This window comes from Faunimonas sp. B44, assembly GCF_052655945.1.
On the sequence record NZ_JBQYEX010000017.1, the window covers coordinates 1 to 41,396 of the forward strand.

Annotated in this window: 37 protein-coding genes and 1 tRNA gene; 16 read left to right on the forward strand and 22 right to left on the reverse strand. The window is 70.2% G+C overall.

The genetic code is table 11. The annotated features are described in order from the left end of the window. From ACUN0C_RS17995 to cpdR, 3 genes are all read right to left on the reverse strand, one after another. The coding region (locus ACUN0C_RS17995; RefSeq protein WP_445467788.1) for a tyrosine-type recombinase/integrase at window positions 1-819 on the reverse strand (819 nt) is incomplete at its 3' end. A gap of 96 nt (window positions 820-915) precedes the next feature. After that, a tRNA-Val gene (locus ACUN0C_RS18000) sits at window positions 916-990 on the reverse strand. 91 nt (window positions 991-1,081) lie between these two features. After that, complete coding sequence (cpdR, locus tag ACUN0C_RS18005; protein ID WP_445467789.1) at window positions 1,082-1,441, reverse strand: cell cycle two-component system response regulator CpdR; 360 nt, start codon at window positions 1,439-1,441, stop codon at window positions 1,082-1,084. Window positions 1,442-1,620: 179 nt separating this feature from the next. Between cpdR and ACUN0C_RS18010 the strand changes: the two genes are divergently transcribed. Both ACUN0C_RS18010 and hisN read left to right on the forward strand, forming a co-directional pair. Beyond that, window positions 1,621-2,526: an N-formylglutamate amidohydrolase gene (locus ACUN0C_RS18010; protein WP_445467790.1), complete on the forward strand. Its 906-nt coding sequence runs from the start codon at window positions 1,621-1,623 to the stop codon at window positions 2,524-2,526. 244 nt (window positions 2,527-2,770) lie between these two features. Next, a complete protein-coding gene (gene hisN, locus ACUN0C_RS18015; protein ID WP_445467791.1) occupies window positions 2,771-3,553 on the forward strand; it encodes a histidinol-phosphatase in 783 nt (260 codons plus the stop codon). A gap of 30 nt (window positions 3,554-3,583) precedes the next feature. On the opposite strand, the gene ACUN0C_RS18020 is transcribed toward hisN, so the two are convergent. The 3 genes from ACUN0C_RS18020 to ACUN0C_RS18030 form a co-directional block, all read right to left on the reverse strand. Next, window positions 3,584-4,513 (reverse strand): alpha/beta fold hydrolase, encoded by a 930-nt coding sequence (locus ACUN0C_RS18020; RefSeq protein ID WP_445467792.1) that lies wholly within the window; start codon window positions 4,511-4,513, stop codon window positions 3,584-3,586. Window positions 4,514-4,657: 144 nt separating this feature from the next. Then, a complete protein-coding gene (locus ACUN0C_RS18025) occupies window positions 4,658-5,047 on the reverse strand; it encodes a hypothetical protein (RefSeq protein ID WP_445467793.1) in 390 nt (129 codons plus the stop codon). A 236-nt stretch (window positions 5,048-5,283) separates the two neighbouring features. After that, complete coding sequence (locus ACUN0C_RS18030) at window positions 5,284-5,799, reverse strand: hypothetical protein (RefSeq protein ID WP_445467794.1); 516 nt, start codon at window positions 5,797-5,799, stop codon at window positions 5,284-5,286. A gap of 505 nt (window positions 5,800-6,304) precedes the next feature. On the opposite strand from ACUN0C_RS18030, the gene ACUN0C_RS18035 reads away from it, so the two are divergent. Together ACUN0C_RS18035 and ACUN0C_RS18040 are read left to right on the forward strand one after the other, a co-directional pair. Then, the gene (locus ACUN0C_RS18035; RefSeq protein WP_445467795.1) at window positions 6,305-7,546 is read left to right on the forward strand and encodes a metallophosphoesterase family protein; all 1,242 of its coding nucleotides are present in this window, start codon (window positions 6,305-6,307) and stop codon (window positions 7,544-7,546) included. 3 nt (window positions 7,547-7,549) lie between these two features. Next, entirely contained in the window at window positions 7,550-11,026 is a 3,477-nt protein-coding gene (locus ACUN0C_RS18040; RefSeq protein ID WP_445467796.1) for an AAA family ATPase, read from the forward strand. 27 nt (window positions 11,027-11,053) lie between these two features. On the opposite strand, the gene ACUN0C_RS18045 is transcribed toward ACUN0C_RS18040, so the two are convergent. The 5 genes from ACUN0C_RS18045 to ACUN0C_RS18065 form a co-directional block, all read right to left on the reverse strand. Beyond that, window positions 11,054-12,052 carry a transglycosylase SLT domain-containing protein gene (locus tag ACUN0C_RS18045; RefSeq protein ID WP_445467797.1) on the reverse strand — a complete coding sequence of 333 codons (999 nt, stop codon included), beginning with the start codon at window positions 12,050-12,052 and terminating at the stop codon, window positions 11,054-11,056. Window positions 12,053-12,057: 5 nt separating this feature from the next. Beyond that, a complete protein-coding gene (locus tag ACUN0C_RS18050; RefSeq protein ID WP_445467798.1) occupies window positions 12,058-13,017 on the reverse strand; it encodes a CHAD domain-containing protein in 960 nt (319 codons plus the stop codon). 10 nt (window positions 13,018-13,027) lie between these two features. Next, on the reverse strand, window positions 13,028-13,498 hold the full coding sequence (locus ACUN0C_RS18055; protein ID WP_445467822.1) for a CYTH domain-containing protein: 471 nt from the start codon (window positions 13,496-13,498) through the stop codon (window positions 13,028-13,030). 36 nt (window positions 13,499-13,534) lie between these two features. Beyond that, window positions 13,535-13,846, reverse strand: a complete 312-nt coding sequence (locus ACUN0C_RS18060) for a polyhydroxyalkanoic acid system family protein (RefSeq protein ID WP_445467799.1) — start codon at window positions 13,844-13,846, stop codon at window positions 13,535-13,537. Window positions 13,847-13,917: 71 nt separating this feature from the next. Then, the gene (locus tag ACUN0C_RS18065) at window positions 13,918-14,721 is read right to left on the reverse strand and encodes a glutathione S-transferase family protein (protein ID WP_445467800.1); all 804 of its coding nucleotides are present in this window, start codon (window positions 14,719-14,721) and stop codon (window positions 13,918-13,920) included. A 378-nt stretch (window positions 14,722-15,099) separates the two neighbouring features. Here ACUN0C_RS18065 and ACUN0C_RS18070 point away from each other — a divergent pair, with 378 nt between their 5' ends. The 7 genes from ACUN0C_RS18070 (at window position 15,100) to ACUN0C_RS18100 (ending at window position 22,296) form a co-directional block, all read left to right on the forward strand. After that, complete coding sequence (locus ACUN0C_RS18070) at window positions 15,100-15,969, forward strand: ABC transporter ATP-binding protein (protein ID WP_445467801.1); 870 nt, start codon at window positions 15,100-15,102, stop codon at window positions 15,967-15,969. Then, on the forward strand, window positions 15,969-16,850 hold the full coding sequence (locus ACUN0C_RS18075; RefSeq protein ID WP_445467802.1) for an ABC transporter permease: 882 nt from the start codon (window positions 15,969-15,971) through the stop codon (window positions 16,848-16,850). The genes ACUN0C_RS18070 and ACUN0C_RS18075 overlap by 1 nt, the downstream gene beginning before the upstream one ends. A 106-nt stretch (window positions 16,851-16,956) precedes the next feature. Continuing rightward, the gene (locus ACUN0C_RS18080) at window positions 16,957-18,042 is read left to right on the forward strand and encodes an ABC transporter substrate-binding protein (protein ID WP_445467803.1); all 1,086 of its coding nucleotides are present in this window, start codon (window positions 16,957-16,959) and stop codon (window positions 18,040-18,042) included. Window positions 18,043-18,330: 288 nt separating this feature from the next. Then, the gene (locus ACUN0C_RS18085) at window positions 18,331-19,725 is read left to right on the forward strand and encodes a circularly permuted type 2 ATP-grasp protein (protein ID WP_445467823.1); all 1,395 of its coding nucleotides are present in this window, start codon (window positions 18,331-18,333) and stop codon (window positions 19,723-19,725) included. 1 nt (window position 19,726) lies between these two features. Continuing rightward, on the forward strand, window positions 19,727-20,668 hold the full coding sequence (locus ACUN0C_RS18090) for an alpha-E domain-containing protein (RefSeq protein ID WP_445467804.1): 942 nt from the start codon (window positions 19,727-19,729) through the stop codon (window positions 20,666-20,668). A gap of 4 nt (window positions 20,669-20,672) precedes the next feature. Then, window positions 20,673-21,476: a transglutaminase family protein gene (locus ACUN0C_RS18095; RefSeq protein ID WP_445467805.1), complete on the forward strand. Its 804-nt coding sequence runs from the start codon at window positions 20,673-20,675 to the stop codon at window positions 21,474-21,476. A 22-nt stretch (window positions 21,477-21,498) separates the two neighbouring features. Next, window positions 21,499-22,296, forward strand: a complete 798-nt coding sequence (locus tag ACUN0C_RS18100) for a peptidase (protein WP_445467806.1) — start codon at window positions 21,499-21,501, stop codon at window positions 22,294-22,296. A 50-nt stretch (window positions 22,297-22,346) separates the two neighbouring features. On the opposite strand, the gene ACUN0C_RS18105 is transcribed toward ACUN0C_RS18100, so the two are convergent. Continuing rightward, on the reverse strand, window positions 22,347-22,685 hold the full coding sequence (locus tag ACUN0C_RS18105; RefSeq protein WP_445467807.1) for a hypothetical protein: 339 nt from the start codon (window positions 22,683-22,685) through the stop codon (window positions 22,347-22,349). 228 nt (window positions 22,686-22,913) lie between these two features. Between ACUN0C_RS18105 and ACUN0C_RS18110 the strand changes: the two genes are divergently transcribed. Beyond that, on the forward strand, window positions 22,914-24,728 hold the full coding sequence (locus tag ACUN0C_RS18110; RefSeq protein ID WP_445467808.1) for a DUF262 domain-containing protein: 1,815 nt from the start codon (window positions 22,914-22,916) through the stop codon (window positions 24,726-24,728). 118 nt (window positions 24,729-24,846) lie between these two features. Here the strand turns inward: ACUN0C_RS18110 and ACUN0C_RS18115 are convergent, their stop codons facing one another. From ACUN0C_RS18115 to ACUN0C_RS18145, 7 genes are all read right to left on the reverse strand, one after another. Continuing rightward, complete coding sequence (locus tag ACUN0C_RS18115) at window positions 24,847-26,343, reverse strand: CoA-acylating methylmalonate-semialdehyde dehydrogenase (protein WP_445467824.1); 1,497 nt, start codon at window positions 26,341-26,343, stop codon at window positions 24,847-24,849. A gap of 87 nt (window positions 26,344-26,430) precedes the next feature. After that, window positions 26,431-27,381, reverse strand: coding sequence for a sugar ABC transporter substrate-binding protein (locus ACUN0C_RS18120; protein ID WP_445467809.1), 951 nt, complete (start codon window positions 27,379-27,381; stop codon window positions 26,431-26,433). A 125-nt stretch (window positions 27,382-27,506) separates the two neighbouring features. Then, complete coding sequence (gene pssA, locus ACUN0C_RS18125; RefSeq protein ID WP_445467810.1) at window positions 27,507-28,364, reverse strand: CDP-diacylglycerol--serine O-phosphatidyltransferase; 858 nt, start codon at window positions 28,362-28,364, stop codon at window positions 27,507-27,509. A gap of 3 nt (window positions 28,365-28,367) precedes the next feature. Further along, a complete protein-coding gene (locus ACUN0C_RS18130) occupies window positions 28,368-29,078 on the reverse strand; it encodes a phosphatidylserine decarboxylase (RefSeq protein ID WP_445467811.1) in 711 nt (236 codons plus the stop codon). 59 nt (window positions 29,079-29,137) lie between these two features. Then, on the reverse strand, window positions 29,138-31,042 hold the full coding sequence (locus ACUN0C_RS18135; RefSeq protein ID WP_445467812.1) for an ABCB family ABC transporter ATP-binding protein/permease: 1,905 nt from the start codon (window positions 31,040-31,042) through the stop codon (window positions 29,138-29,140). After that, the gene (locus ACUN0C_RS18140; protein WP_445467813.1) at window positions 31,039-31,377 is read right to left on the reverse strand and encodes an ArsR/SmtB family transcription factor; all 339 of its coding nucleotides are present in this window, start codon (window positions 31,375-31,377) and stop codon (window positions 31,039-31,041) included. The genes ACUN0C_RS18135 and ACUN0C_RS18140 overlap by 4 nt, the downstream gene beginning before the upstream one ends. A 163-nt stretch (window positions 31,378-31,540) precedes the next feature. Next, entirely contained in the window at window positions 31,541-33,325 is a 1,785-nt protein-coding gene (locus ACUN0C_RS18145; RefSeq protein WP_445467814.1) for a LysM peptidoglycan-binding domain-containing protein, read from the reverse strand. A gap of 144 nt (window positions 33,326-33,469) precedes the next feature. Between ACUN0C_RS18145 and ACUN0C_RS18150 the strand changes: the two genes are divergently transcribed. Next, window positions 33,470-34,081 carry an LOG family protein gene (locus ACUN0C_RS18150; protein WP_445467815.1) on the forward strand — a complete coding sequence of 204 codons (612 nt, stop codon included), beginning with the start codon at window positions 33,470-33,472 and terminating at the stop codon, window positions 34,079-34,081. Here the strand turns inward: ACUN0C_RS18150 and cimA are convergent, their stop codons facing one another. Genes cimA through cysS form a run of 3 tightly spaced genes read right to left on the reverse strand, consistent with a single transcriptional unit; the run spans window position 34,082 to window position 37,568 of the window. Next, window positions 34,082-35,695: a citramalate synthase gene (cimA, locus tag ACUN0C_RS18155; protein ID WP_445467816.1), complete on the reverse strand. Its 1,614-nt coding sequence runs from the start codon at window positions 35,693-35,695 to the stop codon at window positions 34,082-34,084. Next, window positions 35,692-36,183, reverse strand: a complete 492-nt coding sequence (locus ACUN0C_RS18160; RefSeq protein ID WP_445467817.1) for a GFA family protein — start codon at window positions 36,181-36,183, stop codon at window positions 35,692-35,694. Before ACUN0C_RS18160 ends, cimA begins: the two co-directional genes overlap by 4 nt. After that, window positions 36,180-37,568, reverse strand: coding sequence for a cysteine--tRNA ligase (gene cysS, locus ACUN0C_RS18165; RefSeq protein ID WP_445467818.1), 1,389 nt, complete (start codon window positions 37,566-37,568; stop codon window positions 36,180-36,182). The genes ACUN0C_RS18160 and cysS overlap by 4 nt, the downstream gene beginning before the upstream one ends. Window positions 37,569-37,799: 231 nt before the next feature. Here cysS and ACUN0C_RS18170 point away from each other — a divergent pair, with 231 nt between their 5' ends. The 3 genes from ACUN0C_RS18170 to ACUN0C_RS18180 all read left to right on the forward strand — a co-directional run bounded on the left by ACUN0C_RS18170 (window position 37,800) and on the right by ACUN0C_RS18180 (window position 41,268). After that, complete coding sequence (locus ACUN0C_RS18170; RefSeq protein WP_445467819.1) at window positions 37,800-38,483, forward strand: ceramidase domain-containing protein; 684 nt, start codon at window positions 37,800-37,802, stop codon at window positions 38,481-38,483. Window positions 38,484-38,570: 87 nt separating this feature from the next. Then, window positions 38,571-38,708: a hypothetical protein gene (locus ACUN0C_RS18175; protein WP_445467820.1), complete on the forward strand. Its 138-nt coding sequence runs from the start codon at window positions 38,571-38,573 to the stop codon at window positions 38,706-38,708. Window positions 38,709-38,973: 265 nt separating this feature from the next. After that, window positions 38,974-41,268, forward strand: coding sequence for an NADP-dependent malic enzyme (locus ACUN0C_RS18180; RefSeq protein WP_445467821.1), 2,295 nt, complete (start codon window positions 38,974-38,976; stop codon window positions 41,266-41,268). Window positions 41,269-41,396 lie beyond the last annotated feature (128 nt).

The window sequence follows — 41,396 nt, forward strand, 5'->3', positions numbered from 1 at the left end:
ATTGAGGGCACGAGCCCAAGCCTGCCCCAGGGCCGCGACGGTGATCGGGAAAATTGGCTTGGAAACGCCCCCGGCCGGCCTGGACGCGAGCGTGTCCAGCGCCAGCTGCGTGAGAGGCACCCGGCGGGGATGACCGTTCTTCGTTCGCAGCAGCTGGATGGTGCTGCGCGCCAGGTCGACCTGTCCCCAGGTCAGGGACAGGATCTCGGATCGGCGCATCGCCGTGGCGAGAGCCATCCGCGCGACCGGGAGCACCAGCGGATTGCGGCACTCTGACAGGGCACTCTCGATCCTGCCCCACTCACCGGCGCGGAGGCGGCGCTCGCGAGACGGGTTGCGCTTCGGCTTGCGCAGCGCCTGGATGGGGTTCTCGATTCGGATCCCCCATTCCGATCGTGCCAGTTCGAACGCGTGCTGCAGGATCCCCAGCTCGCGATGGACCGTGTCGTTGGACACGCTCCCGAGGCGCTTGTCCCGGTAGGCTGCGAAGTGGCAGGCCTCCACCTTGTCGGCCGGCATAGACACCAGCTGCGGTTCACGCCGGCAGAATGCGTTCAGGATGATTGATTCGATCGGTCCTGCGGCCCGCTTCGTGGGGCAGATGCTCTCGATGTAGCGGGCGAGAACATCACCGACCGTCGCCTTCGCCGGCGCTGATGGCGAGCCACCCTCGACATGCCCGAGATCGGCGAGGCGTTCCTGCGCGTTTGCCCATTTCCGGGCGTCCGAAGCGCTGCTGAACGAACGGGTGCGGCTCGGCTGGCCCTGTCGCCGGACCTGGACCTGCCACTTGCCATTCCGCTTGCGGATGGTCGCCATGAATGCCCTCGTGTGCCCACAGTGTGCCCATGGCGACGAAGGAACATGAGGACCGGCTGGGCTTGCGCCCTAAACCATTGAAGAACCGGGGGAAAATGGTGGGCGCGACAGGGATTGAACCTGTGACCCCTACGATGTCAACGTAGTGCTCTCCCGCTGAGCTACGCGCCCGGAAACTGGGGGTCTGCCGTGAAGGCCCGGCCGATATAGCCGCTGGCCGGGGGTCATGCAAGGCCGATCGGAACGGCCCCGGCGGAAACGCTCAGGCCGCCATCAGGCGGTTCACCTCGCCCACCAGGTCCTTGAGATGGAACGGCTTCGACAGCACCTTCGCATCGCGCGGCGCGCGCATGTCGGGGTTGAGGGCAACGGCCGCGAAGCCGGTGATGAACATGATCTTGAGGTCCGGATCGAGCTCGGCCGCCTTGCGCGCGAGTTCGATGCCGTCCATCTCCGGCATCACGATGTCGGTCAGGAGCAGGTGGAAGGGCTCCTCGCGCAGACGCTCGTAGGCCGAGCGCCCGTTGTCGAAGGAGAGCACCTGGTAACCCGCGTTCTCCAGCGCCCGCGTCAGGAACCGCCGCATGTCGTCATCGTCTTCGGCGAGCAGGATGCGCCCCATCGAATTCCCCGGCCTGAGCAAAGAAGCGAGCGGAAAGTGCGCGACCTTGTGGTCGGTTCGGTAAATATCGGGTAAGTGGCGGCCCCGCAACGCGCGCTCCGCCGCGAATGTGGACAGCGCCGGCGCGGCGCGGCAGGATGCGCGGGCGCCGGCGGACGGCGGAGCGAGGTGAGCGAGGCATGGCGGACCCTGTCCTTCCGGACGATCCGGGCGGCGAACCGCCCGCCTTCGAGATCCTCGCGCCGGCAGAGCAGACCCGCCCCTTCGTGTTCAACTCGCCGCATAGCGGCGCCTATTACCCGCCCGAGTTCCTCGCCGCGGCGGCGCTCGACCGGGTCGCGATCCGCCGCTCCGAGGATCTCCTCGTCGACGCCCTGTTCGGCTCGGTAGTCGGGCTCGGCGCGCCGCTGATGCGCGCGGTCTATCCCCGCGCCTATCTCGACGTGAACCGCGAGCCCTACGAGCTCGACCCGAAGATGTTCGTCGGGCGGCTGCCGTCCTTCGCCAATGTGCGCTCGCTGCGCGTCGCCGGCGGGCTCGGCACCATCCCGCGCGTCGTCGGCGACGCCGCCAACATCTACAAGGCGCCGCTCGACGTGGAGGAGGCGCTGCGCCGGATCGACAGGATCTACCGCCCCTATCACGGCGCGCTCCGGCAGCTGCTCGCCGACACCCATCTCCGGTTCGGGCGCGCCGTCCTCATCGACTGCCATTCCATGCCGTCGAACCTGCAGGGGACGCCGCTCCGGTCGCGGCCCGACTTCATCCTGGGCGACCGCTTCGGCGCGAGCTGCGCGCCCGAGCTGGTCGGCCGCGCCCAGGCCGTGCTGCGCGACCTCGGCTACACCGTCTGCCGCAACAAGCCCTATGCCGGCGGCTTCATCACCGAGCATTACGGCCGTCCCGCGCGCGGTCTTCACGCGCTCCAGATCGAGGTGAACCGCGCGCTCTACATGGACGAGGCGAGGCTCGAGCCGAGCGCCGGCTTCGCCCGCCTCGCGGAGCACATGCGGCTCCTCGCCGAAGCCCTGCTCGCCGTCCCGGTCGAGGCCTGGGCGCTGCCCCTCTCCGACGCGGCCGAATGAAGCCGCGCTCGCCGGGCGCCAACAAAAAGGCCGCCCGAAAGCGGCCCAAGTCTAGGGAGGAAACGCCCTATGAGGGCAGCGATACGCGGTATCGCACTGCACAAAATAATATGGCCGGCGCGGCTCGACAAGGTCGGTCGGCTGGTCCGGCCGGGCCCTTGACCGTCTCCGATGCACTTCTCCGGCGGGTGTTGCGCGCCCGCCACGCTTTCCGCCACCCCTTCCGCCAGGATGCCAGCCGCCGATGCCGCCCGACCTCCTTCCCTTCCTCCACGAGCTCGCCGATGCCGCCGCGGAGGCGATCCTGCCGCATTTCCGCGTTCCGCTCGAGGTCGACAACAAGCACCAGGCCGGCTTCGATCCGGTGACGGTGGCGGACCGGGGCGCGGAGGCCGCCATGCGCCGCCTGATCAACCGGCGCTTTCCCGATCACGGCATACTCGGCGAGGAATACGGCCCCGAGCGCACCGAGGCCGAGTTCGTGTGGGTGCTCGACCCGATCGACGGCACGCGCGCCTTCATCTCCGGCCTGCCGCTCTGGGGCGTGCTGATCGGCCTGAAGCGCGACGGCGAGCCGGCGCTCGGGATGATCGCGCAGCCCTATATCGGCGAGCGCTTCTGGGGCGATTGCCGCGAGGCGTGGTTCGAGCGCGGGACGGGGCGACGGCGCATGGCGGTGCGACCCTGCGGGGCGCTTGCGGCCGCGACCCTCTCCTGCACCAGCCCGACCATGTTCGCTGACGCGGAGCGGGAGCGGCTGCGCGCGCTGGAGGCGCGCGTGCGGCTCGTGCGCTACGGCTATGACTGCTACGCCTATGCCATGGTCGCGCACGGCTTCGTCGATTGCGTGGTCGAAGCCGGCCTCGGGCCCTACGACATCGAGCCGATCGTGCCGATCATCCGCGGCGCCGGCGGCATCGTCACCGACTGGGAGGGCGTTCCGAAGCGCGGGGGCGGCCGGGCGATCGCGGCGGGCGACGCCCGCCTCCACGAGGCCACCCTGCAGGTCCTCTCCGGGCTCGCCTGACGGGCCGGGAATCCGCCCCCGGCTCCGGGGCTACCGCACGAACTGGTCGAACGCCGCCCAGAACTGGTCGCGATAGAGGTCGCGCTCCATCAGGATCTCGTGCAGCGACCCGGGTATCCAGACATGGGCGGCCGTCCCGATGCGCGAGGCGAGCGTCTCGATCGCACTGTTCGACACGACCCGATCCGCGCCGGCGATCACCATCAGGACCGGGATCGGGACGCGCTCGGCGAAGCGCGGGCGGGCGAACCTCTGAGAAGCGCGGATCGCGGCCGCGGCCCAGCCGATCGTCGCCGACCCGACGCCGATGCGCAGATCGCCCTCGATCACCGCATTGGTCCGCAGGTAGCGCTCGCGGTCGCTCGTCACCGGATTGCCGCGGAACGGGCGGGTGGCGAGGATCGTCGCGCCCCCGCCGGGAATGTAGGAATGCGCGAAGCCCAGCCGCGCGAGGTTCCGCACCAGACCGGGGGGGACGCCCCGCGGGCCGCGCAGCGCCACGAGCGGCGCGGTCAGCACCATGCGGTCGACCTGCGTGCGCAGGCGCTCCGCCGCCAGCAGCGCCACCGCGCCGCCGGTCGAATGGGCGAGCACGTAATAAGGCGGCGGGCAATCGGCGAGCACCACGTTCCGCATGACCGTCATGAGGTCCGAGACGTAGGTCTCGAAGCCCCGCACGTGGCCCTTGCGCGGATCCGCCAGCAGCCGGTCGGACCCGCCCTGCCCGCGCCAGTCGAAGGTGGCGACGGCGAAGCCCCGGCGCCGGAGGTCGCGCACCGTCTCGAAATACTTCTCGATGAACTCGGCCCGGCCCTGCAGGAGGATGACGGTGCCGCGGCCGGGATGGACGGCGAGCGGCCAGCGGGCGTAGCGCAGATGCGGCCCGTCCGGGGCCGGCACCATGCCGGCGACCGCGCCGTCCGGGACGGGATTGGAGGGAATGTCGACGAGATCGATCACGCAACGTCCGCGGTGTCACGCCGGGGACGCCCGGGTTCGATCGTCCCGATTAGCGGGCCGTGCCGGCAGAGGCAAGCCGCGGGGACCGGCTTGGGGCCGGCCGCAATGCGTCCGCCGGCCCCGGGCCGATGCCCCGCGCGACCCTCACGCCCGCATCCAGCGGACCGAGAGGACCTGTCCCGTCCGCGAACTGACCGTGACGATCACTCGCCGGCCGCGCCGGTCCACGGCTGTCGCGCCGTAGGTCGTTCCGACGGCGTCGAAGAAGTGGACGCGGTGGAAGCCCTGGCGGGCGAGGATGGTCGCGACCTGCCGCGGCGAGAGCCGGTGGGCGCGCGGGTCCGGACGGTGGCCGCGACGGTCCCAGCCCGGACGGCCGTAGCCGGGATTGCCGTACTGATAGCCGCCCGATCCGATCGTCACGCTGATGCCCGCGCCCGTCGAATGCGCGGAGGCGACGCTCGCCGCGCCGGCGGCGCCGAGGCTGCATGCCCCGGCAAGAAGAACCATGGAAAGCTTGCTCCGAATGGACATGTTCGTCTCCCGATCGCATCCCGGCATTGGCTGTCGTTCCGGAATGTCCGCGCAATCTGGACGATCGGGGCTGAACTGTGCCCGAACCGGGCGTTCATTTGGTATTTATCTTTGACAATGAAGAAGAGCGGCGGGTCGAACGAGAGTTGAGCGTAAAAGAAACAGGCCGGCGGCAGGTGCCGCCGGCCTGTACGGGTGCCGGAGGGGGCGTTATCGACACCCGATTCTTGAATTTTTCAGTAGACGACCAGCGGATTCCCCCCATCCGGCGTGTCCGGCTGAACCGGCATTGCTTCCGCCGCGGGGCGCGGGGCGGGAATCGCCGCCGGCGGCGCGACCATCTGGACGTCCGGCCCGACCGGGCGCGGCGCCGCCGCCAGGGGCAGGTCCGCCCGGACCGGCGCATAGGCGACGATCTCGCCGGAGAAGGCGGAAAGCCGGAGCGCGAGCAGGATGCCGTTCGGATCGAAGGCCTCGACCTCGTAGAACCCGCCGGACGTCCTGACCGGCCCGACGTCGCTGTAGCCCGCGCGCATCAAGGCGCGGCGCACCTCTTCGGCCGGCACCACCGCCGGCATCTCCGGCACCGGCGCGGGGTAGGCGACGATTGGCGGCCCGTAGACGGCGGCCGGCGCATCGTAGACCGCGAGCGGCGGCACCGGCCCGACATGGATGCCGAATCCCTGGGCCGCGCCGGGCGCAGTCCATGCGGCATAGCCGAGTGCAGCGAGTGCCAACGCTCTGGGCGTCATCCGAAACTCCCGGGTCTGGCGGGACTCCGCCGCCAACCTGGGCGCAGAATGGGACCCCGCCCCTGAATGGGATCAGAAGCCCCCGTTCATCTGGCGTTCATCTTTCCTCGCGCGACGTGGCGAGGAGAGGCAGAGCGTCGTTTCAACCGGCACGGGCCCAACCTCCCCCTGGCGGGGAGGTCGAAAGCGGCGAAGCCGCTTTCGGGAGGGGGGCGCGGCGCTTCCGCTTCCTCGGCGTCGGAGGAGTCTCGAACCGATGCCGTGAGCAGCGGCAGGCGCCCGTCTCGTTCAGTATCGGGCGCTCGTCCCGCCCGGCTCGGCCCGGGCCTCTCCGACGCCACTGCCGTCATGCCCGGGCTTCGACCCGGGCATCCAGCGCGCGTGCGCCGCATGCCGGGCGCCGCCTCCGGAGCGAAGCCCCGGGGACGGCGCCGGAGAGCACGGCTCGGGCGGCGGCTCCGGTTGACCCGTCGTCCCGCCCGGTCCAGTGATCGCGCGAGGTGCCATGAACTTCCGATTCCTGCACGCAGCCGACCTCCATCTCGGCAGCCCCTTCCTCGGGCTGTCGTTGAAGGACGACGACATCGCCCGGCGCTTCGCCGCGGCGAGCCGCGCCGCCTTCAGCGATCTCGTCGGCCGCGCGATCGAGGAGAAGGTCGCCTTCGTGGTGATCGCCGGCGACGTCTATGACGGCGAATGGAAGGACGCCGCCATCGGCCTCTTCTTCAGCCGCGAGATCGCCCGGCTGGCGCGGCAGGGGATCCCGGCCTTCCTGATCAAGGGCAATCACGACGCCGAGAGCGTAGTGACGCGGACGATTACCCTGCCGGAGAACGTGCGGACCTTCCCGACCGCGCGGCCCGGCTCGTTCCGGATCGAGCCGCTCCGCGTGGCGCTCCACGGCCGGAGCTTCCCCGACCGCGCGGTCACGGAGAACATCGCGCTCGCCTACCCGCCCGCCGAGCCCGGCTGGTTCAACATCGGCGTCCTCCACACCTCGTGCGACGGACGCCCGGGCCATGCGCCCTATGCGCCCTGCACCGTCGCCGACCTCGCCGCCCGCGGCTACGATTACTGGGCGCTCGGCCACGTGCACGCCTACGAGGTGCTCTGCGAGGACCCGTGGGTGGTCTATCCGGGCAACCTCCAGGGCCGCAGCGTGCGCGAATGCGGGCCGAAGGGCGCGGTCTTGGTGGAGGTCTCGGACGGCCGCGTCGCTTCCGTCGAGCACGTTGCCTTCGACCATGCCCGCTGGCACGAGATCGTGCTCGACATGACCGGCGTCGCGGACGAGCCGGCGTTGCTCGAGCGCGCCGAGGCGGCGATTGCGCCGGTGGCGCAGTCCGCACCGGACCGGCTCGTCGCGCTGCGGCTCCGCCTCACCGGTGCGACCGCGCTCCATCGCCGCCTCAGGTCCGACGCCGCGCGCCTCGCCGACGAGGTCCAGTCGGTGGCGCACAGGTGCCACGACGACATCTGGCTGGAGCGCCTGAAGATTGAGACGACCGAACTCGCGCATCCGCCCGCGACCGGCGCCGAAGCGTCGATCGATCTTTCCGCGGCGATGGAAGGGCTGGAGGCGGATCCCGCTTTTCGCGAGGCGGCGGCCGCGCTCGTCCAGGCGGTGAGCGTGCGGCTGCCCGCCCCCCAGGGCGAGGAGGCGCCGCTCGCCGACGACCTCGACGCGCTCCTCGAAGAGGCGCGCGCGCTCGTGCTCGGGCGTGCCGAGCCGGCCGGCGGCTGCTGAGCGATGCGCCTCCTGCGCCTCGACCTCGAACGCTACGGCCCCTTTTCCAGCCGCTCGCTCGCCTTTCGGCCCGACGCGCGTCTCCACGTCGTCTACGGCCCGAACGAGGCCGGCAAGAGCTGCGCGCTCGCAGCCGTGACCGACCTCCTGTTCGGCATCGAGGAGCGCACCCGCTACGCCTTCCTGTTCGAGGGGAAGGACCTGCGCCTCGGCGCCGAGATCGAGGGCCGGGCCGGCAGCCGTCTCGCCTTCCGCCGCCGCAAGGGCCGCAAGAACACGCTTCTCGACGCGAACGATGCCGCGCTTGCCGACGACGCGCTCGGCCCGTACCTCGCCGGCCTGTCGCGCGACGTGTTCTGCCGCGCCTTCGGCCTCGATGCGGCGGCGCTGCGCGCCGGCGCGGAGGACATGCTGACGAGCGGGGGCGACGTCGGCGCCACGCTGCTTGCCGCCGCCTCCGGCATGCGCGGCGTCGCGGCACTGCGCGCCGATCTGGAGAAGGAGGCCGACGCCATCTACGCCCCGCGCGCCTCCAAGGACCGGCGCTTCTACCAGGCGTTCGAGCGCTACGAGGCCGCGCGGCGCGCGATCCGCGAGACGGAGCTGAAGGCCGGCGACTGGAAGGCGCTCAACGCCCGCATCGACGAGCTCGCCGCCCGCCGCGAGGAGACGGAGCGGCGCCGCGCCGGGCTTTCACGGGAGATGGCCCGGCTGGCGCGGCTGAAGCGCTGCCGGCCCATCCTGGAGCGGATCGACCGCACGCTCGAGGCCCTCGCGCCCCTCGCCGATCTGCCCGAGACCGCCCCCGGCCTGCCTGCGCGCCTCCGCGACGCGCTCGATCGCATGACCGCCGCACGCACTGCGCTGGAAGCCGCCGAGGCTGCCGAACAGCGCGCCGAGGCGCTCCGCCGCTCGATCGAGGTGCCGCGCGCCCTTCTCGGCAGGGCGGGCGAGATCGAGCGGCTCTTTGCCGAGACGGGCTCCTATGCCGCATCGCTGCGCGATCTGCCGCGCGTCCGGGCCGAGGCCGACGAATACGCTGCCGAGCTCGCCGACTTCGCGCGCCGTCTCGGCCTGCGCGACACCGCCGAGATGCTCGCCCGGGCGCCGGCGGACGCCGCGCTCGCCCGCATCGGCGCGCTCGCCGAGGAGGGCCGCACCGCGGCCGAACGGGCCGCGGCCGCCGCCGCCCGGCTCGAGGCGGAGCGTGCGGCCCATGCCGGCCTCGAGGCGGAACGGAGCGCGCGGGGCACCCTGATCGACCCGCGGCCGCTCGAGGAGCGCCTTGCGGCCCTCTCGCCCACCCTTGGCGAGGCAGCCCGCCATTCGGAGCTCGCCCGGGCGGTCGCGCAGGAGAGGACGAGCCTCGCCGAGGCCTTCGCCCGGCTGCAGCCGTCCGTTGCGGACCCCGCGCGGATTGCTGCCTCCGCTTTGCCGTCCCGCGAGACCGTTGCCCGCTTCCGCACCAGGCTCGATGCGCTCGCCGTGGAACGCGGGCGCGCCGAGGATCGCGCCTCGGCCGCCGAGGCGGAGGCCGCCGAAACGCAATCGCGCCTGAGTACCCTGAGCGCCACCGGTCCGATCGCCTCGCCCGAGGCGATCGCAGCGGCGCGCGCCGCGCGCGACCGCATCTGGGCCGTGATCCGCGCATGGGTCGTCGGCGGCGAAGCGCCCGCCGCCGGCGAGACGGTGACGGCCCTCGCCGAGTACGACCGCCTCGTCGGCGCGGCGGACGGTCTGGCCGACCGCGCCGCCGCGGACGCCGAGCAGGTCGCGCTGCACGCGGGCGAGACCCGTCGCCTGCACGACGCGGAGGCCCGCCTCGGCGCGGCCCGCCAGCGGGCCGCCGAACTGCGGGCCGAGACCGACGCCGCGGAAGCGGAATGGCGGAACGTCTGGGCACCGTCCGGGCTCGTGCCGCTGCCGCCCCAGGAGATGGCTGCCTGGCTCGACCGGCTCGAGACGCTGCTGGCGCGGCGCGACCGTCTCCGCGAGCAGGCGGCGCAGGTCGAGCGCATCGCCGCCGCGCTTGCCGGCATCGTCCCTGCGCTCCGTAAGCTGGCGGCCGATGCCGGGCTGCCGGAGTACGGCGATGTCGCTCCCGAGACCCTGGCGCAGCGGATCGAGGCGCACCTGCGCAGTCTCCGCACGACCTGGGAGGAGGCGCGCGACCTCGACACCCGGCTCCGCGAAGCCGGTCAGCGCGTCCGCCACGCCGAGGCCGCCCATGACGAGGCCGTTCGCCTCCACGAGCGCTGGTTGGAAGCCTGGCGCGCCGCATTGCCGGAGATCGGGCTCGCCGCGGGCGCCGGGAGGGTGGAGGCCGCCGCGGCGATGGAGATCTGGCACGCGCTGCCGGAACAGGCGCGCCAGCTCGAGAACCGCCGCCGCCGGGTGGACGGCATGGAACGCGACGTCCACGCCTTCGACGAGAGCGCCGCGGAGCTGGTCGCGGCGGTCGGCGGCGAAGGCCTCGCCGACCTGCCACCGGCGGCGGCCGCGAAGGCCCTCGGCGACCGGCTCAAGGCGGGCCGGGAAGCCGAAACCCGCTTTGCCGAGGCCGAGCGGCAGATGCGGGATGCGGGCGTCGCGCGCCAGGCGGCCGCGCTGCAGCTCGGGAGCCGCGAGCAGGCGCTGTCCGACTGCGCCGCCGGGCTGCCCGCGGGCGCGGACCTCGAAATCCTGTGCGGGCGGCTCGGCGAGCGGGAACGGCTCCGCCAGGCGCTCGCGGGCGAGCGCGCCCTCCTGGGCGAACAGGCGGAGGGCACGTCGGAAGCCGAGCTCCGCGACGCGCTCGCCGGCTGGGATCCGGACGACGCCGAAGCGCGCGGCCGCACGCTCGCCGAGGACCATCAGGCCGTCGACCGTGCGCTCCAGGAGCTCTTCGCCGAGCATCGTGCCGCGCTCGACGAGCGCAACCGCCTCGAGCACGGCGTCGGCGCGGAGATCGCGCACCAGCAGCGCCGCAATGCCGAGGCCGAGCTCGCCGCCGCCGCGCGCGAATGGGCGGTGCTGAAGATCGCGTCCCTTCTCGTCGGCGCCGCCGTCGAGCGCCACCGGGCCGGCCAGCAGGATCCGCTGATGCAGCGGGCGGCTGCGCTCTTCGCCACCCTCACCGGCGGCGCCTATGCCGGCATCGGCCAGGACTACGACGATGCCGACGAGCCGCGTCTGGTCGGCATCCGCAAGTCGGAGGAGCGCGTGAGCGTGCCCGGGCTCAGCGAAGGCACGCGCGACCAGCTCTATCTCGCGCTCCGGCTCGCCTATCTGGAGGATTACGCCGCGCGCGCCGAGCCGGCGCCGTTCGTCGGGGACGACCTCTTCGCGACCTTCGACGAGGACCGGACCGGGTACGCCATGCAGGCGCTCGTCGCGATCGGCGATCGCGTGCAGCCGATCGTCTTCACCCACCATCTGCATGTGGTCGAGATCGCGCGCGCCGCCGCGGGCGATGCGGCCGACATCGTCTCGCTCGTCTGAAGCAGCCGCTCCGGGGCCGCGCCCCGCTCAGGACTTGAGGACGACGCAGCGGCCGCCGGCCGCGCGAAGGGTGCCGCAGAGCTTCTGCGCCGCCTCGCGCGTCGCCGCCGGCACCCGCAGCCGGAAGAACGGCCGCGGCCCGCTCGCGCGGAGCACGATGCGCTGGATCATCATCGGCTTGCCCGCGAGCACCTTCGGATAGCGCCGTTGCAGGGCGGTGAAGTCGCTGACCGCGCCGTCGCGGGAATAGCCGGTCGCCACCTCCACGCCCCAGGGGCCGGAAACCGTTGCGGGCTCGCCCGGCGGGACGATCGGCGCGGCCGCGGGCGCCGCGGCGAGCACCGCCGTCTCCGGGCAGCGCGGGATGGCGTCGTCATGCTCCTGCAGCCGGGCGGCGCGGGTCCCCGGCTCGGTGCGGACCCAGGCCTCCACCGCCAGTCCCGTCACGAGCCGCACGTAGCGCTGCGTCTCGCCGGGGAGCCGCCCTTTTCCGCTCAGCCAGCCGGAGACGCGGCCCGCCCCGGCATTGTAGGCGGCCGCGGCGAGCCCGAGATTGCCGAACTGGCCGGTGAGGTCCCTCAGGAGCGCAGCCGAGGCGGGCAGCGCCGCGATCGGGTCGAACGGATCCGCGAGCCCCCGCTCCGCCGCCGTGGCCGGCATGAACTGCGCGATCCCCTGCGCCCCCTTCGGGCTCACCGCCAGCGGGTTGAAGCGGCTCTCCTGGTGGATGAGGCGCATGAAGAAGCCGACCGGCAGCCCCTGGCGCGCGGCCGCGGCCGCGACGAGCCCGCACAGCCCGCGCCTGCCGCCGAGCTCCGCCGGCGGGAACGCCGCGAGCAGGCGGGCGAGCCTCAGCGACGGCGAACCGTCGGGGACCAGCGCGACCGGCGTCCCGATCATCGCGCTGAGGCGCGCCGGCGTCGCCGCCTCCGGCGCAGCCGCCGCCGGGCCGGCCTGAAGCAACGAGACGAGGGCGACGGAGAGAAGGAGCGCGGCCGGCCGGCCGATCCGCTGCCCCGCGCCCATCGCGGTCACTCGGCAGCGGCGCGCAAGGGTTCCTCCTCGCCGCCTTCCGTCTCGCCGCCTTCCGCCGCGGCCGCCGCCTCGCGCCGCGCACCCTTCCAGCCGCGCGCGAGCGTTCGCGCCAGCCGCTTCGAGCCGCGCCCGAGCAGCGCGCCGGCGATTTCGAGCGCCTCCTGGCGCAGCGCCTGCTGCCGGCGCGTGATCGCGGTGTCGAGGCGTTCGATCTCTCCGCCGTCGGCGCCCTCGCCGATGCCGCCCAGGCGTTCGCGCAGCACGGCGAGATCGTGGTCGCTGCCGAGCACGTCGGCCAGCCGCTTCGCCTGCTTGCGCCGCTCGCCCGCCTGCTTCAGCGCGGTGCGGACGAGGCCGGCATGCATCCAGTGATATTTCGCGTGCTTCCGCCACTCGTGCCAGACTTCCGGGTCCGGGTCGCGTTTCGCTGCCCGGAAGGCCCTGCGCGCCTGCCGGTAGGTGGCGCGGAAGCCGCGCGCGAGCGCCTTGGCCGAACGCGGGAACGCCAGTCCGCCGAGGGCCGCATCGCCGGCGGCGAGCGCCTCGAGCACCGCCTCGTCGGCATCCTTTGCGCGGGCGGTGCGGGTTTCCTCGTCGCGGCGCGACACGAGCTCCGCACGGACGGTTGGGAACGGCCCGCGATCGTCCGCGCCGCTTCCCTCCTCCGCCGCCAAATCGTCGAGCACCTCGACGAGCACCCCGGCGTCGCGCGAGCCCGACAGCAGCCTTGCGGCGTCGCGCCAGCGCCTCTCCTCGGCCCTGCCCGCCTTGCCGAGGGCCGGCCGGCCGAGGCGGAGCAGGCCGCGCAGCTTCTTCAGCCGCTGCCGGGCCTCGTGCACCGCCTCCTCGCGCGCCGTGCCGTCGGTGAGGACGCGCCGCGCCCGCGCGATCTCGTCGCGGGCGACGCGGGCGAATTCCTCGTCGAGAGGCAAGGCCGGATCGAACCGATACGCCATCACCGTCCTCTCAGCCGTCCTGCCACGTCCGGAAAGGGTGCCGCGCCAGATAGGCGCTGAAGAAGCGCGGGTCGCCCGTCACTTCCCTTCCGGCCCAGGAGGGCACGCGAACCGGCGCATCCTCGCTCGCAAGCTCGATTTCGGCAAGCAAGAGCCCGTCATTTGCGCCATGGAAGACGTCGACCTCCCAGAGCGCCCCCTCGTGCCGGACGTGGTGGCGCGTCTTCTCCAGCGACGTCTCCGCGAGGGCCATCATCGCCTCGGCGTCGGCAAGCGGCACGGCATATTCGAATTCCTGCCGCGACCGGCCGGGTTCGCGGGACTTGATTGTCAGGAAGGCGCGCTCGCCGGCCGTCCTGACGCGGATGTTGGCGCGCGGGGTTTCGGCGAGATAGGCCTGGCGGAAGGCAACCCCCGGCTCCGCCCGGTCCCGCCAGCTCTCGTCGCGGACCAGGAACTTGCGCTCGATCTCGATGGCCAGCCCCGCCTCCCCGCTATCCGCTCCGCCGTCCGGTCGTCACTTCCGCTCGAGGAGCAGCTTGCCTTCCTTGGCGATCCGGCCCCGCACCTTGTCTGCGATGGTGGCGAGGAGCCACGGCAGGTCGACCTCGATCCGCACCGCATCCTCGAGCACGTCGAGCCGGCCGGTGATGGACTGGCCGAGGCCGCTCATGCGGAAATGCAGCCGGTCGCCTTCCCACTGCTCCTCGACGGCCATGGCCTTGCCGGCGATCTGCTCGCGGATGCGGACGAAACCGGTCTCGAGGCGCCGGTGCGCCTCCTCGCGGCCGAGGCTGTGCGGCAGGTTGACGACGACGGGCTTGGCCATTCCGGGATTTCCTCGCGTGACGTCCCGGTGATGTGGGGCTGCCGCCGCCCGACGGCAATGCGCCGGGCGGATCAGACCGCGGCCCGCGCCTCCTGCGCCGCCGCGGCCTTCGCTCCGGCGCGGCCCGGCACCAGCTCCGGATGGAGCTCGGAAAGACGGCAGCCGTGGTAGTAGGCCTGCTGGTAGGCCGGCCGCGCCTGGATGCGGGCCAGCCAGTCGGCGACCGCGGGATGGTCGTTCTCCCAGAGACGGGCGAGCCCGAGATCCTCCATCCGGTCCATCAGCGGCGCGACGCAGATGTCGGCGAGCGTGTACTGTTCGCCGAGGAGCCACGGCCCGCCGTGCTCCGCCAGCATCCCGTCCATGCGCGCGGCCGTCTTCCTGATGTCGCCGAGCGCCTTGTCGACGTCCTCCTGCGGGAAGCCGTCCCGGCCCATGCGCTCGTAGAAGGAGGACTTGAGCGGCCGCTTGCGCGCGTTCGCGGCGAATTCCTCGTCCGTCATGGTCTGGAACTTCAGCCGCAGCCCGCCGAACTGGAAGGACGGGTAGCGCACCGCCGGCGTCGGAACGTGGTCGACGAAGGCGAGCCATGCGCGCATCCGGGCCCGCCCGACCGGATCGGGCGGGGTCAGGGCGTGTTCCGGGAAGGCGTCGTCCAGATATTGCGCGATCACCGAGGATTCGATGATCGGAACGCCGTCATGGACGAGCGTCGGCACCACGCCGTTCGGATTGAGCTTCAGGTACCAGTCCGACAGGTGGTCGTGGTCCTTGGAGACGAGGCGGCGGTCGACCCAGTCGAGCCCCTTCTCGATGAGGCAGATGCGCACCTTCAGGCTGCAGGTGGACTGCGCGAAATTGTAGAGTTCGAGCACTGCGGCCTCTCGTTATTCGTCCGACGGTACGACGACCCTATGGCCGGGACGCGGGAAGGGTCAAGCAAGCGCCCGGCGAGACGGCCGCACCGGTTGGAAGGCGCGGGACGCCGGAAACTGTGTTACTGTGCACGCAAGATTGAACGTCCCGTCATATCGTAATACGCTACTTTTGATGCCGATGCCCATGACAGCGATCCGACACGAGGTGCGATCAGAATTGGCTTGCATTTGACGGGTTTTTGCCGTGCAATCGATTGCGTGGCCAAAGTGCATGCGGGATCTACCGCAATCGGGAACGGGGGCATCTGACGACCCTCCGGCTGAACGGGCAAAGAACCGGCGAACGAATCGGAGCAAGGGAGGAAGTGAACCGTAATGTCTGTTGCTGAAGCCACCGCCGGGCGTCCGGCCGCGCATGCGGCGGGTGTGACCCGGGCCAAGGGTGCCGCGCCGGTCATCGTCTCGAAAAACCTCACGGTGGGCTACGAGCTGCACCGCGAGCGCCAGCGTCTGACCGCGCTCCGCGACATCACGCTCAGCGTGAACCAGGGCGAGTTCGTCGTCCTCGTCGGTCCCTCGGGCTGCGGCAAGACCACCTTCATCAACGCCATTTCCGGCCTCGTGAAGCCCTGGGAAGGCTCGATCGAGGTGAACGGCAAGCCCGTCGTCGGCCCCGGCCCGGACCGCGCGATGGTGTTCCAGGACTACGCCCTGATGCCGTGGCGCACGGTCGAATCGAACATCCGCATGCCCTTCGAGTTCCAGAAGCTCGGCCTGTCGCAGCAGGAGATGGACGACCGGGTCCGCCGCTACATCGAGCTGGTCGACCTCCGGGGTTTCGAGAAGTCGTTCCCCTACGAGCTCTCCGGCGGCATGAAGCAGCGCGTCGGCATCGCCCGCGCCCTCGTCTCCGAGCCCGACATCCTGCTCGCCGACGAGCCGTTCGCCGCCATTGACGCCATGACGCGCGAGGCCATGCAGAGCGAGCTCGAGCGCTTCGTCGTCAAGACTCGTCAGACCGTCGTCTTCATCACCCATTCCATCGACGAGGCGGTGACGCTCGGCGATCGCGTCGTGGTCATCTCCTACCGTCCAGGGCGGATCAAGGAGATCGTCGACATCAACCTGCCGCGGCCGCGCTTCGATTACGACGTGAAGATGCTGCCGGAATACGGCGAGCTTCGCGACCACATCTGGCGCCTCGTGAAGGACGAGGCCCTGCAGACCGCGCGGGGGGCCCAGTAATGAGCGCCACGGGAGAGAACCAGGCCGTGACCAACGTCACCTCCGACCCCGCCCGCCTCGTCAGGACCGAATGGTCGCTGAAGGAGGTCTGGAAGCGCTACGGCTCTTGGGGCGTGACCGTCGTCAACCTCACCATCTTCTTCATCGTGTGGGAGCTCTTCGCGCGGAGCGGCATGGTGAGCCCGCTCTTCCTGCCGCGCGCCAGCGCCATGTTCGAGGCGCTGTGGACCGGCCTGACGACGACGGCGCCGCCCGGCTCCGTGATCTCCGGCAGCATCAGGGACCACCTCTTCTACAGCCTCGGCAATCTGATGCTGGGCCTCTCGATCGCCTGCGCCATCGGCATCCCGGCCGGCCTCCTGATGGGCGGGAACAAGTACGTCGAGACGATCCTCAGCCCCTATGTCTGGGCGCTCGCCTCGCTGCCGCGCATCGCGCTCGTGCCGCTCTTCATCCTGTTCCTCGGCTTCACCGTGAAGATGCAGGTCACGATCATCGTGCTCTCCGCCGTCTTCCCGATCATCATCAACGCCTGGGCCGGCGTGAAGACGACCGAGAAGTCGCTGCTCGCCGCGGCCAAGGTGTTCGGGGCGAACCGCCGCGAGCTCTACATGAAGGTGGTGTTCCCCTACACGCTGCCCTTCATCATCTCGGGCGTGCAGCAGGGCATCGGCCGCGGCCTGATCGGCGTCATCATCGCCGAGATCTTCGGCGGGTCGAAGGGCCTCGGCTACCTGATCCAGCGCTCCGCCGACACCTTCAATTCGGCGCTCATGTACGCCGTCCTGTTCCTGCTGGTCGTCGTTTCGCTGACGCTCATTCAGCTGACGCGCTGGCTGGAGGCCTACGTCGCCCCGTGGCGGCGCATCGACAGGCTCTGATCGGATCCTCCGGGAGGGAGGCTCGCTCCCCGGCGGCGTTCCGCGCCGCCGGGCAATCACCGGCAACAAGGTGAATCGACCAAGGCAACTAGGGAAGGGAACCACGATGAGAAAGATGGAACTTTCGAATACCGAGCACCGCAACTGGGTCAAGCGCCGCGAGTTCCTGAAGCTCGGCGGCTGCGGCATCCTCGGCATGATGATCGCCGCGTCCACCACCAACGGCGCGCGTGCCCAGGACACGACGCCGGACATGAAGAACATCAAGTCCAATCTCAAGAAGCTCCGCTACAGCACCTACAACCAGAACTACATTCCGGCCTGGCCGCTCACCATCGCGCAGGCGCAGGGCTATTTCGAGGAGGTCGGCTTCGACGAGGTCGAGTACATCCTGTCGGACCAGAACGTCGCGGGCCTCATCGGCGGCAGCGTCGACATCGGCCACAACGACACCGACGAGTGGATGGGCGCCTCGGCAGCGAGCGGGGTGCCGATCAAGGTCATCAGCATCTTCCGCCAGAAGGAATTCTGGATCATGGGCGTGCGCAAGGGCATCGAAGGGCCCGAGGACCTGAAGGGCGCCAAGATCTCCGGCGGCTCGCTCCAGAACCGCAACACCTGGATCCAGCGTCAGATCCTGAAGAAGCTCGGCGTGGACGAGTCCGACGTGGAGTTCGTGCCGATCACCGGCGCCTCCGACACCCGCCTCGGCGCGATCCTGGCCGGGCAGCTCGACGCGGCCAGCCTGTTCCCGCGCCACGAGGGCGGCCTGGTCGAGGCCGGCGGCAAGTTCCTCTTCAAGGAGCTCACCGACTCGCCGCAGGAGGCCTATGCCGCCCTGCAGAGCTTCATCGACGCCAATGAGGACGCCGTCTACGCCTACACGCTCGCGGACATCCGGGCGCGCCAATGGCTGTTCGACCCGGCCCACAAGGACGAGGCCTACAAGATCGTGCGCGACTTCGGCTTCGACGTCCCGCCGGCCTTCGAGGAGCAGTACGACATCGAGCTCGAGCAGATCAGTCCGGATGGCGGGTTCGTGAATGCCGAGAACATGGACGAGTTCATCGACGTCCAGAAGATGACCGGCGCCGTGCCGGAGAACCTCGAATGGCGCGACTACGTCGACATGAAGTACGTCTGGGCGGCCCAGGAGGCCCTCGGCCTGCCGAAGCGCCCCGCCTCGCTCTGAGCCGGCGCGCGCTCTGACGCGACAACGAGCCCTGCCGGATCGCGAGCCGGCGGGGCACTCAGCCACCTTGCTCCGGCGGGCGCCCCCCTTCGCCGGAGCCCCTCTCCCCCAGCCGGGGCCGACGTCGGCGACCGTAGCCCCCTGCCGCCCATCTGGGCGCGGCGCGGCGCTTCTTTGTGCGTGACCGGCGGTTTCCCCTTCGATAACCTTTCCCGGATGGGAGGGGGATCGGCGGACTTGGACCAGGTTCAGATCTCCGGACGGCGCGCGGCGCCGCCGTTCGACGAGATGTCGGGCTGCGACGGAACGGTCCGGCCGCCCTATGCCCGCCTGCACGAATGGATCGCGCGGCAGCCGCGCGAGCTCCTGAAGCGCAAGCAGCAGGAAGCCGAGACCATCTTCCGCCGCCTCGGCATCACCTTCTCGGTCTACGGCTCCGACGATGCGCTCGAGCGCCTGATCCCCTTCGACCTCGTCCCCCGCATCGTCTCGGCGTCGGAATGGCGCCTGCTGGAGCGCGGCATCGAGCAGCGCGTGCGCGCCCTCAACGCCTTCATCTACGACATCTACCACCGCCAGGAGATCATCCGCGCCGGGCGCATACCGGCCGAGCTGGTCTACCGCAACGCCGCCTTCCAGCCGGCCATGATCGGCTTCGACCCGCCGCTCAGCGTCTACAGCCACATCATCGGCGTCGACATCGTGCGGGTCGCCGAGAACGAGTTCTACGTGCTGGAGGACAATCTCCGCACGCCGTCCGGCGTCTCCTACATGCTGGAGAACCGGGAGGCGATGATGCATCTCTTCCCGGACCTCTTCGCCAGCCACCGCATCGCGCCGGTGAGCGACTACCCGGCCCTCCTGCGCCAGACGCTGGCCGCCGTCGCCCCGGCCGCCTGCACCGGCGAGCCCACGATCGTCGTCATGACGCCGGGCATCTTCAACTCCGCCTTCTTCGAGCACTCCTTCCTCGCCGACCAGATGGGCGTCGAGCTCGTCGAGGGGCAGGACCTCTTCGTCGACGGTGGCCATCTCTACATGCGCACCACGCGCGGCCGCGCCCGCGTCGACGTCATCTACCGCCGGATCGACGACGACTTCCTCGACCCGCTCACCTTCCGCCCGGATTCCACCCTCGGCGTGCCCGGCCTGATCGACCTCTACCGCGCCGGGCGCGTGACGATCGTCAATGCGCCCGGCACCGGCATCGCCGACGACAAGGCGATCTACGCCTACGTGCCGGAGATCATCCGCTTCTACACCGGCCAGCGCCCGATCCTCCAGAACGTGCCGACCTACCGCTGCGGGATTTCGGACGAGCGCGCCCACGTGCTCGCCCATCTCGGCGAGCTCGTCGTCAAGGAGGTTCACGGCTCGGGCGGCTACGGCATGCTGATCGGGCCGGCCGCGAGCCGGAAGGAGCTCGCCGCCTTCCGGCGCAAGATCGAGGAGCGGCCCGACAATTACATCGCGCAGCCCACCCTCGCGCTCTCCACCTGCCCGGCCTTCACCGCGAGCGGGCTCGCGCCGCGCCATGTCGACCTCCGTCCCTTCGTGCTCGTCAGCGACCGCGTGCGGCTCGTCCCCGGCGGCCTCACGCGCGTCGCGCTCAAGAAGGGCTCGCTGGTCGTGAACTCGTCCCAGGGCGGCGGCACCAAGGACACCTGGGTGCTGAGGGACTGACATGCTGGGACGCACCGCGAGCAGCCTGTTCTGGATGTCGCGCTACATGGAGCGGGCGGAGAACATGGCGCGGCTCGCCGAGGCCGGGTTCCGGATGGCGCTGACGAGCGGCGACGGTCACGGCGAGGAATGGCGCTCGACCCTCCAGAGCGCCGGCGCGGTCGACGCCTACGCCGACAAGCACGGCGACCGGATCAGCGACGAGACGGTCCTCGCCTTCCTCCTCTTCGACGAGGACAACCCCTCCTCCGTGCGGTCCTGCCTCAGGATGGCGCGCGACAACGCCCGCTTCGTGCGCACCAAGATCACCCGCGACATGTGGGAGGCGATGAACTCGACCTGGCTCGGCTTCGGTCAGATCGACCCCGGCCAGGTCACCACGGCGCGCCTGCCGGACTTCCTCGACTGGGTGCGCCAGCGCACCGCCCTCTTCCGCGGCGCGCTCCTCGGCACCATCCTGCGCGACGACACGTACTATTTCAGCCAGCTCGGCGCCTTCATCGAGCGCGCGGACAACACCGCCCGCATCATGGACGTGAAGTACTTCATCCTCCTGCCGATCAACCATCCGGTCGGGGGCGAGATCGACACCTTCCAGTGGGAGACGATCCTGCGGTCCGTCTCCGCCCACCGCTCCTACCGCCACGTCTTCAGCGGCGGCTACCGCGCCTGGAACGTCGCGGAGTTCCTCATCCTCAGGCCCGAGATGCCGCGCTCGCTGCGCTTCTGCTACGACTGGCTGTCCGACACGGCCGAAGGGCTCGGCACCTGCTACGGCGAACGCGCGCCCTGCGCCGACGTCATCGCCGACACCCGCGCGATGCTCTGCGGCACGCGCATGGACGCCATCTTCCAGCAGGGCCTGCACGAGTTCCTGACCGACTTCCTGGCCCGCAACAACCGGGTCACGGCCTCGCTCTCCAGCGACTATTGCTTCGGCTGAGGCGATGCTGCTCTCGATCCGCCACACCACCCGCTACGCCTACGCCGCGCCGGGCTCGTTCGCGGTCCACAGGCTGCGCCTGACGCCGGCCGGCAACCGCATGCAGCGGATCGTGGACTGGCGCCTCGAGGCGCCCGGCCTGGAGGCGGCGGCGGAATACACCGACGGCTTCGGCAACCGCACGCATCTGGTGGCGAGCGCCGAGCCGCATTCCGAATGGGCCGTCACGGCGGCCGGGCTGGTGGAGACCGAGGACCAGGGCGGCCTCGTCGGCATGCCCGAGGAAGCGGCGAGCCCGGCCGTGTTCCTGCGCTCGACGCCGCTCACCGCGATGTCGGCGGAGATGGAGGCGTTCGCGCACGGCATCCAGGGCGCCACGACGCTCGCCAAGCTCCACGCGCTGCTGGAGGGGATCGCCGGCCATGTGGCCTACGACACGGACGCGACGCATTCCGGCACGACCGCGGCCGAGGCGTTCGAGCGCCGCTCGGGCGTCTGCCAGGACCATACCCACATCTTTGTGGCCGCTTCCCGTCGCCTCGGCATTCCGGCGCGCTACGTGACCGGCTATCTGCATCTCGCGACCGAGGAATCGGAGGCCGCGCACCACGCCTGGGCGGAAGCCTGGGTCGAGGATCTCGGCTGGGTCGGCTTCGACGCCGCCAACGGGATCTGCCCGACCGAGCATTACGTCCGGCTCGCCTGCGGCCTCGATGCCCCCTCGGCCGCGCCGATCACCGGCGTGCGCCGCGGCGGCGGGGGCGAGAGGCTCGATGTCGACGTCGTCGTTCAGCAACAGCAGCAATAGGCTGCCGGAGAGGAGTTCCCCTTTGACCTATTGCGTCGCGCTGAGACTGGACCGAGGCATCGTCTTCGCCTCCGACACGCGCACCAGCGCGAGCGTCGACAACATCGCCGTCTTCTCCAAGATGCACGTCTGGGAGCGCAAGGGCGACCGCGTCGTCGTGCTCCTCTCGGCCGGCAACCTCGCCGTCACCCAGTCGGTCGTCAGCCTCCTCAACGAGGGGGTGGACCGCGGCGGCGACCCCGACCATCCGTCGCTGATGACCGTCACCACCATGTTCCAGGCGGCGCGGCTCGTCGGCGAGACCATTCGCCAGGTGCAGCGCATCGACCAGGCGGCGATCGACCAGAATCCCGGCCTCTTCTCGGCCTCCTTCATCCTCGGCGGCCAGATCGCGGAGGACACGCCGCGGCTCTTCCAGATCTACCAGGAAGGCAATTTCATCGAGGCGACGAAGGACACGCCCTATTTCCAGATCGGCGAGCACAAATACGGCAAGCCGATCATCGACCGCGTCGCCAAGCCCGACATGCGCATGGGGACCGCGGCGAAGCTGCTCCTCGTCTCCTTCGATTCGACGCTGCGCTCGAACCTCTCGGTCGGCATGCCGATCGACCTGCTGATCTACCGGAAGGACACGCTCGCCGTCGGCGAGCAGCGCCGGCTCCAGGCCGACGACGCCTATTTCCACATGCTGTCGAACGCCTGGTCGGAGGCGCTCAGGGACGCCTTCCACCGGCTCGAGGAATACCAGACCGAGGAGGAGCCTTCCTGGGTCAAGCCGCGCGGGCCGACCGAGCGTGAGCGCGAACGTCTGGATTGAACCGGAAGGATCGCTTCGACGAGCGGCCCCCCGGACGTCCGCGAGTTGCGTTACCTGCCGAGCCGCCGCGCGTTCGCGCGCACCTGCCGCGCGAGCGGGCGCAGCGCCGCCGCCGCCACCGCCTCGTGGTCCCAGTGCCGCCGGCGCGAGAGCCCGAACGCGCTCTGCCAGAACCGCATCGTCTGGCGCGTCAGCTCGGCCTGCACGGCGAGCCCCGCGAGCACGAACGCGAGCGGCTTCTCGGCCACCATGTCGACCGCCTCGCGGCGCCCGGCCGCGCTCGGCTTCGAGACCTCCAGCGCGAGCATCTGAAGCCGGGCGGCGACGACCGCCGGGGCGTAAAGGCCGATCGTCGCCAGGTTCGAGCCGGCCTTGGTCCTGCGCGTCATGTCCGGGGATCCCTCTCGCCCGCGTCGACCGCCGGCAGCAGAGACAACGCCGCTGCCCCTGCTTCGTTGCAGAAGCTGCCGCGCGATACGGGTCGGTCAGGAGGGCCCAGTTATTGGCCTCCAGTGAGGAAGCTCGGCGAGGCCCTGAAATCGCCTGTGAGTCTCCTTTGCGCCGCGTTGCAACCGGTAGCCGAAGTCAGCAGAGTGCGCTGAACCCGGAGAGGCTTGATGTCCTACGCTGCCACCTCGATCGCTCGCGTCCTCGATCAGATCAACCGTTCTCTCTTTCTTCCCGCCATTCAGCGCCCCTACGTATGGGAACCTGACCAAATCATTGCCCTTTTCGATTCCCTGCTGAAGGGCTATCCGATCAGCTCGTTTCTCTTCTGGGAGATCGATCCAGACCGGCGGACCAACTGGGAAATCTATAAGTTCATCGAGAATTTTCGCAGAGGGGAGACCCACAACGAACTCGTAGAACCGGATGGGCGCGAAGTGACGCTGGTGCTTGATGGACAGCAGCGTTTGACTTCTCTACTCATCGGCCTTCGCGGCTCTTACACGACCAAGAGAAAATACGCTCGCACTGGCAATCCGGATGCGTGGACACGCCAGAGACTTTACATTGACCTTCTAAAATCGCCTACTGTCGAGGATGAGGAGGCCGAGGGCGAACTTGGCATTACGTACGGCCTGCGATTTGCCGAACACGAGCCACGGAGTGATATGGATCGCCGCTGGTTCAAAGTTGGAAACATTCTCGACTGCACTTCCGACGATGCGTTTGATGCACTTGCTGACCGAGTGCTAGATTCGGCGCCCGGGGGACTGACGCGTCCGGAGCGGCGAATCATCGAGCGAAATCTGGAACGTCTCTATCGGGTAGTCTGGAAGGACGAAGTGATCGCCCATTACACCGAGAAGGACCAATCTCTAGATCGAGTTCTGGACATCTTCATTCGCGCCAATGACGGCGGGACGAAGCTTTCAAAATCTGACCTTCTTCTCTCAATGGTAACTTCGAAGTGGACCGGAGTTAGCGCCCGACAGGAAATATTCGATCTGGTCGATTACCTCAATGACGGTCTTGCAGCGCGCAATGCGCTCTCAAAGGATTTCGTTATGAAATCCTGCTTAGTTCTGAGCGATCTTGATGTCACATATAAGGTGAATAATTTTACCAATCAGAATCTTGCTATTATTGAGCAGCAGTGGGCACAGATAAAACACACATTGGAGAACACACTTAGATTAGTTAATGCATTCGGCATTGACAAAGAAACCCTGTCATCAGCTAATGCATTGATGCCCGTGGCATATTACATCCACCAGATCAAAGGGGGACTTGATGGATCAACGCCGTTCGAGGTGCGCAATTCAGCCAACATCCACCGGTTCCTGGTTGGCAGCTTGTTGAACGGAGCCTTCAGTGGCACCTCGGATCAGGCAATCTCGATCTCTCGCGGCATCATTAGAGAGGCCCTTCGTACTGGGCAGGACTTTCCGTTTGCGGAGCTGAATTCCGGCTTGGCGAGGCGCGGGCGCCTTGCGACCTTCAACGAGGAGAATTCAGGGGGTGTCCTCGACATCAGGTATGGGCAGCGGCAATGCCTGCTTGCGCTCAGCCTCCTCTATGATACCCACAATTGGGGCGTAACCAGCCACCACATCGACCACATCATCCCCCGCTCGCTGGCAAATCGCAAAGCATTGATGGCAGCAAACGTGCCTGAGACACGCATCCAACGCATTCTTGAGAGCGTTGACAGGTTGGGGAACCTTGAGCTGCTTTTGGGTCGAGAGAACCTGGAGAAGAGCAACACGCCTTTCGACGAGTGGATCACGACCCGCAACGAGGACTTCCTTGAGCGCCATCTAATCCCGAATGACCCGGACTTGTGGCGTGTCGAATGCCTGCCTGAGTTCGTACGTGAGCGTGAAAAGCTGATCGACCGACGGATCCGCACATTCGGCCGGAGGACCGATCAGCAGACCAGCGTCGAAGATGCCGGTTCGGGATACACCGTCTCGGCAGGAATCTGAAGAAGTGACCATTAACTGCAATGATGCAGAAGCAGTGATGCCGTCGCACCTGCCTGTCTGACAGAGCGGCGAGCGGCCCCTTGTTAGTAGGCGCAACCGTCCAGAACCCGGAAAGCCTCTACCGCATCGTCGGGATGACGAACTCCGCGCCCTCCTTCACGCCCGAGGGCCAGCGCGAGGTGACCGTCTTGGTCTTCGTGTAGAAGCGGATGGAATCCGGCCCGTGCTGGTTGAGGTCGCCGAAGCCCGAACGCTTCCAGCCGCCGAACGTGTGGTAGGCGAGCGGCACCGGGATCGGCACGTTGATGCCGACCATGCCGACATTCACCTTGGCGGCGAAGTCGCGCGCGGCGTCGCCGTCGCGGGTGAAGATGGCGACGCCGTTGCCGTATTCGTGCTCCGACGGCAGCCGCAGCGCCTCCTCGTAGTCGCGGGCGCGCACGACCGACAGAACCGGGCCGAAGATCTCCTCCTTGTAGATGCGCATGTCGGGCGTCACGCGGTCGAACAGGCAGCCGCCCATGTAGAAGCCGTTCTCGTAGCCCTGCATGGTGAAGCCGCGCCCGTCGACGACGAGCTCGGCGCCTTCCTCCACGCCGAGATCGACGTAGGATCGCACCCGCTGGAGCGCCTCGCGCGTGACGAGCGGCCCGAAATCGGCCTCCGGGTCGGTCGAGGCGCCGATCTTCAGCGCCTCCACCCGCGGCACGAGCTTCTCGATCAGCCGGTCGGCGGTCGCCTCGCCGACCGGGACGGCGACGGAAATCGCCATGCAGCGCTCGCCGGCGGAGCCGTAGCCGGCGCCGATGAGGGCGTCGACCGCCTGCTCCATGTCCGCATCCGGCATGACGATCATGTGGTTCTTGGCGCCGCCGAAGCACTGCACGCGCTTGCCGCTCGCGCAGCCGCGCCCGTAGATGTACTCGGCGATCGGCGTCGAGCCGACGAAGCCGATGGCGCGGATGTCCGGATCGTCGAGGAGCGCGTCGACCGCCTCCTTGTCGCCGTTGACCACGTTCAGGATGCCCGCCGGCAGCCCGGCCTCCATCATCAGCTCCGCGAGCCGCATCGGCACGCCCGGGTCGCGCTCCGAAGGCTTCAGGATGAAGGCGTTGCCGCAGGCGATCGCCGGCGCGAACTTCCACATCGGGATCATGGCCGGGAAGTTGAACGGCGTGATGCCGGCGACCACGCCGAGCGGCTGGCGCATGGAATAGATGTCGATGCCGGGGCCGGCCGCGTCGGTGAACTCGCCCTTCATCAGATGCGGGATGCCGATCGCGAACTCGACCACCTCGAGCCCGCGTTGGATGTCGCCGCGCGCGTCGGCGACCGTCTTGCCGTGCTCGAGCGCGAGCAGTTCGGCGAGCGCGTCGTATTCGCGCTGGACGAGGTCGAGGAAGCGGATCATCACGCGCGCCCGCCGCTGCGGGTTCTGCGCCGCCCAGGCCGGCTGCGCCGCGCGCGCGTTCTCGACCGCCTGCCGCACCTCCTCGCGCGAGGCGAGCGCCACCTTCGCCTGCACCTCGCCGGTCATCGGCTTCATCACGTCCGCCGTGCGCCCGCTTCGGCCGGCGACGTTCCTGCCGCCGATGAAGTGCCCGATCTCGCGCAGCCCGTTCCCCGCCATGTCTTCCTCCGTCCGCTCCGGACCCGCTCCTCGCTTAGTGGCCCGCCGCGGCCACGTCCACCACGCGCGATGTCACGGCCGGCGCTGCGCGGTCAGCTCGAGCCGCGCCCGCGCCTCCTCCGCGCCCACCAGCATCGGGCCGGAGCGGACGTTCGACACCGGAATCACGCCCTCGCGCGCCAGGAGCGCCAGGAACTGGACGGGCAGGTAGCCCTGCAGGAAGGGTTGCTGGTCGATCGCGAAGGCCGCTCGCCCCTCCGCCACCGCCCTCAGGATGGGCTCGGTCACGTCGAAGGTCGCGAACCGGATCCTGTCGGGTCGGCCGCTCGCGGCGACCGCCTCCAGCGCCGGCTCCCCGGCCGTGGCGGCGCCGAGGGCGAGCACCACGTCGATCGATTCCGCCGCCGCGAGCCGCTCGGCGAGCGCGTCCCTGATCTTCGGTCCGTCGCGCGGGACCGACAGCACCTCGACCGAGCCGCCGAAGCCGTCGATGAAGCCCTTGCAGCGGAGGTCGAGGGCGATGTTGCCGAGTTGGTGGTTCACGCACACCGCCCGCTTGCCGCCGGCCTCGCGCATCCTTTCGCCGGCCGCGCGCCCGGAATCGTATTCGTTCTGGCCGACATGGAGCTTGGCGCCCAGCGAGGCGGAGACGTCCATCCCCGAATTCACCCCGATCACCGGTATGCCGAGGTCGGCCGCCGCCCGGACGTGCGGCGCCAGCGCGTCCGCGTCCGGGACCGAGACGACGAGCCCGTCCGGCCGCTCGGCCGCGGCCTCGTCGATCAGCCGCGCCATGGTCGGCACGTCGAAGGTCTCCGGCGCCCGGTATTCGACGGCGACGCCGAGATCGGCGGCGGCGGCTTCCGCGCCGCGCTTCACCTCCTGCCAGAAGCCGTCGGTGGCCGCGCCGTGGGTCACGAAGAGCACGCGTGGCTGCGCGTCGCGCTCCTGCGCGGCCGGCGCACCCGCATTGAGGACGGCGCAGAGCGCCAGCGTCGCCGCCGCGATGATCTTGTTCTTCATTGCGCTCAGCCGGCAGCGATGCCGGCTCTCCCGATGTCGTCGCCGCCTCCGCTCGGAGGCTATGCCAAATCCCCCCGGCGGCAAACCGTCACGCGAGGAAGTGATCGGAAAACCGGCTCCTGCGTTCAGCCCGGCGCCTGGTGGTCGCTCCGCTCCGCCGCGTCGATCTCGGCCCGCTCGTGCTCGGCCCGCTCGTGCTCGGCGGCGCGCCTGTTCCAGGCCGCCCAGGCGAACGGCATGTGGCCGAGGTAGAGGACGGCGGTGATCGCCAGCATCGTGAACGGGTAGCTCATCGCGAGCGCCGCGAGGAGCACGCCGGCGACCAGCACCGGCAGCACCACTTCGCGCGGGATGCGGGCGCCGGCCCGCTTGCCCGAAAGCGTGGGGAACCGGCTCACCATCAGGAGCCCGATCAGCACCAGGTAGGCGGCGACGAGGCCCGCCGCCTCCTCCGGCATCGGAACGCCCATGCGGTCGAGGAACAGGGGCAGCATCGCGCAGATCGCGCCGGCCGGGGCCGGGACCCCGACGAAGAAGTCCTTGTGCCAGTTCGGCTGGTCCGGATCGGCGAGCGCCGCGTTGAAGCGGGCGAGCCTGAGCCCGGCGCAGATGGCGAAGACGAGCGCCGCGATCCAGCCGAGCGAGCCGAGGCCGTCGAGCCGCCAGACATAGATCAGGAAGGCCGGGCCGACGCCGAAGCTCACGAAGTCGGCGAGCGAATCGAGCTCGGCCCCGAAGCGCGACGTCGTCTTCAGCATGCGCGCGAGCCGGCCGTCGATCGCGTCGAGCACTGCGGCGAAGACGATGCCGGCAACGGCCAGCTCGAACCGGCCCTCGATGGCCATGCGGATCGCGGTCAGCCCGGCGCAGAGCGCGAGCAGCGTGACGAGGTTGGGCGCGACGTGCCGGAACGGGACCCCGCGCCGCAGCCGCCGCATGCGGCCCTCCGGCCTCGGGTCGAGCGGCGGGAAGAGGCTCGTCATCGCTCAGTCGACCCGCACGGGATAGGGCGGGAGCGGCGCGGCGCCGGGAAGATGCGCGAGCACCGTCTCGCCGGCGATCGCGCGCTGCCGCGCCGCCACCAGCACGACGGAGCCCTCCGGCAGGTAGACGTCGAGGCGCGATCCGAAGCGGATCATGCCGATGCGCTCGCCCTGCGCGACCAGCGCGCCCTCGTTGGTCCAGACGAGGATGCGCCGCGCGACCAGCCCCGCGACCTGGACGACGCCGAGCCGGTGCCCTTCGGCCGTGTCGATCACGAAGCCGTTGCGCTCGTTGTCCTCGCTCGCCTTGTCGAGGTCGGCGCTGACGAACTTGCCCGGCTTGTAGGCGATCTTCGCGATCCGGCCGGCGACCGGCGCGCGGTTGATGTGGCAGTCGAAGACGTCCATGAACACGGAGATGCGCTGGCGCGGCTCGGGGCCGAGGCCGAGCTCGGCCGGCGGCACCACCGTCACGAGCGGCTCGACGCGCCCGTCGGCCGGGCTGATGACGAGCCCCGGCGCATTCGGCGACACGCGCGTCGGATCCCTGAAGAACACCAGCATCCAGCCGGCGAGGATCAGGAGCAGCCAGAACAGCGGCCCCCACAGGAGGCCGAGGACGAGCGCAAGCGCGAGCGTGATCGCGATGAACGGCCAGCCCGCCCGGTGCACGGGATGGATGGCCTCGCGGACGGAGCGGGGGACGAGCGACATAGGCCCGTCTTAGGGCATGATGCGCGGCGCGGCCACCGTGAAGGCGGCGCGGCCCGCCGCTATTCCGCCGCGATCGGCCGGCGCACCACGAAGCCCTCGGCGTCCTCCTCGCGCGTCCGGCGGAGATGCTCGGCCGCCTCGTCGGCCTCGCGCTGGCGCGCCCACATCGCGGCGTAGAGGCCGTCGCGCCCGATCAGCTCGCCATGCGTGCCCTGCTCGGCGATCCTGCCGTCCTTCAGCACGATGATGCGGTCGGCGTTGACCACGGTGGAGAGGCGGTGCGCGATCACCAGCGTGGTCCGGCCGCGCGAGACCTGGTCGAGCGCCGACTGGATCTCCTGTTCGGTCGCGGTGTCGAGCGCCGACGTCGCCTCGTCGAGGATCAGGATCGGCGGCGCCTTGAGGATGGTGCGCGCGATCGCCACGCGCTGCTTCTCGCCGCCGGAGAGCTTCAGCCCGCGCTCGCCGACCGGCGTCCTGTAGCCCTGCGGCAGGCCCTCGATGAAGCCGGCAATCTGCGCCATCTCGGCCGCCCGCCCGACATCCGCCTCGCCGGCGTCCCACCGGCCGTAGCGGATGTTGTAGCCGATCGTGTCGTTGAAGAGCACGGTGTCCTGCGGCACCATGCCGATCGCCGCGCGCAGGCTCTCCTGGGTGACGTCTCGGATGTCGTGGCCGTCGATCAGGATGCGCCCGCCGCTGACGTCGTAGAAGCGGAAGAGCAGCCGCGAGATCGTGGATTTGCCCGCGCCCGACGGCCCGACGATCGCCACGGTCGCATTCGCCGGCACCTCGAAGCTGATGCCCTTCAGGATCGGCCGGTCCGGGTCGTAGCTGAACTGGACGCCCTCGAACCGGATCGCGCCCTCGGTGATCGCGAGCGGCTTCGCATCGGGCCGGTCGCGCACCTCCGGCTCGACGTCGAGCAGCGCGAACATCGCCTCGATGTCGGTCAGCCCCTGCCGGATCTCGCGGTAGACCGAGCCGATGAAGTTGAGCGGGATGGAGAGCTGCATCAGCAGCGCGTTGATCAGCACGAAATCGCCGATCGTCTGCGTGCCGGCCAGCACGGCGCGCGCCGACAGCACCATGCAGGCCGCCATGCCGATCGAGAAGATCACCGTCTGCCCGAAGTTCAGCCAGGCGAGCGAGGTCCAGGTCTTGATCGCGGCGCCCTCGTACCGCCCCATCGAGCCGTCGAAGCGCGTCGCCTCCATGCGCGCATTGCCGAAATACTTCACCGTCTCGTAGTTGAGGAGCGAGTCGATCGCCTTGGAATTGGCGTCGGTGTCCGACTCGTTCATCTCCCGGCGGATGGCGATGCGCCAGTCGCTCGCCTTGATGGTGAACCAGATGTAGGCCCAGACCGTGAGCGCGATCACGATCACGTAGCTGAAGTCGAACTGGTACCAGATGATGCCGGCGGTGAAGGCGAGCTCGACCAGGGTCGGCACCGAGTTGAGGATGGTGTAGCGGACGACCGTCTCGATGCCCTTGGTGCCGCGCTCGATGACGCGCGAAAGCCCGCCCGTCCGCCGCGCCAGGTGGAAGCGGAGCGAGAGGGTGTGGAGGTGCACGAAGGTCCGGTACGCGAGCTGCCGCACCGCATGCTGCCCGACCCGGGCGAAGAGCGCGTCGCGGAGCTGGTTGAAGGCGACCGAGACGATGCGGAAGAGCCCGTAGCCGACGACAAGCATGACCGGCGCGGCGAGCGCGGCCGGCAGGAACGCCGGCGGCGTCCCCTCGCCCGAAAGCGCGTCCGTCGCCCAGGCGAGGAAATACGGGATGATGACCGTGGTGATCTTTGCCACGATGAGCGCGGCGATCGCTACCATCACCCGTCGCTGCAGGTCCGGGCGATCCGCCGGCCACATGTAGGGCCAGAGGTTCCGCAGCGTGGCGAGCATGGTCCCGCTGTCGCCGGACACCTTGGGCGGCGCCGCGGCCGTCATGGCCCGGCTCATGCGAGCGTGTCCGCGTGCCGGTCGGCGCCGGCATCCGCCCCGGGCATTTCGCGGAACAGGCGGTCGAGCGCGCCCTTGAGTCCCGCCAGGCTGTCGCCGGCGATGGTGTAGTTGGAGCGCAGCCCGCTCTTCTCCAGCCGCACGAGCCCGGCTTCCGTCAGCACCTTCAGGTGCTGCGACACGGTCGACTGGGCGAGCGGCAGGTCGCGGCAGAAATCGCCGCAGCAGCAGCGCGAGCGCTCAGCCAGCGCGCGCAGGATCGCCAGTCGCACGGGATGGCCGAGCGCGCGCAGCTGCTCGCAGAGCCGCGCTTCCGGCTCGCTGTCGGTCGTCATGGTCAAGGGATCGTCCGGAGTGTGATGATCGAAATCGTATATCGCCGATATACGATGACTGCAAGGCCGTTCACTCCGCCGCCTCCGGCGCCGGCATCCGACCCCCGATCCGATCCGGGCCAATCCGGGCCGGCGCGGTCCGCTCCGGCCGGTGCGCCGCGCCCTAGCGGACCGCCTCCGTGGCCTCGGTCCACGCCTCGTCGCGCGTCGGCAGCACGAAGACCTGGCCCGGATAGATCCGGTTCGGGTTCCGGATCTGGTCCTTGTTGGCGGTGTAGATCGTCGAATAGCGGACGCCCTTGCCGTAGGTCCGGCGCGAGATGGTCCAGAGATTGTCGCCGCGGCGGATGATGACGGCGTTCGGGCCGGGCAGGTCGGCGTCGACGCTCGCGCCCGTCCCCGCGCCGCCGCGGGCGGCGGGAACCAGCGACGCCTGGTCGAGGCGCCGGACGAACGGCACCTCCGCGCGCGCCTCGACGTCGGCCGTCCCCGGCGTGATCTGGTCGGCGCGCACCGTGACGTCCCCTTCCCTGATCGCCTTGTCCGTCTCGAGCAGCCAGCGCCCCTCCGCGGTCGGCTCGGTCTCGCCGACGAGCTCGTTGTCGACATAGACGCGGACCTTCAGCCCGGGCTTGGCGGCACCGGCCACGAACAGTCTGTCGTCCTCGGTCTCCACCGCGTCGACGGAGACGGTGGGCGCCTGCTTCTCCGCCGGCGCGCCATCGCGCGTGCCCGCTGCCGCTGCATCCGCCTCGGACGGGCCGCCTGCCGGGCGGGCATCGGCGGTGGCCATAGGCTCCGCGGACGGCGCGCCGTCGCTCGCGCCCGCTGCCCCTGCACCGTCCGTGGACGCGCCGGCCGGCTGCCGGGCATCGGCGGTGGCGACCGGCGGCTCGGCGGTGGCCGCGGGGGCTTCGCGTGTGGCGGCGGTCGTCTCGGTTGGTGCGGCTGCCTGAGTCTCGGCAGCCTGAGTGTCGGCAGCCTGGGTGTCGGCGGCCTGGGTACCCCCCGCCTGCTCCGTTGCGGCGCCCGCAGCCGTCTCCCGCGCGTCCGTCCGCGCCTCGGCGGCCTGCGGCGTCGCTGCGGCGACCTCCGCGTCGCGCTCTCCTGTTGCCGGCGTCCCGTCAGCCGAAGTGCCGGCCGACGTCCCGACCGGGGGCGCGCCGGCATTGTCGCGCGCCTCGGGCGCGGGGCGCGTCTCCGGCTCCGGGCCGGCCGTCGTGCGCCGTTCGGTTCCGCCTGCCGGTGCGGCCGCCTGCTGCTCCTGGGCGCGTCCCGCCGCGCCGTCCCCGCCGGAAGCCCCTGCCGCGTTCCCGCCGGCGGCGTCCTGCTTCGGCTCCAGCGCCGCCACGGTGGTCGTGCCAGGTCGCGACAGGATTTCGCTCGGCGCGCCGGGCTCGTTCAGCACGACGAGCGGCTCCTGGTCCGGCCGGTCCGGCACCGCGACCGCCACCTGCTGTTCCGAATCGCTCGCCGCCTCGCCCTCCGGCTTCGCCCGCAGCGTCACGTTGTGGCTGCCCGGCGCGAGCGGCGCGTCGGGCACCGCGACGAATGCGCCCGAGCCGTCGCTGCGCGTCCGCGCCACCACGTTGCCGTTCGAGAGCACCTCGATCTCCGCATTGGGCGTGGCGCGCCCGGCGACGAGGATCGCGCCCGTCGGCTCGACCCGGACGATGTCGAAGGTCGGAATCTCGTCCTGGGTCGCGCGGGCCGGCTGGCTCTGGCCCGGCGGCTGCGCGCCCGGTCCCGCCGCGGCCGTATCGCTCGCGGGAGCGCCATCGCCCGCCTCCGGCGCCGCCGCCGTCCCCGCGGCAGGCGCGGGAGCCGGCGTTTCCTGCCGCTCCGCGACCGCCGGCTCCCGCCGCGCTTCGTGCCAGACGAGAGCGCCCGCGCCCGCCGCGATCACCAGCCCGAAGGCGAATACGAGATACTTCAGGGGCGTGGGCATCTTCAGTACTTCTCTGAGGAGGGAACCGGCGCCGTCTCGCCAGCATTTACAGCCTTTTATGCTTATGGGCGGGCCGGCTCAAGCAAATGCGGAACCCGCCGCCGCGACTTGACGCCCGCCGGGGCGGGTGCGATGCGGTCGCCGATGGCAAAGCTTCGAAGTGTCTGCGTCTATTGCGGTTCCGGACGGGGGCTCGATCCCGCGTTCGCCGACGCCGCCGAGCGGCTCGGCCGCGCGCTCGCGCAGGCGCGCCTGCGCCTCGTCTATGGCGGCGGCTCGGTCGGCCTGATGGGCGTGCTCGCGCGCGCCGCGCTCGATGCCGGCGGCGCCGTCACCGGCATCATCCCGCATTTCCTGGAGCAGCGGGAGCGTCTCTTCGCGGACGTGACGGAGCTCATCGTCACCGAGGACATGCACCAGCGCAAGATGCTGATGTTCGAGCGCGCCGACGCCTTCGTCGCGCTCCCCGGCGGCGTCGGCACGCTCGAGGAGCTCGTCGAGCAGATGACCTGGTCGCAGCTCGGCCAGCACGAGAAACCCGTGCTCATCGCCAACGTCAACGGCTTCTGGGACCCGCTCGTCGCGCTCCTCGACCGCATGCGCGACGAAAGCTTCATCCGCGCCGGCATGGAGGTTTCCTGCCTCGTCGCCGACGATCCGGACCAGATCGTGCCGATGCTGATCGAGGCGGCCGCGCGCCGGCGCCCGGAGGCGCTCGAGGCGACCGCCGCGTCCGAGCCGATCCGCCGGATGTGACTATTCCGCCGCCGCCGGCATCGCCTCGCCGGTGGATGCCTTCAGGAGCTTGTAGTTGACCGCGTCGATCAGCGCCTCGAACGAGGCGTCGATGATGTTCGACGAGACGCCGACGGTCAGCCAGCGGTTGCCCTCGCCGTCGCGGCTCTCGATCAGCACGCGGGTCACGGCCTCGGTGCCGCCGTTCAGGATGCGCACCTTGTAGTCGACGAGCTCCAGGTCGTCGATCCAGGCGTTGAGGTCGCCGAGGTCCTTGCGCAGCGCCCGGTCGAGCGCGTTGACCGGGCCGTTGCCCTCGGCCACGGACATGCGGACGTCGCCGCCGACATTCACCTTCACGACGGCTTCCGAAACCGTCTTCAGCCGTCCCATGGCGTCGAAGCGGCGCTCCACGTTCACCCGGAAGCCCTCGACCTTGAAGAAGTCCGGCACGCTGCCGAGCCGCCGCCGCGCCAGCAGCTCCAGCGAGGCGTCCGCGCCTTCGTAGGCGTAGCCCTGCGCCTCGCGCTCCTTGATCTCGGCGAGCAGCCCGTCGAGGCGCGGGTCGCCCCGGTCGATCTGCATGCCGAGGCGGTTGAGCTCGGCGAGCAGGTTCGCCTTCCCCGCCTGGTCGGAGACGAGCACCCGGCGGCGGTTGCCGATCGCTTCCGGCGGCACGTGCTCGTAGGTCTCCGGCTCCTTCACGATCGCCGAGGCATGGATGCCGGCCTTGGTGGCGAAGGCCGACGCGCCGACATAGGGCGCCTGCCGGTTCGGCGCGCGGTTCAGGATCTCGTCGAAGGCGCGCGAGACGTGCGTGAGGGTTGCGAGCGCGGCCGGCGTCACGCCGAGCTCGTAGCGGTCGCGATAGTCCGCCTTCAGCATCAGCGTCGGGATGAGCGTGATGAGGTCGGCATTGCCGCAGCGTTCGCCGATGCCGTTCAGCGTCCCCTGCACCTGGCGCACGCCGGCGCGCACCGCCGCGAGGCTGTTCGCCACCGCCTGGCCGGTGTCGTTGTGGGCGTGGATGCCGAGATGGTCACCCGGCACGACCCGCCCGACGTCGGCGACGATCCGCTCGATCTCCTCCGGCAGCGTGCCGCCGTTCGTGTCGCACAGCACGACCCAGCGCGCGCCGGCTTCGTAGGCGGTGCGGGCGCAGGCGAGCGCATAGTCGCGGTTCGCCTTGTAGCCGTCGAAGAAGTGCTCGCAGTCGAGCATCGGCTCGCGCCCGGCCGCCTTCGCCGCGGCCACCGACTGCGCGATGCCCTCGAGGTTCTCCTCGTTTGTGCAGCCCAGCGCCACGCGGACGTGGTAGTCCCAGCTCTTCGCCACGAAGCAGATCGCATCGGCCTCCGCCGCGATGAGCGCGGCCACGCCGGGATCGTTCTCGACCGAGCGCCCGGCGCGCTTCGTCATGCCGAAGGCGGTGAACTTCGCCCGCTGCGTCCGCTTCTTCTCGAAGAGCGCCGTATCCGTCGGGTTGGCCCCCGGATAACCGCCCTCCACGTAATCGACGCCTAGCTCGTCCAGCATGCGCGCGATGAGGAGCTTGTCCTCCAGGTTGAAATCGACGCCCGGCGTCTGCTGGCCGTCGCGCAGCGTCGTGTCGAAGAGGTGGAGGCGCTCCTTCATCGGCCCTCTCCCTGCAGCGGCCAGGTCGCCGTGTCGTGGTCCGGATGCTGGTGGTTCGACGCGGCGATCGCCGCGACCCGCTCCGGCCCTTCGCCCTCGCCCGTCGTGACGGAGGGCAGCGCCGCCAGCTCCGCGAACCACGGCATCCGCCCCTCGATCCCGTACTGCAGGAGCGGCTTCACCGGCGTCGGGTCGTCGAGCGAGCCGATCGAGACGTCGATGGCGTCGCGCCCGAGTTCCTCGAAGGTGAGCGGCGTCCCGCAGGCCGAGCAGAAGCCCCGCTCCACGACGTCCGAGCTGCGGAAGATCGCGATCGTCCCGCGCGTGACCGCGAAATCGCTCTTCCGCGCGCGCACCAGCGGCGCGAAGAACGAGCCGAACGCCTTCTGGCACATGCGGCAATGGCAGATGGTCGGCTTCTCCAGCGCCCCCTCGATCCGGTAGCGCACCGCGCCGCACTGGCACCCGCCGGTGATCGCCTCGCTCATCGCTTCAGCTCCCATGTCGTGACCAGCTCTCCGGTCGCCGGGTCCTTGGCGTCCATCACGGCGACGCCCATCGCCTCGATCTCGGCCCGGAGCCGGTCCGCGTCCACCCAGTTCTTGGCGGCCCGCGCCGCCTTCCGCGCGTCGATCAGCGCCTCGACCGCGTCCCGGTCGATCGCGCGATCGCGCGTGAGGTCGATCCCGAGCAGCATCAGCGAAGCGTGGGCCGCCGGCAGCCCCGCTGCCTCCTCCTGGAACAGCTCATGCAGCCGGGCGATCGCGGCGGGGGTGTTGAGGTCGTCCTCGAGCGCGGCCAGGAAACCGGCGTCCGGCTCCGCCGCCGCCACCGCCTCGCCGGCCGCGAACCGCCGCCGCCAGCGCCGGAGCGTGTTCGCGGCCTCGCCGAGCCCGCCTTGCGTGAAGTCGATCGGCTGCCGGTACTGCGTCTGCAGCATGGCGAGCCGGATCACCTCGCCCGGCCAGTCCTTCAGCAGCGCGTTGACGGTGATGAAGTTGCCGAGCGACTTCGACATCTTCTCGCCCTCGACCTGCAGGAAGCCGTTGTGCATCCAGTATTTCGCCATCAGCGGCGCGCCGTGGGCGCAGCGCGACTGGGCGAGCTCGTTCTCGTGGTGCGGGAAGACGAGGTCGATGCCGCCGCCGTGAATGTCGAACTCGGCGCCGAGATGCGCCTCCGACATGGCCGAGCACTCGATGTGCCAGCCCGGCCGCCCCGGCGCGGCGATGCCGCAGGGCGAGGCCCAGGCCGGCTCGCCGGGCTTCGAGGGCTTCCACAGCACGAAGTCCATCGGGTCGCGCTTGTAGGGCGCGACGTCGACCCGCGCGCCGGCGAGCATCTCGTCGAGCGGGCGCCCGGAGAGCCGCCCGTAATCCGGCATGGACGGCACCGAGAACAGCACGTGGTCGCTCGCGACATAGGCGTTGCCGCGGGCGACGAGCTTCTCGATCATCCGCTTCATGCCCTCGATGTGCTCGGTGGCGCGCGGCTCGTGGGTCGGGCGGAGCGCGCCGAGCGCGCCCATGTCGGAATGGAACTGCGCCTCGGTCTCCTCCGTCACGCGCCGGATCGCCTCGTTGAGCGGCAGGCCGGGATGCTCCTCGGCCGCCCGCGCGTTGATCTTGTCGTCCACGTCCGTGATGTTGCGGACATAGGTGACGTGCGCCTCGCCGTAGAGGTGCCGGAGCAGCCGGAACAGCACATCGAAGACGATGACCGGCCGCGCATTGCCGATATGGGCGAAGTCGTAGACCGTCGGCCCGCACACATACATGCGCACGTCGGCGGGGTCGAAGGGGACGAAGTCCTCCTTCTGCCGGCTCAGCGTGTTGTGGAGCCGCAGGCCCCGGAACGCGTCTTTGTCGCTCATGCCCACCTCGGCCGCTGGCCGGGGCGTTCGGATCGACTTTGAGGGGATGCGCGAACGGGTCCAGCCAGCGGTTTGCTAGCCGATAATGATGATCCCGCAGATGATCGCCGCCAGGGGCGTTCCGGTCTCGCCGTTCATGGCCGCGATATGGACCCGCGGCCCCGGTTCCGTCAAGAGAAAGCGCGGCCGCATGCCGCCCGAGACCTGCTGCAGCCCCACGCGAGGTGCCCGATGGACTGGTTCGCGCCGATCGACATCTATTGCGAGAGGCTCGGCCCCGGCTTCTGGGCGGAGCCTCTCAACGCAGTCTCCAACGCCGCCTTCCTCGTCGCCGCCGCGCTCGCGGCCGCGCGCATGCGCCGCGCGCGCCGGCACGACCGGCCCGTCGCGCTCCTCGTCGCACTCGTCGCGCTGATCGGCATCGGCTCCTTCCTCTTCCACACCTTCGCCAACCGCTGGTCGATGCTCGCCGACACGCTGCCGATCGCGCTGTTCATTTACTTCTATCTCGGCCTCGCGCTCCGCCGCTTCCTCGGCCTCGGCTTGATCGCGACGCTCGTCGGCCTCGTCGCCTTCGCCGGGCTCTCGGCCGGCCTGGAGGCAGGGCTCCGCCCGCTCCTCGGCGGCTCGGCCGGCTACGTGCCGGCCCTCCTCGCCATGCTCGGCATCGGCGGCGTCCTGCGCGCCCGCTCGGCCCCGCCCGGCGCGATGCTGCTCGCCGCCGGCGCCGTCTTCGCCGTCTCGCTCGGCTTCCGCATCGCCGACCTGCCGCTCTGCGACGCGAACCCGGCCGGCACGCACTTCCTCTGGCACGTTCTCAACGGCACGACGCTCGGCATCCTCCTGATGGCGGCGCTCGCCGTGCCGCGCCATGCGCCCGCCGCCCGCCCCGCTGCCGGGCCTCCCACCGGGTAACCATCCTGAACGGTTCCTGAATCGGCGGCTCAGCCGAGGTTCAAGCCGGCGCCCCTACACCTCCTCCGGCATGAGGAGGACCATTGCATGTTCAGAATGATCTACGCGGCCGCGATCATCGGCCTCATCGGCGGCAGCGCCGGCCTCGCCGGCGGCATCGAGGACCGCGGCGGCCGGCTCCCCGCCGGCACCGGCTTCGTCCTCCTCCACGCCCTCCAGCGCTGACCGCGGCGCCCCGCCTCAGGTCGCCTGCAACGCCTTGACCGGCGGCTGTTCGTGCCGGCGGGCGCGTCGCCGGGCCTGCTCCGAGGTGCTCCCTCTCCGTCGTCATCGCCGGACTTGATCCGGCGATCCAGCAGCAGCGCCCGCGATCCGGATGCAGCGGTTCGCCCGCCTCCGCCGCACGTCGTTCCCGCTCGGGGCTTGCCACTTTCGCCGAACGGTTCGAATAGACTGCCGGGACGGAATTCTCGAAGACCAGCGGAAACCGATGATCGAAAAGCCCCCGGCGACGAACGACCTCGACGCGAACGCCCTGTTCTTCCACCGCTATCCGCGGCCCGGCAAGATCGAGATCCAGGCCATCAAGCCGCTCGGCAACCAGCGCGACCTCGCGCTCGCCTATTCGCCGGGCGTGGCCGCGCCGTGCCGGGCGATCGCGGACGACCCCGCGCTCGCCACCGACTACACGATCCGCGGCAATCTCGTCGCCGTCGTCTCCAACGGCACCGCCGTGCTCGGCCTCGGCGCCATCGGTCCGCTCGCCTCCAAGCCGGTCATGGAGGGCAAGGCCGTCCTCTTCAAGAAGTTCGCCGGCATCGACGTCTTCGACATCGAGGTCGACGCCTTCGAGACCGATCGCTTCGTCGATGTCGTCGCCGCCCTCGAGCCGACCTTCGGCGGCATCAACCTGGAGGACATCAAGGCGCCGGAATGCTTCGAGATCGAGGCGAAGCTGCGCGCGCGCATGAACATCCCCGTCTTCCACGACGACCAGCACGGCACGGCGATCATCGTCGGCGCGGCGATCCGCAACGGCCTGCTCCTCGCCGGCAAGCGCATCGAGGACGCGAAGATCGTTACCTCCGGCGCCGGCGCCGCCGCCATCGCCTGCCTGGAGCTCCTGGTCCTGCTCGGCGCGCGGCGCGAGAACATCTGGGTCACCGACATCGAGGGCGTGGTCTATGAGGGCCGCGCCGCCTTGATGGACCGCTGGAAGGGCGCCTTCGCCCAGGCTACCGAGGCGCGCACGCTCGCCGACGTGATCGAAGGCGCCGACGTCTTCATGGGCCTCTCCGCGCCCGGCGTGCTGAAGCCGGAGATGGTGAAGCGCATGGCCGACCGGCCGCTCATCATGGCGCTCGCCAACCCGGTGCCGGAGATCATGCCGGAAGTGGCGCGCGCCGCCCGGCCCGACGCCATGATCTGCACCGGCCGCTCCGACTTCCCGAACCAGGTCAACAACGTCCTCTGCTTCCCCTACATCTTCCGCGGCGCGCTCGATGTCGGCGCGACCGAGATCAACGAGGCGATGAAGATGGCGGCGGTCGAGGCGATCGCCGCGCTCGCGCAGGAGGAGCCGTCGGACATCGCCGCCCGCGCCTATGGCGGCGTTTCCGGCGTGTTCGGGCCGGACTACCTGATCCCCTCGCCTTTCGACCAGCGGCTCATCCTCAGGATCGCGCCGGCGGTGGCGCGCGCGGCGATGGAATCCGGCGTCGCGACGCGGCCGATCGAGGATTTCGAGGCCTACCACGACCGGCTGAACCGCTTCGTCTTCCGCTCCGGCCTCATCATGAAGCCGATCGTCTCGGCCGCGAAGGCGGAGCGCAAGCGCGTGATCTTCGCCGAGGGCGAGGACGAGCGCGTGCTCCGCGCCGCCCAGATCGCGCTTGAGGACGGCATCGCCGAGCCGATCCTGATCGGCCGCCCGGGCGTCATCCAGTCCCGCCTCGAGCGCTACGGCCTGCGCATCCGCCCCGACCGCGACTTTGCCGTCGTGAACCCCGAGGACGACCCGCGCTACCGCGACTATGTCGACCTCTATTTCGCGCTCGTCGGCCGGCGCGGCGTCACGCCGGAGGCGGCGCGCACCGCCGTGCGCACCAACACCACCGTGATCGGCGCCATCGCCATGAAGCGCGGCGAGGCCGACGCCATGATCTGCGGCATCGAGGGCCGCTTCGAGCGCCATCTCCGTGACATCCGCGACATCATCGGCATGGCGCCGGGCGTGAAGGGGCTCTCTGCCCTCAGCCTGCTCCTCTCCGGCCGCGGCGCCACCTTCCTGACCGACACGCTGATCCGGCACGATCCGACCGCCGAGGAGATCGCCGCCACCGCGCTGCTCGCCGCCCGCCACATCGAGCGCTTCGGCATCCCGCCGAAGGTCGCGCTCCTGTCGCATTCGAACTTCGGCTCGCAGGACAGCGAGAGCGCGCGCAAGATGCGCGAAGCGGCCCAGATCCTGTGGGCGACCGCGCCGGATCTCGAGATCGACGGCGAGATGCAGGGCGATTCGGCACTCGACGAGGACCTGCGGCGGAAGAGCATGCCCGTCAGCCGGCTGGAGGGCGAGGCGAACCTCCTGGTCTTCCCGAGCCTCGACGCGGCGAACATCGCGCTCAACCTCCTGAAGGTGATGACGGACGCGCTCCATGTCGGGCCGATCCTGCTCGGCTCTGCCATGCCGGCGCACATCCTCACCCCCTCCGTCACCTCGCGCGGCGTCCTCAACATGACGGCGCTGGCAGCCGCCGAGGCCCAGCAGAGCGCCACCCCCTGACCCCCCCGCCGAAGAGCACCGCCCGCGCCCCACTCTCTGTCGTCATCGCCGGAAAACGACCCGGCGATCCAGCAACGGCCCCTCGCCGCAGCCGGCGCCCGCCGGATGCCCGGGTCGAGCCCGGGCAT

Excerpts from the sequence above, each read along its gene's own strand:
- cpdR (WP_445467789.1), bottom strand. The coding sequence starts at position 1,441 with ATGGGGCGCATCCTGCTCGCCGAAGACGATGACGACATGCGGCGGTTC.
- ACUN0C_RS18010 (WP_445467790.1), top strand. The coding sequence starts at position 1,621 with ATGGCGGACCCTGTCCTTCCGGACGATCCGGGCGGCGAACCGCCCGCC.
- hisN (WP_445467791.1), top strand. The coding sequence starts at position 2,771 with ATGCCGCCCGACCTCCTTCCCTTCCTCCACGAGCTCGCCGATGCCGCC.
- ACUN0C_RS18025 (WP_445467793.1), bottom strand. The coding sequence starts at position 5,047 with ATGTCCATTCGGAGCAAGCTTTCCATGGTTCTTCTTGCCGGGGCATGC.
- ACUN0C_RS18030 (WP_445467794.1), bottom strand. The coding sequence starts at position 5,799 with ATGACGCCCAGAGCGTTGGCACTCGCTGCACTCGGCTATGCCGCATGG.
- ACUN0C_RS18035 (WP_445467795.1), top strand. The coding sequence starts at position 6,305 with ATGAACTTCCGATTCCTGCACGCAGCCGACCTCCATCTCGGCAGCCCC.
- ACUN0C_RS18040 (WP_445467796.1), top strand. The coding sequence starts at position 7,550 with ATGCGCCTCCTGCGCCTCGACCTCGAACGCTACGGCCCCTTTTCCAGC.
- ACUN0C_RS18045 (WP_445467797.1), bottom strand. The coding sequence starts at position 12,052 with ATGGGCGCGGGGCAGCGGATCGGCCGGCCGGCCGCGCTCCTTCTCTCC.
- ACUN0C_RS18050 (WP_445467798.1), bottom strand. The coding sequence starts at position 13,017 with ATGGCGTATCGGTTCGATCCGGCCTTGCCTCTCGACGAGGAATTCGCC.
- ACUN0C_RS18060 (WP_445467799.1), bottom strand. The coding sequence starts at position 13,846 with ATGGCCAAGCCCGTCGTCGTCAACCTGCCGCACAGCCTCGGCCGCGAG.
- ACUN0C_RS18070 (WP_445467801.1), top strand. The coding sequence starts at position 15,100 with ATGTCTGTTGCTGAAGCCACCGCCGGGCGTCCGGCCGCGCATGCGGCG.
- ACUN0C_RS18075 (WP_445467802.1), top strand. The coding sequence starts at position 15,969 with ATGAGCGCCACGGGAGAGAACCAGGCCGTGACCAACGTCACCTCCGAC.
- ACUN0C_RS18080 (WP_445467803.1), top strand. The coding sequence starts at position 16,957 with ATGAGAAAGATGGAACTTTCGAATACCGAGCACCGCAACTGGGTCAAG.
- ACUN0C_RS18085 (WP_445467823.1), top strand. The coding sequence starts at position 18,331 with ATGTCGGGCTGCGACGGAACGGTCCGGCCGCCCTATGCCCGCCTGCAC.
- ACUN0C_RS18090 (WP_445467804.1), top strand. The coding sequence starts at position 19,727 with ATGCTGGGACGCACCGCGAGCAGCCTGTTCTGGATGTCGCGCTACATG.
- ACUN0C_RS18095 (WP_445467805.1), top strand. The coding sequence starts at position 20,673 with ATGCTGCTCTCGATCCGCCACACCACCCGCTACGCCTACGCCGCGCCG.
- ACUN0C_RS18105 (WP_445467807.1), bottom strand. The coding sequence starts at position 22,685 with ATGACGCGCAGGACCAAGGCCGGCTCGAACCTGGCGACGATCGGCCTT.
- ACUN0C_RS18110 (WP_445467808.1), top strand. The coding sequence starts at position 22,914 with ATGTCCTACGCTGCCACCTCGATCGCTCGCGTCCTCGATCAGATCAAC.
- ACUN0C_RS18120 (WP_445467809.1), bottom strand. The coding sequence starts at position 27,381 with ATGAAGAACAAGATCATCGCGGCGGCGACGCTGGCGCTCTGCGCCGTC.
- pssA (WP_445467810.1), bottom strand. The coding sequence starts at position 28,364 with ATGACGAGCCTCTTCCCGCCGCTCGACCCGAGGCCGGAGGGCCGCATG.
- ACUN0C_RS18130 (WP_445467811.1), bottom strand. The coding sequence starts at position 29,078 with ATGTCGCTCGTCCCCCGCTCCGTCCGCGAGGCCATCCATCCCGTGCAC.
- ACUN0C_RS18135 (WP_445467812.1), bottom strand. The coding sequence starts at position 31,042 with ATGAGCCGGGCCATGACGGCCGCGGCGCCGCCCAAGGTGTCCGGCGAC.
- ACUN0C_RS18140 (WP_445467813.1), bottom strand. The coding sequence starts at position 31,377 with ATGACGACCGACAGCGAGCCGGAAGCGCGGCTCTGCGAGCAGCTGCGC.
- ACUN0C_RS18145 (WP_445467814.1), bottom strand. The coding sequence starts at position 33,325 with ATGCCCACGCCCCTGAAGTATCTCGTATTCGCCTTCGGGCTGGTGATC.
- ACUN0C_RS18150 (WP_445467815.1), top strand. The coding sequence starts at position 33,470 with ATGGCAAAGCTTCGAAGTGTCTGCGTCTATTGCGGTTCCGGACGGGGG.
- cimA (WP_445467816.1), bottom strand. The coding sequence starts at position 35,695 with ATGAAGGAGCGCCTCCACCTCTTCGACACGACGCTGCGCGACGGCCAG.
- ACUN0C_RS18160 (WP_445467817.1), bottom strand. The coding sequence starts at position 36,183 with ATGAGCGAGGCGATCACCGGCGGGTGCCAGTGCGGCGCGGTGCGCTAC.
- cysS (WP_445467818.1), bottom strand. The coding sequence starts at position 37,568 with ATGAGCGACAAAGACGCGTTCCGGGGCCTGCGGCTCCACAACACGCTG.
- ACUN0C_RS18170 (WP_445467819.1), top strand. The coding sequence starts at position 37,800 with ATGGACTGGTTCGCGCCGATCGACATCTATTGCGAGAGGCTCGGCCCC.
- ACUN0C_RS18175 (WP_445467820.1), top strand. The coding sequence starts at position 38,571 with ATGTTCAGAATGATCTACGCGGCCGCGATCATCGGCCTCATCGGCGGC.
- ACUN0C_RS18180 (WP_445467821.1), top strand. The coding sequence starts at position 38,974 with ATGATCGAAAAGCCCCCGGCGACGAACGACCTCGACGCGAACGCCCTG.